Consider the following 57,671-nt stretch of genomic DNA (forward strand, 5'->3'; position numbering starts at 1 on the left):
AGATCTGGAAATATCCTGAGAAGAAATTGCGGTGATTGCACCAGTGACAGATTCTTTCTTTTGCGTACCATACCCCACTACAACAACTTCGTCTATACGTGCATTTTCATCTTCCAAGGTGATTGCCAAGTCAGCGATTGCCATCACTTCTTTGGAAAGGTAGCCTACAGATCTTACGGTCAAAAGTTCACCGACATTGACACCTGTCAGGTTAAAATTACCTTTGGCATCTGTTGAAACTGCAGTACTGGGCTTGGATTTCAATGCGACTGTCGCTCCTACAATCGGATTGCCATCCTTATCCTTAACAACCCCTTTTATTGCTTTTTGCAACTCGATCCCCTCTGAAGAACCTGGAATTAAATTAGCTCCCTTTGCTAAGGGGATAAAACTGCTCGCACAGCAGAGCAATGTAGCAGATATTGGCAGACATTTAAGACCCTTAAACATACCTAGATTGATTAGTTTGTATAATTGATTTGTCCAAAATTAAGGTATATTCAATCGTATGGACTTTCGTTTTTTCTCAAAAAACTGCCTATTTGTATCAAATAAATAAAATAGACCTAAAACGTTTTAAAGTCTATTAAAAAGAGAAAGTACACCTCTTTTCAGTGGTGTACTTTCAAACCAATCATTATTAAATATGTATTATTTTACCGAAAAACGATACAGGGATTTCGTTTGATAAACTTGCCCGGGGGTTAGGACAGTTGTTGGAAAATTAGGTTGGTTTGGGGCATCCGGAAAATGCTGCGGTTCAAGACAAAAAGCTGTGCGAAAGGAGTCTTTTTTCCCATTCTTCAATTGCACTTGTTCGTTCATAAAATTACCGCTATAAAATTGTATTCCAGGTTCTGCGGTCAGAATATCCATCACAATACCCGATTTATCTCCAATCACATGGGCTGCTTTGTACCACTCGCCATCTTTCTCCTTGCTTAAGACAAAGTTGTGATCATAGCCCTTTCCAAAGCTCAGTTGCTGATCATTGGCGTTAATATCTTTTCCTATTGGTTTCAAGCCTGTAAAATCAAAAGCTGTTCCCTTTACCGGTGCCAATTGCCCTGTTGGTATGAGTGTACTATCCACTGGTGTGTATTCATTCGCAAACAATTGAAGCTGATGATCCAGAATTGTACCACTTCCCTCACCGTTTAAATTAAAGTAAGCATGGTTGGTCAAATTGATCACCGTCTTTTTATCGGAAGTAGCACGATAGGCAATCATCAATTCATTATTATCGTTAAGTGTATAAGTCACTTCCATCTGGATGTTCCCTGGAAAACCCTCGTGTCCATCAGGTAAGGTGTAAGCAAAAGTAAGCGACGATTTATCTGACGATTTTAATGTCCAATTGGCAAAATGTACACCTTTAAAACCACCATGCAGTGTATTAGGACCGTTATTTACCGCCAATGTATAGGTTTTATCATCCAATTTAAATTTTCCTTTGGCGATCCGATTACCAAAAGGCCCTACAATAGTACCAAAAAATGGTTCTTTGGGATTATTATAATCGGCCGCTTTAGAAAAGCCCAAAACAACATCGCATAACTCACCCTTATTGTCAGGCACCCATAATCCCACTAAACGTGCCCCAAAATTGGTAAAATAAGCTTGTACGCCATTTTTATTGCGCAATTCATATAGATAAGCCTGTTTTTGATCAATAGTTCCGCTAAACTGTGCGGTATCCATGAAGGTCGATAAAGAATCTGCTTTTGAAGTTTTAGAACCCGTCGATTGCTGACAAGACACACAAAATGCCAGCATTGCAGAAAGACCAAGCAAGGTCAAATTTCCTCTCATTCGTAATATTTTAAATGGTTTATAATCTTTGTTTAGATAGAACGTACGTCCTTTTCTAGATTTTTTATAATTTTAACGCTTACAATATATAAGCTAAAGTCTTAAATTTTTCAGAAATTTTAAGATTAAATTGTTTCATTTTAGCACTATTTTGTATCAATAACCAAATGATCATGATCAACCTAAAGCCTTTACGTCTTCTATTTTTTCTGTTGCTCCCCTCGTTGCTCCACGCGCAGCCCTATTATTTCAATCATTATCAAATCAATGAAGGATTGTCTAACAATGCTGTCATTTGTAGCATGCAGGATAGTCAGGGTTTTCTTTGGTTCGGTACAAAAGATGGGTTAAATCGTTTTGATGGTAATAATTTCAAACATTTTGATGCGTCAAAATCTGTAAAAAATAGCCTGGGTGGTAACAATATCATCTCATTGAAAGAAGATTTTCGAAAGAGAATTTGGATAGGTACAGATCAGGGAATCTATTGTTACAACCCCGTCGATGAACAATTTAGACTGCTGAGCAAACAATTTGAAAATGCAGATGTCCCCGTTATTATTACCGATCAACGCAAAAGGATCTGGTTTATATCAAATGGAATGCTCTATTGCCATGATTTAGTTAGTCATGCAATTCAACAATTTACAAAATCAGACCTTTATATTACCTCCATCAGTTGTACAAAAAATGGGAATGTTTTTTTCGGAACTCCTGAAGGAAAAATCTTCCAAATAGGTCCTTCGGGAAAACCTGTACTCATGCTTGACTTTCAAGCAAAATATGGGGCGAAGGATTGGTTTAGCATTGAAAAAATCACTGAAAATCGAGAAGGAGACTTATTGATTGGTACTTCAAAAACTGGCGTTTATAGCTATCACTTTCAAGATAAATCCCTCAAGTCCATACTTGGCCCGGATCAACTGCATCAATTTCTCTATGTCAGAGATATTTTACAGCCAAATGATCATGAATATTGGTTTGCAACGGAGTCTGGCCTCTTCATTTATCAAATTGCAAGCCGACGTTACGTCAACATTCAGAAAGAACAAGAAAACCCTTGGGGCATATCTGACAATGCCATTTATAACATCCTGCAGGATAAGGATGAGGGTATTTGGCTGGGAACCTACTTTGGTGGGATCAACTATTATCATAAAAACAATAGTATCATCGAAAAATTCCTCCCACAAGATCGCCCCGGGAGTTTAAAAGGATCTGTCGTGCGCATTATAAAAAAAGATATCGATCACAATATATGGATAGGCACCGAAAATGGAGGATTATCCAAACTGGACATCAAGTCGGGTAAAATTCAAAATTTCTCCGATAAACAGGGGAATCTCGCGAATAACAATATACATGGTATTCTCCCTCTTGGTGATAAACTATTGATCGGTACCTTCGTCAATGGTCTGGATATTTTTTCACCAAAGCTTCAAAAAGTAATCTATCATATCGATCGCAACAGTGCCACATCGTCCGATCTCCAAAGTAATTTTCTCTTTTATCTCTATAAAACTCGAAAAGGAGAAATTCTCGCGGCCTCAACGCGTGGATTATACCGCTTTGATCTCGAAAAAAAATCTTTCCATCTAATTGATAATGTCCCTGAATACATGTTTTACACGTCTATTTTGGAAGATAAAGAGGGAAATATCTGGGTAGGTACATGGCGCGATGGGCTATTTTGTTATCATCCTAAAACAAAGTATTTCAAGCATTTTACCCATAGCCAGAACGATCCCAATTCTTTGCCTAACAATAGGGTCAATAGCCTATTTGAGGATTCAAAAAATCAAATTTGGATCGCTACCGAAGGAGGAATGGCTAAGAAAAAATCAAAGCAGGACAGTTTTGAAAACATTGGTCTGGAAGAAGGAATGCCCAGTAACGTAACGCTCGCATTTTTAGAAGACAAACAACAGAACCTGTGGGTGAGTACCTCTAAAGGGCTTGTGCGTTATCATCTTCCTAATGGTAAAAAAAGGATCTTTAACCTGGAGTCAGGTCTACCGACGATTCAATTCAATTACAATTCATCTTTTGACGACGACAACGGAAACTTCTATTTCGGTACCATCAATGGCCTTATACGTTTCAACCCCGCAAAGCTAAACCAAATCAACTACAAGAATCAAATACCGATTTATATCACTAATTTTTACATCAACAATAGAGCGATCAATCAATATATCGATCCAAATATTCTATCTAAATCAATCTTATTTACTAAGAATATTAAACTAAAACACGACGAATCATCCTTCAGTCTTGATTTCGCAGCATTGCACTACCAAGCCCCCCACTCTATCCATTATAGTTATAAAATGGACGGTCTTGACGACAATTGGATAGACATAACAAGTAATCAACGTGCTTATTTCACCAAGTTAGCTCCTGGTAATTATATTTTTACTGTAAAAGCAGAAGATCCAAATGGTAACACAATACCCACCTTTGCTAGTCTTAAAATCACGATTCTCCCTCCCATTTGGGCAAGTATACCAGCCTTTGTTTGTTATGCATTGATACTTTCTGGACTTATTATATTTATTATTCATCATTTCAATGAAAAGATCAAACAACGCAATCGACAACACCTTCTAACTGTACAAAATCTACGTGAGCAAGAACTCTACCGTTCAAAAATCAATTTTTACACCGATGTTGCCCATGAAATACGCACACCGTTGACATTGATCAAGGCCCCCTTAGAGAAACTTATGGATAAGGTAGATCACAATCCTGTAACAGACAAGCTGTTATTGACCATGCAGAACAATACGGAGAAGTTGATTGCACTTAGCAATCAGTTACTGGATTTTAGACAGGTCGAGACGGAAGGATTCAAATTACACTTTGAGTCAGAAAACATAAGCCAAACGGTTCAGGAAATCATCAACAATTTTACGGTCACACTCCAGGCGCAGGGAAAGCAGATGGTCTCGCATATTATGCCAGATATCATAGGTCAGGTCGATATCGACGCTTTCGACAAGATTTGTTACAACTTATTGAATAATGCCCTTAAATATTCCTCATCCTATATTGAAGTGAATTTGAATATGGATAAACAGAAAAATATCTTTATATTGACCGTGAAAAACGACGGAGCTTTAATTCCTTCAGAAGAAAGGGAAAGAATTTTTGAACCATTCAATCGTTTAAAGCAAAATAAGAATGTTCCCGGAAGTGGTCTAGGCTTGGCATTGACAAGATCCCTAACCTTAAAACACCAAGGTACCTTGTTATATAGTACAAACGACCTCCAATTGAACGTATTTAGCTTGACGTTACCTTTGAATCACAATACAAACCCATAATTATGAATGCCAAATCCAATTTATTATTAGTAGATGATCATACCGAACTGCTTGAATTTATTGCGGATGATCTCAATGAGGATTATCAGATAACGACGAGCTCTAATGGAAGAGAAGCCCTAGATTTATTAGCCTCTGAATATTTCGATCTGATCGTCAGTGATGTAATGATGCCAGAAATGGATGGTTTTGAGCTCTGTCAAAAAATTAAGGAAGATATCGCCTATGCACATATTCCAGTTATACTTTTGACGGCAAAAAATAGTATTGAATCAAAAATTCAGGGTTTAGAATTTGGTGCTGACGCTTACATTGAAAAACCTTTTTCGCCCGCTTTTTTAAGAGCACAAATAGCCAGTTTATTAAAGAATAGAGTTAAGGTCAAGGAATTTTTTATTAAAAATCCGATGTCACAAATTCAACATATCGGGCAAAATCAAAGTGAACAAGAGTTCTTGCTGAAGATTGAAGAAATCATCATGCAACATCTCGATGATCCACAGTTCAATGTCGATAAAATGGCCGATATTCTCTGTATGAGCAGACCTACACTCTATCGCAAAATCAATGTGGTATCCAGCCTATCACCCAATGAACTGATTAATTTAACGCGACTTCGAAAAGCCGCTGAGCTCCTCATTCAAAAGCAGCATAAAGTTTACGAAATTTCTAATCTATTGGGCTACAGTTCCGCAACTCATTTCTCACGTAATTTTCAAAAGCAGTTTGGACAGAGCCCTACCGAATTTCAGGACGCTCAAACTGCTTTATCTAAATCTTGACCGAGCAAATAGTCATATCCGAATAAAAATAGGTGTCCGTCCACGCGTGCACCTATTGTGTTGATTCAATTTGCGCTAATGTTGCAAATTGTGCTGCATATGTAAACATGAACATTCCTTCCAAATCATTCTTACTCTTATCAGCTGCCCAGCCTCCAAGCAAGTCATTCGGCAGAAATCCATCTTTCAAGAAGTGGGTATAGCCATAATCCAAGTTATCCTGAAAAGATTTTGCATAGACTCCAGCTTTGCTATAATTCGGATATATAGCAGTATATCCTCTTAATAATACGCCGTTAAACCAATTATTAAAACCATCTGTCGCATAGGTATAGTGCTCAGGAATCTGCTGCCCTAACTTTCCAAAATAAGTAAAAGTCGCATCGGCTAGTTTCTTGCCATCTTCTAAATAGCTTTTTGCTTTCGTCACACGATATAAGTCGGCTGCTCCAGAAATCATCGTTCCACTGTTATAGGAAAATGCTGTTCCAACCGCTTTTCTGAGCTGGGTATTTTTTCGGTATTGTACACCGTTGACCGTTTCATAAGCTATCGAACAATCTGGGAAACAATCCCCCATCATATCCGCATAAACACCCTTTTCGTTAAGAAGATATGCCTTTTGCCAGTCGTAAATCCTTTTAGCATAACGAAGGTAAAAATCGCTCTTCCTCTCTTTTTTAGAAATACGAGTTAATTTATCTTTTGGATCAATGGAATGCGCGACGATTTGATCTCCTTTCTTTTTATAGATTTCATACAATGTAACAAGCGGACCAATAATGGGTGCATTACTACAGGCATGCTTAGTTACATATCCTGGCCCCCAAGGAATTCCACCATGCTCATTCCCTTTCTCATCCAAAGTACAATCCCAACCATCAAGCACATAAGCAGTAAGGTATTCAGCTTCTTGCAAATAGCGTTCTTGCCCAGTCAAGTGATAAGCTTCCAAGAATTCCCGGACCAGCCACATCTGATCATCATAGACATTCAGTACTCCAGTTACATTTGCTTTTCCTTTTTCCCGGACGCGATCGACAGCATACACCGTCCATTCTTTATGTTGTGTAAAAGATGTTAGCGTAAATGTCCCTAAATAATAAGCTGCATTTGCATGAAGCTTGGCCAATAAATCCACATAGCGGGAGTAATACTTTCCGTAAAGCTCGTTATTACCCGCCTTTTGTTGCTTTTTCAAGCCGCTCAGCACAGCGTTTACAGCTTCTATGGACGCAGAGTACATCCATACACTCGCTTTTTCTTCCGATCTAGCCTGCGTAAATGGATTATAAAAACGATGCATTTTGAAATCGTCACCGGAGAAATAAACTTCCATTGATCGATCAATTAACTGGATCGCCCGTAAAAGATTTTGTTGGCTTTTATGTTGATCATGTACTGATCTTTGGCTGTGCAATTCTTGCGCACAAACCTGTTTTACACAGAGGGGTGATACTGACAGAGAAATTAGAGAGAGTGCCCAAAAAGGTCGGATGGAAAAGAATTTGATCATGATGTGGTTTTAAATTGATTAAGTAGTCTTTCATGCGCATTGGTAGAGCGTGATAACCGAGGTTGAAGATAAGCATTTTTCCGACAAAAAAAATCGCATTTTTTGAAATGCGATTAAAAAATATTTGCCCTTTTGCTTAGTTAACCAAGAATTTTCTCGGTCAACTAAGCTGCCACTGGCTGACGATGACGATTCACAAATTGCTTTTTTAATAGATACAATTTGTAATGGTCGTACAATCCAATGATTAAAAGAACAAAACAAACCACGTAAAATGTCTTATTCGATAAATAGGTGAATGAAATACCGCTCACAAGTCCTCCCATGACATAGGCTCCCACGATACTCAGCAGTAAATGGAATTTGTCGACCAACGCCTTATTGCTTCGGTTGGACTCCTTTGTGAACATCGAAATCAATATTGCTAAATCTGTCGTTAGTCCTGTCAAGTGTGTCGTTTTCACAACAGAATTCGATATGCTCGCTGTCAAACCATTTTGTAATCCCATTGCAAACAGCAACGCACCGACAAGTATCTCTGTTTCTTTCAAAGAATCTTCATAAAATACATCAAGATATATTCCGACAAATAATATACTCAGTATTTCCAATGCCAAGGGAATGGAATGTGTCAGATAGGAGCTAAAACGTCCTTTACCATGAATGATGATAAGATTCGAAAGCATGCTCCCCACTAGAAAAAGTAAAATCCAAAATAGCACTACTGCACCTTGATACCAATTTCCTTTCGCTAGCTCCTGAGCAAAGACAGCATAATATCCCGTAACATTAGAGGTAAACGAGAAAAAGACAATGACAGATGCGACATTGACCATTCCTGCAGAAAATGCAGTTATTCCCCCTAATTTGATATTATCTTGAATCGTCCTATGGTTACTATATTTTCTCAGCATACTTCTCTTTTCCTCCTTTCTTCAGCACAATACGTGCAATTCCTTTCGTCTGCATATCCAAATTGAGATGCAGCACCAATTGGTTTTTATTTAATTTCTGTATGACAAAGCTCTCTATAAGCTTATCATTTTTCCGAAGCTCAAGGATATGTCCTCGTCCTTTCAAAAACCAATTGTATTGTTTGTCCTCATGATGGGCGATAAAATTTTTGTCACCCATTTTTTCAAAATGCCATAACCCATCCTGCAAGGGTGGAAGGTGAGCGATTGCAGCATCTTTTATTCCCTCATGGATAACCGCCTGTTTTTTGAACGTCGGAGACTTCTCCACTTTCTCAAAGTACCAACCTTGCTCTTCCCACTCCCCTTCTAAAAGCCGCTCGGGGTTTTCATAAAACATAACCATCGAACTAGCTCCTAAAAGCAAAAAGGACAACAACACGAAGTTGAACCTCGCCAATATTTTTCTCTTAATAGTTAACATCCCATTTCTTGTTAAAAAATAAATCCGCCAGGACATTTCCCCCTGTTTTGCTTGTCCCAGGTCTCGCTACGATCGATACATTCTTCTGTTTACTTTTACTCAAGTGAAGCAAAGCCTGTCCGACGTCGAAAAAATGCCGTGTTCTTTTTTCAAATTCATAATCTGTGGGAACTTTGACTTCATCAATCCGAGCTCCGCGCAAATAATGTTGTAAATAATTGAGATTGTCAGAGCCGATGATATCTGTGTAGATATTTAGCTTACGATTTTCATAACGATGACAGATCATCTGGCAAGCCTTCAAAAAGTCCTCCGACTGAAGATTACTGAGTTGGTCATCCAATGTGATTCCCAATAGTTCGCTGATCGATGTACTGCTCTTATTACCATAAACAAGAATAATATCAAGTGCTTCAGCTGTCGATTGCTCTATACTATGAATCACAAAAAAAAGTGAATCAATCGTAAAATCACTTGGAATCAATACACGCATTGCCTTTGCCATATCCAATTATTTTTATACAAAATTAATAGGTCATCATGGCAACCGAATGAATCTGGAATTAACTTTCTATTAGAATTTTAGGACTTATATTAAAATGAGATTAAAAATAAAATGCAGATTAAAATGGGATTAAAATTTAGTTCCGGCTTTGTAATATAATTCCGCTAGTGCCTTTCTGTAGTCCGTAACAAGCTTCTCTTGCTTGATACGCATTTCGATCAGCTTATTTTCCCTACTATTAACAACAAATAAGGTGGATTCCCCCAGTTCAAACTTATTTAATTCACCCCTAAGAAGCAGTTCCTGATTACTTATATTGATCGATTGAAGTTCAATCTGTTTACTGTAAGCATTTAAATCATTATACTTCTTAACGACTTCATTGTAAATATTTCTCTCGGTCGCAACCTGTTCAAATAGTAGCTGATCTTGCTTAATCCGTACTTCTTTGAGCTTCCCACGTTCGGCGCGAATAAAAAGTGGAAAAGCAAATTCAAAACCTACTTTATAATTCTGCCAATTAAAATCATACTGCGGTGGAACAAAGTCATTAAAACCGTGACGGCTAGAAATGAGCGTGCCTGACACATTGAATTTAGGTTTAAGCATTTCTTTTCGATAACGTTCCTCAAATAGAAGTTGTTGATTTTTACTCGCCAACTTGATCATTTCGGGATGAGCAATTTTCGCCGAATCAAGAAGTGCCTCGATCACACTATTATCTGGCAAAATAACAGGATCTTCGAGCTTAAGCGGTATGGCATGATCGGGAAGTTCTACCGGAAATTGTTGGTCATTCCACAGATGATTGGACAATACAATTTTCGCGTTTTTAAGTTCAACTTCATACTTTGAAAGTTCTATCCGCCGTTCTTTTACAACGACCGAAGCTTCGATGGAATCAATTACAGGTTTATCTCCCAGCATCGTCTGCTCGCTGATTGCTTTAAACCGTTGATCAGCCAATTTTACACCCTCCAATAAAAGCTGATATTGCTGATAGGCAAAATACCAATTCCAATAATCTGAAAGCGCCTGAAACCAAATGGCATTTATTTGTTTTATCTTTTCGCCTTCGAGGTAGCTGATCATAGCCTTTGCCTGCTGCAACGTATTTCTTCTGCTATCGACAATTAAACCTTGCCCCAACGGAATACTTAAACCGATTGCGGAAAGCCCGGCATTATTTGTTCGGGATTGCGGGTTTGTATAATCACCAACATTTCGATCATAAGCAATTTTCAGATCTGCGCCTGCTAACCAAAGTGGAATTTTCAACTCACTATTCCATTGATTGTAATAATCCGTATTGCCAAAATGCTTATTTTTAAAACTGGAATTTAACGTCGGATCAAACTTCCCTAACGCTTGTGTTACCTGGGCTTTTGCAGTTTCACTCAGCAGATTCACTTGTTTAACGATGGGATGATTGGCCATTAAAAGCTCTTCCATATCATCCACTGTAAAAGTATTCCTTGCTCCATATTCCTTTTCCTGAGCCGAAAGATGAGGAGAGAAAAAAAAGCACAACACGATAAAAATAAAATTCAATTTATTCATATAACAATTACTTTTTCTCCCTTTCTTTTGGTTCTCTTTCCAAACTCGGCGGAAAGCCATTCAACTGTCGCCATATCTCATACCATAATGGGACTTTATTTAAAATAACCCTTCCATAAGCACCTGAGCCCTGATTTAACTGAACAGGCCAAGGCTCATCTCCTTCCGGAACAGGATCTGTTGCGCGTATCAAAATCCTAAATCGGCCATTCGTACTACTCACTTTATCGATGACTGAAACTTTTCCAGCAAAGGTACCGACCGCGACAGACGGCCATCCGGAAAATTGGATCGATGGCCAGCCATCAAATTGTAGCCTTACATCACTTTCCGGCTCAATCAGTGGAACATCCATTGCGTTTACATAAAGCTCTACGGCAAGCAGTGGTTTTTTAGGCTGTAATGTCGCAACGGACTCTCCTTCCTTCATATTTTCACCAATTCCTGCCTTAAAGGTTTTTACAATAAAACCATCTTGTGGCGCCCTCACGACATATAACCCACGTCGTACATCAATATTGGATATCTCATTTCTCAGTTTGGCGATATCCCCTTGTACTGAGGCTTTGGAGGAAAAGGCGGAACTTAAATCGGACTGCGCTTTCGCCAATGATTCATTGTACTTTGCACGGATATTGTTTAATTCGATACTGGCATTCGTTAATGATTGTCTTGAATTCGACAACTTGTTATCTGCACTTACAACTTTAGCTCGATCATTTTGCAGATTTAAGCGCCTTGTTTCGATATCTGTTAAGGAAAATAAACCGTCACGATAGCCCTCTTCGTACCGTTTAAGCCGCTTTTCACTGGTCTCAAAAAAGCTCATGACAGCGACCAATTCTGCGCTATCTATTTTTACCAGATTTTGAGCTTGAATCACCTTATTTTTAGCTGACGCAAGCTGGAAATCAAGCCCATTTTTCAATGCGTCAATCTGTGCTTCAGTGGCTTTCATTTTTTGATTAGCTGCATCTTCTCCGCTTTGTTTGGCATTCAATTGCTCTTCTAATCGCAATGGTAACATGGGATCAAAATAAGATTGAGAAGTCTCCGAAAGCACTAAAATCGTATCACCTTTCTTCACTTCCTGCCCTTCGGTAACCGCCCAATACTCAATGCGACCACCAATCTGATTTTGGATGGTCTGCGGTCTGTCCTGTGGACGTAAAGCGGTAACCGCTCCTACTCCAGGAATTGTCTGCCGCCATGGGAGAAAAAGTGCTAGTACAAAAACAATCCCAGAAAACACAAGAATTCGCCCCAAGACGAGGGATCCCCGCTCTTTCAATAACTTGCCAACTGCATCATCGGAAAGATCTCTCCATGAGAGCGTTTTCTGACTCGAACGATCCTTATTAATCAACATAAACTGCAGCGTCCTCCTCCAACGCAAGATCCGTTACAGCCGCCAATTTGACAACTCCAGTAAGCATATCAAAAATCGTATTCAAATTTGTCATCAGTTTTTCAATGGCATAACCAATTTGAACGATGACAACTTCAGCAGCTACAAACTGACCAAAAGTCATTTGGCGCTCAACAACATAATAAGAACCCAGCAAGAGCATCGCTCCAAACAACAGGGTCCGAAGTAGGACAGAACCAATAAAAAAACGCTTTAAAACTTTAAAATGATCGTTCCTCGCCCCTAAATATTTACTGACGATATAATCTGTGGTTCTTGTCACTTCATTCATTTTCATCTCATCAGCACGATAATGGTCAATTTTTCCGGCAACAGATTCCAAATAAGCAACTGTCTCATATTTGTATTCAGACTCTTCAATACTCGTCCTTAATCCTCTTTTATAATATAAGACAATGATCGCGATAACCGATAGAATGACAACCAGGCCAAAGGCCAAAAATGCGGGATGATAAAAGGACAGCAACACCACACTAAAGAATATAGTAACGACCGCAGCGATGATATCAATCAAAAGCTTAATAATTCCCTTTTGAATAATGATAACATCAAAAAATCGGTTAACCAACTCCACAAGATTTTTACCAAGTAACTCTTTAGGTTTTATTCTTGGGAGGCGATAAGAAAATTCAAGTGCCGATTTTAAGAAGATTTTTTGCTCTAAATACTCGACTAAGGTCAGTTGACCGATCAATAACGTACCCGCTACGATTACACCAAACAGGACAAAGGCAATTAAGATATAGGTAGAGCTGTACATCGCTCCATTACTTAAAAAATTGAAAATCGCTGTGATTCCAATTGGAATCGTCAGACTAAAGATACCGATGACAATAGCATAAATAAATATAAAATTGATCGTTTTTCGTTCAGTATGTAATAAGCTGGCCAACCGTTGTAAAGGTGATGGTCCGCCTTGTATATGCCCCATAAAAATAGATAGAAGATAAGTTATAAATGATGAATTTCAGCTAAAAACAATGGTAAAAACTCCGATCGATCATTCAATCAGTCCGATTTCTCTGTTTCTGATACCTGGTTGTTCCTTAAATGAAATTGTAGAAGGAATTTGACTCTCGACTTTACGGAGTGCACTAGCGACATTAAAAAAATTGCGTGTTTTCTTTTTATAGGTATAATCACGTGGTATGATAACCTCATTTACAGCCTGTCCTTTGAGGTAATGCTGCAAATAATGACTGTTATCGGTACCCAAAATATCTGCAAAAATACTGAGCTTACGGTTTTTATAGCGCTGATAGATTCCGCTACAGGCTTTTAAAAAAGATTCAGACTGAAGTGTTTCCAGTTGATCTTCCAATCGAATTCCGAGTAATTCACTCGCAGAAGTGCTGCTTTTATTGCCATACACAAGGATAATATCGATAGAATCAGCCATTGACTCTTCAATACTTTGACGCACAAAATGGAGTGAGTCAACTGTAAAATCACTAGGTATTAATATACGCGTTGTTTTAGCCATGCTTTTTTTTAGCAAAGTTAAAACGCACATATGGCAACGGAATGAATCTAAAATTAGCTTTCCATTAGAATGCGAGCAATAGGATTAAAATAAGATTAGAAATACGATCAAAATTAAAACTACATTAGAACCGAAGGTAAGTGGGTAGTTCAATTTCTACCGTAGTGCCTTCACTTACAACAGAATTGACCTTCAATGTACCACCATGCAGCTTAATAATATTTCTGGCCAAAGGAAGTCCAATACCATAGCCGTCAATGCCACTCGTATTGGACGCTCTAAAATAAGGGTCGTAGATATGATCCAACTCGCGGGAGGGTATTCCGATACCTTTGTCTTTTATTAGAATAAACACTTTATTGTCCAATGCTCCTAAAGCAATATAAGCGGTTCTATCGGATGAATACTTACAGGCATTACTGATAATATTGGATAGCGCAAGCTGTAACAAAATTGCATTTCCATTCACCTTAAGGCGCATACTATCATCTGGTAAAAGGCTGAAATCTGTGATAATCTTAAATTTATCATTGATGGCCTTAACAGTCAGTTCGGCGTCCATCACGATCTGATCAATACGAACGGGGCTAAATGCGGTCGCATTATTCACAAAACCTGTACGCGCCAACAGTAAAAGTGCTTTTGTTTTCTTTTCCAAATGCTCTGCCGACTCAATGATCTTAAATAATGTTCGTTGGTACTCCTCTGTTGTTCGTTCTTTGGATAAAGCAAGATCGGCCTGTCCTATGATGGATGTCAATGGCGTATTTAACTCATGTGATGCATTGCTGATAAAGTTCTTTTGTGTTTCGAAAGAAGTTTCTAAGCGCGTCAACATCCGATTAAATGTGAGTGCCAGACCATGAAGCTCACCTTTATATTTATCCTCATCCAATCGCTTATAGAGATTTTCCGAACCAATCTCTTGCACCTCTTTCATCATGGTCAATATTGGCTTTAAGAACGAACGTTTCATAAAAACCGAAACAACGAATATAAAGAGAATCCCCAAAATCAGACTTATAATAAGCAGATTACGAAGGTAGGCCAAATGGTGTGTATAAAAATAATTTTCAGCGGAAGCGCCCACAATATACTTTCGACCATTTTGCGAAAAATATTTAGTTGAATAGAATTGATTACCCGACTTGAAATTTGAGCTTCCTTTTTTATTGATTTTATCCCAAAGTTCTTGATGAAATCCCTGGCTTCTTAAAATAGTACCATTGCTATCAAATTCCACCAAAAATTCATGCTGATTATTGAGATTTTCTATAAAATCAAGGCTCCACTGATCGGCCTGGGAGGCGGATTTACTATTCAGAAATTTTTCAGCAGCAATATTTCGCCGCAGATCCAGCCGTTTATAAAAATCTGTAAAAGCAAAATTTGTAACGGAATAAAAAATAAAGCCAACAAAACAACTCACATAAATAACCAGAATTGCAATGAGATAAATAAGCTTTCGATTATAATTGTGCATTTTTAAATATTCAATCTTCTATTTTTAGAACATATCCCATACCAATAACCGTATGGATCGCTTTTTTGCTCGTTATTTTTTCAATCTTTTTTCTCAAATAATTCACATAAACATCGACAACATTTGATCCAATATCGAAATTTATTCCCCATATTTTGTCCAAAAGCTCCGTTCTCTCAAACACCTTTTTGGGGCTCTGAATAAACAACAAGAGTAAACGATACTCCGTACTTGTGAGATTGAGTTCCTGCCCCTCACAGTAGGCTACTTTTTTATAATCATCAATACTTAGAAAACCATAACTAAATGTGTCTTTCGATGGCTGTAACTCACGTTGTGTTGCCTGTACAATAGACTGTTGCCTGCGGATCAATGAACGTATCCGAGCCTTCAATTCAATTAGCTTAAAGGGCTTGGAAAGATAGTCATCGGCACCATTATCGAGTCCGAGCACCACATTCTCCGGAGTACCAAGTGCAGTCAGCATCATAACAGGTAAATCGGTATACCCCCACTGTCTGATCTGCTTACAAATATCCAAGCCGTTAGTTCCCGGCAAAAGAATGTCCAATAGCACAAGAGAGACATCTTGCTTCGCCAAAAGCTGTTCCAGACCTTCCGAACGCCCCAGATGAATGACCCTATAGCCATCCTCGCCTAAGCCTTGTACGATCAAATCAGCAACATCCTGCTCATCTTCAACCAAAATAATTTTTTGCTCCTCCATATTCGTCATGATGTGTAGTTCTCTGTAATGAACTACGATCCAAACCATAAAAATAACGTTTTGACTCAAGAGACACAAATCCCATTTCGATTGAACATTCTAATCAACCGGTCTCTGCATTGTTATCGTAAAAGAAGGCGCTGTTTTTCTAAATTGAGGTAGTTTATTAGGCTTCATTATTTTGAATTTTCGCCAAAATAATGAAGCATCTATTAATAGAGGATCAACCATGTATTAATAATACAATCTTAAGGATTGCTTAACCTAGTATTAATAGGTTTCAATGCAATATCCGCTATGGGCCAGCCTGTAATTTGAGTTTCCGCGTGCTTCGTCGAACTGCATAGATGACTATAATGAAAATAATCCATTCTATCGCCGCGCTCGCTACGTAAATGCTATGTACACCAAAATATTTTGGCGCTATAATTAAGATAGGAATATAAAAAACAATCTGGCGCAATATGCTTATAAAAGTTGCAGGTTTGGCATCATCAATAGAAGGAAACCACACCATCGCCATAAAAATAAATGGAAGAACCAATAAAACACTCATGTAAATTCTGAAATCCATTAGCTGCTGTATTGAAAAAATTGCTCCTGGTATCATGATCGATATCACAGCAACGGGATGCAGCATCACCAGCAACCAGAACGGAAGCAGAATCAGCAGTCCAGTAATGGCAAATAAACGGTACGAATTGATACTTCTCGTATACTGCCCAGCACCATAGTTCATCCCTGTTACAGGCTGCAAAGCCCGCATAAGCCCCCATAGTGGAGTATTTAATAAAATATAAAACCGATTGACCGCTGTAAAAAACGTAATATCCATATCATTTCCGTAATTGGCCAATGCGTTGAAGACAACAATATTCTGGATTACAATCATGACCATCATGACAAACCCGGGCATTCCTAACGAAAACGTTTCTTTTAAAATCGATAAATCCCAAGATAAAGACCAAAACTTTGTTTTGAACGAAGCCTTTCCCCCAGCGTAATACCATACACCTAAAAATGTGTAGATGATCATCGATATATTGGTTGCCCAAGCTGCTCCTGAAACACCCCAACCAAAGTGTTCTATAAAAACCGGCTTAAGTAAGACATCAACAAGCAATCCTATTGCAATCATCCAGGCTGCAGTTTTCATACGACCCTCTGCACGAATAATCATGTTGAGTGCCAGGCCATAAATCCAGAAAAAACTACCCAATATGGTTGCCCGAAAGTAATCCACCCCAAGAGCCAATATCTCACCTCGACCGCCCATCATGTAGACCAATTTGTCGGCAAATACATAGCAAGGGAGCGTAATTATAAGAGAGAAAATAATCGTCAAAAAATGCACCGTACCAAATGACCTATGTAATTTCTCCTGTTGATCCCCACCTATCCAAATACTGATTGCCGCCCCCATACCTGTTCCGATCAGGGTACCAAAACCTTGCGCAAATTGGGCCAAAGGATAGGTTACACCGACTGCTGCCAACGCTGTATTGTTAATCAGATGACCAACAAAAATACCATCCAGAAAATTGTTCAGACCATACAGGACCATTGCAATCACGGCAGGCCACGACATCTGCCACATCACCCTACTTAACTTGCCACGTAAGATCAGTTGTTTCTGTTTCTCCATAACCTATCGTAAACGTTAGGCCTGGATTTCTTCACTCTCACTACGGCGATCAGTAGCAGATTTATCTTCAGCAACTCCAGCTTTCCAATACGAATAAGCATAAAGCTCTTCTCTTCCCCAACCGAGATCCTTACGCAAATAATTGCGAATCTCCTTAACTGTCGAAAATTCAGCAGCGACATAAGCGAATTTATCCTTTTGGGGCAAGGATCTGATCTTCACCAAATCCGCCAAAAGGCTACCTTCCTGTGGCGTATCATTATGTAACCAGATAAAATCAATAGCAGCCTTAGTCTTCAATTGCTGTATATCTTCGCTACCATGTACTTCAATCATACATATTCCCTTTGCCGAAGGTGGCAAATCTTCTAAGATTGCTCCCAGAACAGGAATTGCAGTTGCATCCCCGACAAGGAGATAGTTCGCCGTAACTTCATATAGGGACGTCTTACCTGCTTTCATCAGAATCCCGAGCGCATCGCCAGGTTTTGCAGCCATAGCCCAAGCGGAAGCTGGCCCCTCATCACCATGGGCAACGAAATCAATCCATACCTCATTTCTATCAAGGTTGATACCGCGATGTGTATAAGTTCGAACTGTTGGCCTGATCGCGTCATCCATCGGCTTCCACTGCCCTCGTTCATAATCAAATTCTGGAAAATAAATGCGATCTACATGCTTTGGCGGAATCAAGATCTTGTTATTGACTCCGACGGTCGTATTAGCGATTTGATCTACACCATCACCAGTCAAATAAACACGAATATAATGTGGCGTCACATATTCCTTTCTACTTACGGTCAGGGCGAGCTGTATTACTTTCATTTCAGTTTTTCCCATGATTTTCTAATTACATACATATTTGATCAAAAGATTTCTATTAAGAATCTTTCTAAACAAAGGTAATTATTCGACTTTTATCAAACCCGGTTCATGCGCTATTAAAACTTCCGTAAGAGGGAAAAAAAGGTCCGTAAAGTGTGAAAAAAGCTATTCCACATCACAAGGTATTTTTTAGCTTACTCGGTGGGATTCCAAATTTACGTTTAAAGGCGTCCGAAAAATGGCGTTGATTTTTGTAACCGACCAAATCAGAAACTTCACCGATTGTTCGATCTTCATCTAAGATCAGTTTCTTGGCATGTTCCATTTTTGCGCCATGCCAAAAACCAAAAACAGTCGTACCAAAGAGCTCCTTAAAACCTTTTTTCAATGTGAATTCATTGGTACCCACCAGATGCGCAAGATTGACCAGTGTACTATTGGTATCCATATTTTTTAGTAGAAACTCACGAACGGCATATATCTTATCGATATCGGCTTTTTTTAACGAAACTGCTACAGAATCCTCTTCCTGAAACTGTTCCAATTGAAGAAGCAAGAGCTCCATAATCTTTGCTTCCAGGAAAATTTTCTTAAAAATTCCCTTTCGTTGACAATTAATTATCTCGTTGATAATTTGATACATATCGTGGGTAATCCGTCTATGCATATTGGTCAGCAACCCCGATTTACCACGGTCAATGGCATTCCGAAAATCTGCAAAGAATTTAGCATCTTCGGGCAGGAACCTTTTAAAAAATTCGGGCGATAAATTTATTTCACATATCTGAAACTCCTGATTCCCCCACTCCATTTGACCACACATTGAATTTCCGTAAATAATATTATGCTGGTAGGTCTCAAAATTTACACCTAAGGGCATCATTTCGCCACTCGCCCGACTATTGCCTTTTAAGGCAAAGTGCATTTCAACCGTTTCAAAATCACTTTCAAAACGAAACCGCATCCGTTTAAATAACTGTGCATGACCGTAACCAATATGAATACCGTCGAAGAAAACCTCCTTGTAAAAACCTTTTCCAAAAGTAGTATCCAAATGTGTTACAGATTCATAAATTCCCGTGTCGACGGAAAAGCAGGTACTTGGGTAAGTCCGCTCCAATAATAAACTGGGTGAATCAATATCATATAATCTTAGTGCCATTTTTAATTCCTTTTAGGATTCAAATAGTCTTACGCACATTAGCAATAAATCTTAGTAGAAATATTCCCTTCGACGGACATTTTACTCCTTTAAGCAGACCCCATAACAATAGAATGACTGCTATCTTTGACTAAAGTATAAAATTATTTAGAATCATTCTTAATTATTTTAAAAATATTTCACTATGGATACAAATAGAAATCAGGATATGGCAGAAAACTTTCCACTCATCCAGGATAGCATTTATAATAACATCAAGATTGCCAATCCACATGCAACGAAACATGACATTATTTTAGCTGCAGAAAAAGCGAAAGTCTTAGATTTCGCCTGGGAATTTCCAAAGGGGCTCGACACATGGATTGATGATAGCAGATATCCTTTATCCAGCATACAACAACAACAAATCCAACTGGCCCGTAAATATTTAAGGGCATTGTCATAATGACAATGCCCTCCCTATGTTATGCCGTTTAGTGTACTGTGGTGACATAACTATTTAATCAACTCAGCTTACAATAACCAGCCCTTCACGAGATCGTTATGTTTCTTGACCCATTCTTTTGCCGTAAATGCTTTGTCCTGGCTTCCCTGCATTTGTGACAACAAATCAGCCATTGTTGATTCATCAAAGTAGACTTTGGAGAAAAATCGGGCTAGCTCAGGCTGCTCAATGTTAAAGTCTCCCCGTGCAAAAATTTTAATTTGCTCGGCATCACCCAATGTCTTTTTGGGGTCATCCAAAAACTTCAATTTCATTTTAGCAAACATCCAATGCGGCTGCCAACCAGCTACCACAATCCAACGTTTTGCTTTGATCGCATTTTGCAATTCCGTGATCATAGCTACGGTAGATGAATTTACATGCTTATAATCGAGGCTATAATCTTTGATCACCTGATCCACGGCACGTGTTATTCCAGCCCCTTTTTCTATTCCAATGATCCGTTTATCAAACTCTTTTTCATGTTTTTTCAACCCTTCAATTCCATCAATTGTTACGTAATCCGGTACAACAAGTCCATTTCGCGCATGGTTATAACTCGTTCCAAGCTCTTCAATATTGGGGAATTTAGCCACTTTACTTCCATGTGTCAATGGCAGCCAGACATCCATATATAGATCTGTATCACCATTGTTCATCGAGGCTAAAATCATATCTGGTGTAGCGCGTTGGATAACGACATGATACCCCTTTTCTTCCATAATAACTTTTGCTACCTCTGTCATTGCGACTCCTTCGGCCCAGCCATCGACCATACCGATATGAATAATATTTTTATTCCGGCCTGTGCTGCATGAAGCAAGCAACAACACCATCAGACACAATACCATACTTTTTATTTTCCTCATATTATGCTTTCTTTTTTACAAAGCCCTGCGTAATTCGATCCAAAATAATAGCGAGAATCACAACGGACAAACCACTTTCAAAACCAAGACCAATATCCAAGTTGTTAATACCTTCAAGCACTTTTTCTCCCAGACCACCAGCAGCAATCATTCCGGCAATAACAACCATCGATAAAGACAGTAATATGGTCTGATTGATCCCTGCTAAGATTGTTTTTGTAGCCAAGGGCAGCTCTACTTTAAATAAGATCTGACTATTGGTTGCTCCAAATGAACGTGCAGCTTCCACGATATCTTTTGGAACGGCATCAATCCCTAAAGTCGTCAAACGGACGGCAGGTGGCATAGCGAAAATAATGGTAGCAAAAGCTCCCGGGACTTTACCAATACTAAAAAATAATACTGCCGGAATCAAATAAACAAACGCTGGCATTGTCTGCATCAAGTCAAGTAAGGGCCGAATGATTTTCGCTGCTAGTTTATTCTTCGCGGCCCACACGCCCAAAGGAACTGATATAACCAATGCTGTCAGTGTAGCGACCAACACTAGGGCCAAAGTCTCCATCGTTGCAATCCAAAATCCCATCAGATAGATCAATGTTAATCCCACCAACGTTGTCAATGCAACCCCTTTCCCAGATTTCCACCAGGCTAAACCTGTAAATAATGCGATGATAATAAAAAAAGGTATTGTTGTTAGCACCCATTCCAGTCCAATAATGGATGCATTCCCCGTATTTTTTATCAAGTTAAAAAATGGTTCTAAATGATCTGTCAGCCAATTGACGGCTACAGCGATGTATTGTCCTATATCGATTACTTTATTCATTTCTACTGATTATTTGCTTTCTCTTTTAATTCAATAATTTCTTCTTCATTATACTTTGTCGCTTCGATAATCAACGATGTTTGTGTTACGATCCCCAACAAACGATTATGTTCATTCACCACAGCGATTGGCGACCGGATCTCCGATATCAGGGGCAACATCTCTTCAACGGTCACCTCTTTTGATACGGTTGGAACGGTAGTATGTATAATGGATTCTACGGTAGATTCCCTACGCTTTGCAGATTGAATGATTTCACTCATATGAACAAAACCAAGAAAAGTCTCATGGGCATCAACTACTGGGAGAATTTCAATTCCTGTCGACCGCATTTTTCGTAGAGCCCCCTCAGGGCCATCTTTTTTGAAACGTACAACAGTGGGTTTCTCAAACATCAGGGAACCTGCCGAAATGATGGACTTGCGATCCACTTTTTCGACGAAGGCTTTAACATAGTCACTTGCTGGATTTGTCAAGATATCTTCCGCGGTCCCGATCTGTTCGATGACACCATCCTTCATAATAGCAATTCGATCGCCCAATTTGATTGCTTCATCAAGATCATGGGTAATAAAAACGATCGTTTTCTGTAAATTATCCTGCAGCTCCAATAACTGATCTTGCATTTCTGTTTTAATCAGCGGATCTAGTGCAGAAAATGCCTCATCCATCAGTAATACTTCGGGATCATTGGCAAGTGCCCGAGCCAGTCCAACCCGCTGTTGCATACCACCAGATAACTGAGACGGTAACTGTTGCTCAAATCCACTCAGTCCTACTACATCAAGTGCTTTCTGAGCCTTGGACTCCCGTTTTTCCCGTTCTTCCCCTCTTAGTTCTAAACCAAAAGCGGCATTGCTCAATACGGTGTGATGTGGCAACAGACCAAACTTCTGAAAGACCATACTCATTTCTGTCCTACGGACTTCAAGAAGATCTTTATTATTTTTCCCTGTAATATCCTCTCCATTGATAAATACCTTTCCGGATGTAGGTTCGTTCAATCGATTAAGACAACGGAGCAGGGTAGATTTCCCGCTGCCTGATAGTCCCATTATTACAAAAAATTCACCCTCGAAGATTTCAAAATTAGCTTTGTTGATTCCGATCGTGCAATCTGTCTTTGCCAAGATTTCCTTTTTGGAGAAACCCTCATTTAGTAATTTCAAAGCTTGCTTCTTCTGTTTTCCGAAAACAAGTACCAAGTCTTCAACTTTTACTTTTACCTTGCTAGTTTTATCCATTCTTTAATTTTTTTTAACATAAGTAAACAAAAAGAGCATGAGTAATCCACTAAGGCCATACGCCTACGCTATTTTCTTACAAATAAAAATATCCCTACGGTTGAGTTCGTTTGATCGAAATCTTACTCGTACAGTTCAATCAACTTATTAACTAACATACTTTACTCTCGGTTCGGTAAGAGCAATGATGAAAAAGAAACTAATCTTTTAAAGACGAAATGCTCCATTAAAAAAGCATCCCCAAAATATACTTCAACAAGTATAACGAACAACCTAGGCTGTGCCAAAGGCACAAAGCCATAGCGGAATAAATTCACGCCATTCTGTCTTTTGACAGTACAAAGGTACGAAAAATAAATTAAACGTCTTTTTCGGTCCATATAGACCTATTTTACAACAACTTATAAAAACAAAAATGAGATCTGATTTTTCGAAGATAAAATCAGTAAACTTAGTTGCTAAAACAGCCGGTCTCGCACCCCATATTGTACACATAATCCCTTTACCTTTTCCGCAAATGCCTGTCGATAATAGTTGGGAAGCTTACCGTCCGGACCAAACAATTGTTGGTATTTTTCCACGAGCTGTGGATAGTGTTTTTCAACCGCACGCATAACCAAAGTCCGATTATCACCAGGGTCAGAACCATATAACGCCAAGGTTGCTGGAAAAATATAATTTGCATCAACGGATCGAAAAGTCGAAAACATCTGATCAAGATGAGCTCCTGTATCTGAAATAAAAGGCAACAAAGGCATTAAACTTACGCCACTACACAATCCCATCATCCGTGCCTGGCTCAAGGTATTCAGACGAAGCTCGGGCGATGGTGCTCCCGGTTCAAATATTCTGGCAATTTCCGAATCGATGGTCGAAAATGAAAAGGTAATAAAGGCACGATGGGTTAATTTATCTTGCAGATCAAATGGGAGTATCGCTTCAGCATCGATCTGCTTCAATAAATCAAAATCTCTACTGACAAGATCCGATTTGGTGATAATATGCACTGGGAAACGATAATGTAATATAATTTCCAACAATTGCCGCGTCAGTAACTCCGTCTGTTCAAATTGCAGATAAGGATCTGTTGCAGACGACAGTACAATTATTCCATATTGTTTTTTACGGGCACGGAGCGCTAAAGCACGATCGAACAAATCAATCGCGTTCTGTTTGACACTTAGCTTTTCAGCCATATTTACCCCATATTTGCTGCCCCTGATATAACAATATAGACAGTTAAAAGAGCATCCACTATAGGGATTTAAAGTATAGTCATCAAGAAACCAAGGATCTCTTCGTTTTGTTTTGTTAAGAATGGATTTAGCAATTACACGCTGCATACGGAACTTTACGTTTACTGAAAATCTATCTTATAAAACAGATTTTAACATACTAAGTTAATTCAAAATTACGACTAAGAGACAAAAAATAATTTCATAGAATTATTCTCCTAAATAAATTTCACAAAACTCCTTTCGGCTACATATTCCCTCAATTTGGCGATTTTTATTAGACGCGCTTTATGGAAGTTTGTATTACAAATACAAAGAAATATGACACAAAATACGCAAAGTAAAATCTGGTTTATCACGGGCAGTTCGCGCGGATTCGGGAAAATCTGGACAGAGGCAGCGCTCCAGCGAGGCGACAAAGTAATTGCTACCGCACGACGACTCTCTTCCATCGCCTATCTCAATGAGAAATATGGAGACAACGTATTGACACTGGAATTGGACGTTACCGATACCGAAAAAGTAAAAACTGTTGTACAACAGGCATATGATCACTTTGGCCAGCTAGACATTGTCCTTAACAATGCAGGTTACTCTCTGGTTGGAACTATTGAGGAAGCTAGCATGGACGATATTCGAAAACAATATGAAACAAATATCCTTGGACCGGTCGCTGTCATTCAAGCTGTTTTACCATTATTACGTCAGCAAGGACATGGTCACATCTTAGGTACATCAAGTAGCTTAGGCCATGTCACACTACCTGTAATCGGATACTATTGTTCTTCAAAATGGGCATTTGAAGCAATACACGAAAGTTTAGCGCTTGAAGTCAAAGCGTTTGGCATCAGAGTAACCATCATAGAACCCGGAGCCTACGCCACAGAATTTGGGAGTCAGGAATCACTACAATTTGCTGAAACATTAGATCCTTACCAGGATTTTAAAGCCCAATTTTTTACTGATTTAGGAAAAATGGAGAAAGGCGATCCGAATGCAACTCCAGCTGCAATCTTCAGTATTGTTGACACAGAAAATCCTCCCTTGCGGTTTAATCTAGGAAATGGGAACCTATCTTGGGTAAGTAGTGTATATGCCGAAAGGATTGCCACATGGAAAGAATGGGATACTGTTTCAGCCCAAGCTCAAGGCGTTTCCAAGTAAGTAATCCCTATGTCAATAATTCATTCTCGTTTACATTATCGGCTATTGTAAACGAGAATTACGTAAATTCAAAAATGAAAAAAGAACAAAAAGCTCTTCCAAAGATGGAATCCCTATCGGATATTCACCGTGCTTTTGGCCTTCCAACACCGGCCCACCCCTTGGTTAGCATGGTGAATGGCAGCACTCATCAGGTGATGCTCAACAATATTCCTCAACCGCATGTATTGAATTTTTACAAAATATCCTACAAACCGAGTGTTAAAGGAAAACTCATCTATGGACAAGGTTACTATGACTTTGACGAAGGTGGACTTCTGTTTGCCGCTCCAAATCAAATTATAGGGAACCACGGCGCAAATGAAGGCGAAGTATGCTCACAATATACCCTTTTGATACATCCTGATTTCTTTTGGGGATATCCGCTAGCAAAAAAAATAAAACAGTACGGCTTTTTTTCTTATACCACAAATGAAGCCCTACATTTATCCGAAAAAGAAAAAGACCGAATTATTTCCATCTTCCGACACATCGATGAAGAATTAACTAGCCGAATCGATGACTTTAGTCAAGATGTAATTATTTCCCATATTGAATTACTTTTAAATTATGCCAACCGATTTTATAAAAGACAATTTATCACACGAAAAGCGATTAATACGAACTTAATAGCCAAACTTGATGAAATATTGGAAACATATTTCTCTAACAATATTTCTACCAAACAAGGCATCCCAACGGTACAGTATCTTGCTGAACGCCTACACATTTCGGCGAGTTATTTAAGCGATATGCTCCGTTTGCAGACCGGTGAAAATACGCAACATTTCATCCATGATAAAATAATTGACAAAGCAAAAGAGAAATTATCCATCACAGACCTATCCGTAAGCGAAGTTGCTTACGACTTGGGCTTTGGCCATCCCCAATCATTTAACAAGTTATTCAAAGCGAAGACAAATATGTCTCCTTTGGCCTTCCGAAAATCTTTTCCCCAACCAAATAAGTAGGTAAATACGAGAAAAATAGGTGATATAGCACAAATAATTGCAAATATTTCATTTTCAATACCTAATAAAGGCATTTATTCATTACCTTTATACTATTGAAACAAAACTCAACCCCAGCCATGTTTATCGGCGCAGTCAAATGGTTCGACAATAACAAAGGATTTGGTACTCTTGCGTTACCTTCCGGAGAAGAACTCTTTGTGCATATACGCAGGTTTAAAGTTCCTCCAGAACATATTATTCAACCTGGAGAAGTTATTGTTGGCGATAAGAAACCCGACCCTAAAAGGAGCGGTTATCTCGCCCAGAACTGCAGGATTCTCAAAAGGCCCGAAGATTGGAAATTCGTTATCTCCCTCCTCGACAAAGAACACACCGTACTCCTCCCCGACAGCCACGGTCGAGAACAAAAGCATAACTTAACCTCATTAACAGCAAGACAACTTTTAAGAATCCAGCCCAGAGAACATATTGTGGCCATGCTGACCGCTAATTTTGATGTTCATTTTGATAGTTCAATTTTCATTTCCTATGCCGAATTGATCGACAAAAGCATTACTGGTGTTTTTGAGAAAGAAACCGCTTACGATATACTTTCCAAGGTGTTCGAATACTTTGGGAAACATGTCTCACATCAAATCCTATTTCGCGTATGGAAAGAAAGCATGTTTAGGTACATCGGCTATCCGGCAGAAGGCGACTACGAAATCCCTGAGCTTGTATTTAATCTGAATGCTACCGAAATCAATTGTGAAGATCTAGCGAGAATAAACACTTACAGCTTTGGCAAATCTTTTTGCACTGATTTTGTAAATGCTTTATTTGATGACATAGAAACAATGGACAAAAAGGATATTGAACCATTGTTACCTTATATTGAGTTTTTGGAGAATGAGGATTCTATTGAAAAAATACAGACGCTGCTGCAAGAATAGCTGAAACTATTTAATGTCGTAAAATCAGCATGCAATCCGCCTCAATATAATAAGCGAGATCAGACAAAGAATCTGAACGATTGATTATCCTTCGTATGATAATAATTCAATATCTACGAAGGATAAGTTCTTCACCTAGAGATCTCTTAGTATGCTGTGCAGGTGTTTAAGAATGATTGATACCCATTCCACCGTCCAAAACAAAATCAGCGCCAGTGATGTAAGATGCATGTTCACCACTCAGATAAACAACCATTTTAGCGACGTCTTCCGCTGTACCTATCTTTTTGAGTGGAGATTCAGCAGCCAACTTATTCCAAATATTTTCGACAGTCAGCTGGTCATAATTCTTGTTAAGCACATCTGTCCTGGTCGGACCCGGGCTCACCGTGTTTACACGAATTTTACGGTTTGCTAGCTCCATTGCTGCTGTTTTGGCAAAGGAATTAACGGCCGCTTTACTCGCTTGGTAAATCGAACTCGCTGGCATATTTAAGGTAGCTACATTAGAAGAAAGAATAACGACAGACGCACCATCGCGAAGTAGTGGGATAAATCTGCTCAATGTAAAATATGAGCCTTTTAAATTGATATCCATTACTGCGTCAAAATTCGCTTCTGATGCTTCAGCAATAAAACCTCCTTCACCTGTAATACCGGCGTTTATAAATAGGACATCGATATATCCAAACCGATCTTTTATTTCCTGAGCAAGTTTTTCAATATCTTGCAGTATAGCCTGATCCGCCACGTAGGCTGTTGCTCCTATCCGCTCAGCAGCTTGATCAATAGCTTGTTTTCTTCTGCCTGTAATAATAACTTGTGCTCCATTTTCACTAAACTCCTTTGCTGTTGCGAAACCAATTCCACTATTCCCTCCCGTAACTAAGACGACTTTGTTTTGTAAATTTTCCATTGTTCTATTTTTTTGACAAATATATCGGGTATTTGATATACATTTGATACCAGTATAATAGAGTATACCAAAATTACCATGGAAAGAAATCAAGTAGAAGAACTAAGAGCATTACAGGACACCCTGTATTTTATAGGCGGAAAATGGCGTATTCCCATTATCAATTCACTATGCAACGGTAATAAACGGTTTCGAGAAATTGAACGAAGTATCCCCGGTATCACGACGCGTATGCTGTCCAAAGAATTGAAAGATATGGAACTCAACAAGCTTGTTAACAGAAAGGTCTATCCAGATAGCCCGGTACTGGTTGAATATCATCCGACTGCCTATTGCCGGACATTTGGTAATATCATCCAAGAAATGATTAACTGGGGCCGAGAGCACAGAAAGGTGATTATTGAAGAATCTGTAGAATAGACTTTTGAGCTCTATTCTACAGATTTAAATCGAAGTGCAGTAAGACTGAGTTTATCACCATCCCCTTCCACTAAAGAAACAGTAATTTTGTAGCGCCCCGGAGCCTTAAATTTCATCCATCCCCAAGGGTACCAATTATACACGGAAGAGGCCGCTTGCTGATTCTGCACGATCTCCCCAGCCGAGTTTTCGATCTTCCACACCACTCTCCCCTGCCCCGTATAATTGAGATCAATTTGATAATAGCCTGGCTTAACAATGTCTATAGCATACGTTAGTTTACTTTCATCAGTCCATTGCCCTACTTGAACCACATGCTTCCATTCACCGAATTTTTCCATCCAGGACTTTCCAGTTTTATTACATCCTTCAACTTCAGCAAAATCAACAGGCACAATTGTCTCCATGGCCGGATCAACTCCCAACATGTTATCAATAACGGGTATTCCCTGCATAACTACCTCAATGACAGAAACCAATGGGTCGGGAGCTACACCTGGCGTATTGATTTTTAACCATTTTCCATCGAACGTGTAATTCAAGGACTTTTTGCCGTTGGAAGTTAAAAGGCTAATCGACTTTATCCCTTTTGTTAAGCCCGGAACAAACAACTTTCCATTGGTCGGCCAATGATAGACCAACAATGAAATTTTATGTCCCTGTACAGTAGCATCTCCCCAGGGTAAGGCATGCCCCCAAGGTGACGCCTGTGCGCCATAAACGGTCTCTGGATATTTTCGGATCCAGGCACCCGCACCGCGCAACGCTAAGCTCGCTGGCTCTGGAATAGTCCCGTCAGGTTTAGGCCCAACATTTAACATATAGGTCCCTCCCCGACCAATAGTCGACAATGTACGTGACAAGATCTCACGAGCACTCTTCCAATTATTGTCGTACCAAGCATAACCCCAAGAATCGTTGGTTACATCTACTGCTTCCCAAAGACCCGGAACATTCTGCCGCGGCACTTCCATATCTCCTAAAGTAGAATAATCACCAAGCCCGTGCCCCACTCGCCCCGACACAAATGCTCCGGGTTGATTTTTATGAACCAATTCGACAAGTTTTTGTGCATATTTCTTATCCATCCCACCTGGAGTATCGAACCAGACCAATTCTATCGGTCCATACTCCGTTGTAATCTGATTCACCTCAGGATAACATTTTTCCCAAAAATAATCATCAAATGTTTTCGGCTGACCAGCTGCATTCACCTTGGGGCCTCCATTTCCGCCAGGATAAGTCCAATCCTGATTTTGCGAATAATAGAACCCAAAACCAATTCCCCCCTCTTTACAGGCTTTTGCGAGCTCAATCATTGGATCACGCTTAAAATCAGTAGCCTCAACAATATTAAAAGAATTCACCTTAGAATGAAACATTGAAAATCCATCGTGATGTTTACTTGTAATCACGATGTAACGCATTCCCGCATCTTTTGCAAGCTGCACAATAGCTTTAGCATCAAAATGATCTGGACGGAAAGAACCCGCAGCAGCCATATAGTCCGCAACAGGGATATTGGCCATGCTCTTGTTCATGAGCCACTCCCCTATGCCATAAAACGTTTTTCCCTGCCAGGTATTTGCCAGCTGCGAATAGATTCCCCAATGGATAAACATCGCATATTTGCCTTCACGGAACAGTTTCCCTCTATTTTGGGCGATCGGTTTATTTCCCCCTTCACCATTCCACATATGCTCCATCTGTTGCGCTGAAACCTGGTTCACAACCACCCCCGACAGTGCTAGACAAAACAATATCTTTTTAACAGCTATTTTTAACATCTTAGACTTTGGGCAGGTTATAACCATTATGATAAACTTTCGCCAGGTACTGGTCTGCTTCCTTATCATTGAAACTGCGCTTTTGTTTGTCCCAGAACAATTTCTTTTTGGCCCGATAAGCAATATTTCCCATTTGTGAGAATATCGCGATATGTGCCCCAGCTTCTATCGGAGCATGTAAACCTTCCACGGATTTCTTTCTAACTGCTTCAACAAAATTAACCATATGCTTGTCCAATCCATTGTCCTGTGAACGTTGAAAAGACACAGCATCCATTCGCCCTTTCTCCGGGATAACTTCCCAACCCTCACGATTGACCACCAAGGTACCATTATTGCCAATGAAAGCAACTCCGTGAGTCTTCTGGTAAGGACCCAAATCTATACCTGTTGCCTGCTCCCATTGAACATTAAATCCATCAAACTCGTATACCGTTGTTAAACTATCTGGTGTTTCAGCGGCATCGTCAGGATAAGCAAATTTACCGCCAGCAGCCATAACCGAAACAGGATCTGATACTTTCATTCCGATCAGCGCATAATCCAACATATGTACCCCCCAATCGGTCATCAAGCCACCTGCATAATCCCAATACCATCTAAAATTGAAGTGAAAACGATTGGGATTAAATGCACGTTTTGGTGCTGGCCCCAACCATTTATCATAATGTACTCCCGCAGGAACTGGAGCGTCTGCCTGAACCGGGATACTCTTCATCCAACCTTGATAAGCCCAAGCCTTAACAAGACGTATTTTCCCCAATTTTCCGCTATGAACAAAATCCATGGCATCTCTGAAATGTTGTTGGCTTCGTTGCCATTGCCCTACCTGTACAACACGTTTATGCTTTTTAGCAGCTGCAACCATAATTTCGCATTCCCGAATGGAGTTTCCAATCGGTTTTTCGACATATACATCTTTTCCGGCCGCAACAGCATCAACCATTTGCATACAATGCCAATGATCAGGTGTAGCGACAATAACAACATCAACGTCATTTGCTTTCAGAAGATCTTTATAATCGATATAAGTCTTCACATTGATATTGCGTTTCTTTAATTCCTCAGCTCGATTCCCCAAAACATTTTCATCGACATCACATAATGCCGTACACTGCACACCTGGTACTTTCAAGATGGCATTCAGATTAGACCAGCCCATACCGTTTGTACCGATCAGCCCTACACGAACCGTATCAGCTTGAAAACCGAATACCTTCGTCTGTGCAAAAAGTGCTGATGCAGCCAATAGGCTCGTATTTCGGATAAATTCTTTTCTCTTCATTGTTTAGTTTGGTTTATATTGATATTGTGTATTCATTACTAGGAAGACGATTATCTTGGGATCCCCCCTAGCGAGATTACTAATATAACATTTAGTCTTTAGGATGAAAAATATTAATCCAAACAAAATAGCTGAATTATAACACTTTGAATGCTGTAGATAATTTCTATATTTGTTAAAAACAATCATAAAACCATGGGCCGAAGAACTTGTCTTTCTCCTCCAGCAAAATAATATAGCGCGATGTCAAACGAATAATGGCTTCCGATCAGGAGCAAATTCGGATGATATAAGGATTAACTATTTATTTAGCTTTTAAATTTCCCTTTATGGGAAAGACATTTCTCTTATGAAAAAATCATATTTAGTACTTCATACCGCAGTACTGCTCGCAGGCTTCACCGGTGTTTTCGGCAAGCTCATTACCCTCAATCAAATACCACTCGTCTGGTTTCGGGTCTTACTTTCAACAATCATCTTATTCCTCGTTGTCAAATTATTCAAAATTGAGCGTTTAAAATCCACTAAAGATGTGTTTAAAATTGCGAAAGTCGGCGTATTAATCACCATCCACTGGATATTTTTTTATGGTAGCATCAAGTTCTCCAACATTTCCATTGGCGTTGTTTGCTATTGTCTGACCAGTTTCTTTACCGCTGTATTGGAGCCAATCATCAACAAGAAAAGATTTAGCGCAGCACAGCTCATGTTAAGTATGCTGACATTGATCGGAATCAGTTTAATCTTTCATTTTGATAGCTCTTATCAACTTGGGATTATTTTGGGTGTAATTTCAACTATTTTTGCGGCTCTATATACCATTTACAACGAGCGATTAGTCAAACAATATGATAGTAAATTGCTCAATTTTTATCAGATGCTTAGTGGCACCATTGTATTGGGATTTGGGCTGCCCATTTTCTATTATCTATTTCCTACCGAACGTTTTATACCGAGCTTTTCTGATGGGGTCTATTTAATCTTGCTAGCTTTATTGTGTACGGTTGGCCTCTATGTTCTTTTTGCTGAATCGCTCAAGAAGTTATCTGCATTTACGGTCAATTTGAGTTTCAATCTCGAGCCCATCTATTCGATTATCATTGCTTTTTTATTCTTCAACGAAGGCAAACAAGTCAATGCTTCCTTCTATGTTGGACTCGCTCTTGTACTCGTTTCTGTTCTTCTCCAAACGATGCGCTCTATCAGAAAAAAAGCTTAATAGTTCCTTGTTCCATAGGCAAACATCGCATTGATTGCCTATGGAACCTCTATTTTAACATTCAGAAAAGAATTAAGTTTCATCACATTTCTTAGGCAGATGGTGCCTTTTGCAAACTCGCAATGTGTTTTCCGGCTTTCATGCCGGAGAAAATACATCCTCCCAAAAACGTGCCTTCCAGTGCCCGATAGCCGTGCATCCCGCCACCACCAAATCCAGCCACCTCACCCACGGCATACAAACCCGCTATCACCTCATCATCCTTTGTTAGCACTTGCGCCTGGAGATTCGTTTTAAGACCACCCAAGGTTTTACGCGTCAATATATGGAGACGTACCGCAATGAGTGGTCCATTTTCCTGCGCCAGGATTTTATGAAGGGCTGCCACTCGGCCTAATTTATCACCACGGTAATTCCGTGTATTCCGGATATAATTCACTTGCGTGTCCTTTGAGAACTTATTATCTACTTCCCGGTCACGCGCTTCAATTTGCGATTTAATTGCTTCATAGTCCAATAGATCCTCCCCGGTCAAACGATTCATACGATCGACCAAATCTTTTAGATTGTCCGAAACAATAAAATCAGCTCCTTTTTCCTTAAAAGCCTCAACGGGCCCGGGAGCATTTTTCCCGAAAATGCGTTTCAAGAATAACCTATAATCCTTGTTGGTAATATCTGGATTCTGTTCTGAACCCGAAAGGGCAAACTCTTTTTTGATAATCTTCTGTGTCAGGATAAACCAGGAATAAGAAAAGCCTGTCTCTTGCAGGTGTTTGAGTGTACCTAAGGTATCAAATCCAGGCAAATAAGGCGCGGGAAGTCTGTTACCGCGGGCATCAAACCACAGTGAAGAGGGCCCAGGCAAGATACGGATGCCGTGGTTAGGCCATATTGGATTCCAATTTTCAATCCCTTCCGTATAATGCCACATGCGATCGCGGTTGATCATATGAGCCCCAACCTCTTCCGCAATTCCGATCATTTTTCCATCGACATAGGCGGGTACACCTGAAATCATCTGTGCCGGCGCTTTCCCTAATCGTTCAGGCCAATTTTCGCGTACCAATTGATGATTTGCGCCGATCCCTCCAGAAGCAATTACGACCTGATCTGCATAATATGCAAACGCTTTAAGAATAGTTCTGTTGGTTGCAACACCCCTAGCTTTGTTATCATGTTCCAAAACATCGCCCGCAATTCCAATGACCGTGCCATCCTGCGTTAGTAACGCAGTAACGCGATGGCGAAAGCGAAACTGCAGAAGACCTTTTTCCTGCGCAGCATAGGCCTTATCCACAAAAGGTTTCACAACTCCGGTTCCGGTCCCCCAACTGACATGAAATCTAGGCACAGAATTACCATGCCCCGAGGCAGAACCATCACCGCGCTCCGCCCAACCGACCATAAACATCAACTTTATACCAAGCTTAGCGATGTAGGCAGACTTTTCTTCTGTTGCAAATTTCAAGTAGGCCTCAGCCCATTGTCGTGGCCAATAATCCTCCTCACGGTCAAATCCAGCAGTCCCCATCCAATCCTGTCGGGCTAGTTCATAAGAATCCTTGATACCCATGCGACGTTGTTGCGGCGAATTGATAAGAAAAAGCCCCCCGAAGGACCAATAGGCCTGTCCCCCTAGATTTTCTTCCGTTTCCTGATCCACAAGAAGCACTTTCTTACCAGCATCGGTAATTTCCATTGCTGTCGTAAGTCCTGCCAAGCCAGCTCCAATAATAATCACGTCAGGTTTAAATTGTTCTACTTTTTGCATTGTTATTCTTTTACCGAACAGCTACCCCAATAAAAATGTGATTGCTCACAAGACCAACTGCCTTATATAAATTTACTAGTTTGAGCAGGATTGCACAAGAAAAACTTAACAGCAATACCGTCGTTCTTTCCTTAAAAAACACCTATTAACATATTATAAAAATAATAGAATAACCTAATTTAAATTATTTTAATAATAAAAATAAGGGTTATAACTTTGTGCTATCAATCATTCAAATAATAATAAGCGCCATTTCGAAAAGATTTATTTGGTAAAAAAGGTGCATTAGCGTAATAAATAGTTTTAACAGGAAACATAAAAAATTAAAAATATGGAATACAGAAAATTAGGAAAAACAGATTTAGAATTATCAGCAATTACTTATGGGGCTTTCGCTATTGGCGGCAACATGTGGGGCGGAAATGAAAAGAAAGATTCTATTGATGCTGTAAAAGCATCGATAGACAATGGTGTCACTACGTTGGATACAGCCCCTTTTTATGGATTTGGTTTAAGTGAAGAAATGATCGGTGCGGCAATACAGGGATACGATCGGACCAAAATACAGCTCTTAACTAAATTTGGTTTGGTATGGGACGGTAGTAACCAAGGGAAAGGTGAATTTTTCTTTGATGCAGAAGAAGCTGGTAAAACTATTCCAGTTTATAAATACTCGTCAAAAACCAGTGTAATTCATGAAGTGGAGAATAGCCTAAAACGCTTACGTACGGACTACATCGATCTACTTCAGATTCACTGGCCAGATAGCACGACCCCGATTTCGGAAACGATGGAAGCCTTGGATCTTCTTTTACAACAAGGTAAAATCCGTGCCGCCGGCGTCAGCAATTATAGTGTCGATCAAGTTTCAGAAGCACGGAAGAACCTCAACATTGCGAGTAATCAAGTTGGTTACAGTATGCTAAACCGAGGTATCGAACAAGACCTTGTTCCTTATGCAAAGCAAAATGATCTAGGTATCATTGTATATAGCCCTATGGAACGCGGTTTATTAACCGGTAAGTATTTTAACACAGGTAAATTAAAAGAAAACGACCACCGCAATGGTTATTTCCAACAATTTGATCTGGCCAAGGTAAAGACCTTCTTGGATACCATCAGTCCAATTGCCACTAACAAAGGTGTAACACTTTCTCAATTGGTATTACGCTGGACCAGTCTACAGCCGGCGATCACTGTGGTTTTGGCAGGTGCCCGAAATGCAGAGCAGGCCATAGCAAATGCTCAAGCCATCGATATCATGCTTACCGCCGAAGAACTATCATTCATCAATCTTGCTTTAGCGAAAATTTAACATTCAGCGATGAACAAATTTAATCAGTTGACAGTACTCCTTATAAGTGTACTGTCACTCGCAGCATTGCAAGGTAATGCGCAAAATAAAACACTGCTGGTAGCCCCAACAGATCGTACATGGTATCATACCGGTCTTCCAAATAGGCTTTCCATTATACCGGCCTCATTGCTAAAGAACTAAAGTTGCTAGCAACGGTAAAATATTATGGCCTTATTGTCGAAAAGTTATCGATAATCTTCATCAGAACCAAGGCTTCCTCAATCGGAGATGGATTGGGCCCGATGCCGCTAAAATAATCTACTGTACGCGAAATCATCGGCAATTGAATATTTTCAGGATGATCAAATATAAATTCCTTCTCTCCATCTCTTGTTTTGACAACAACTGAATTTCCAAAAATAGAAAAAGTAATATGCCCAAGGCTTCCTACAATTTCAACCTTATCTACCTGGTTTTCTTTGGCAACATTAAAACACCAACTTCCATTGAAGACAAGCTGATTTTCAAACAAAATCGTTCCTGTGGTCAGATCAGCTACAGCACTTTCTTTATCCTGAATCAAGCTAAAACCATCGTATGAAACCGGCATTCCAAAAAAATAGAGCATCAAATCCAATTGATGTGGGGCTAAATCAAAGAAATAACCGCCTCCCGAAACAGCAGGATCAGTACGCCAATCTCCGCCACCTTTGGTCACTAGGTCAGGCATTCTACTCTGCCATAAACGCAATTGCACCGTCCTTAACTCACCAATTTCACCATTTCCAACAAGCTCCTTAACCTTCAGAAACAAAGGCAATTGCCGCCTATAATGGGCAACTACCAACTTCCCGTCTCTTTCTTTTACTTCCTGCAACAATATTTCTGCTTCTATCGCATTTAACGTAACGGGCTTTTCAACATAAACAGATTTCCCCCTACGCAAGGCAGATAGTGCATACGCGAGATGAGATGAGGGTGGCGTTGCTACATAAATCGCATTGAGATCGATATTATCGAGCAAATCGTCAGCGTCTGAATACCACAAGGGTACTTGATGTCGACTAGCATAATCAGCAGCTTTCGCCGCATCTCTTCGCATTACAGCCATGAGCTTACTATTATTTATGCGATTAAACGCTGGTCCACTTTTTTTTTCTGTAACATCACCACAGCCGATGATACCCCATACAATTTTAGGATTATCCATAAGTATATTTAAATTATTGCTAAAATTCTGACCAATAATCCCCATATCTGGCGAGAATTACAGTACACACATCGAAGTACTGGTCTGATTTCTTAGGACTTTTCACGCCCCACAAATCGGTTTTTACCCAAAAGAAAACCAATTGCTTTTTCAATATTTTTTCTTCTACTATCCGCAGTTTTTAAGGAAGAAATATAACGGATGATTTCCTTTTGCTTTGATGGAGACAATCCGTCAAATACCTGCAGAGCTTCCTTATTTAGTGCAAATGCTGCTTCGAGTTCGGGGTGAGGCAAAATAGTGCGGTCTTCCGGATCAAAAGCAATTGTTATGGCTAAGGTCTCACCGATTCGTTTCGGCGAATCCGACAATATAACCGTGTTAATGTACAGCCTCCACTCACCCTTATACCGCAACAATGTCTGAACATAATCCTTTTCATTCACTTTTCCTTTCACAGGAATATATCCTTTGTTTATTCCCGCATCCTTAAATAGGTTATCCAGAATATCCGTAGGAACAAAAACAAAAGGATTGATACCGATAATTTCCAATTGTGCTTCAAAGGCAAACATGATACGATCAATTAGGTGATTAATTCTGCTTCAGAATAGTATCTATAAGCGTCAATTCATCCGTCGTAAAATCCAACCTATCCAGGGCCTTGAGCGAATCAACGAGCTGTTCACTATTTCTCGCCCCTACTAAAACCGAGCTCACGCGTTCATCTTTTAACAACCATGCAATTGCCATTTGCGCCAATGTTTGCCCTCTTTGTACCGCAAGATTATTCAACCGGTCGATCTTCTCCATCAATTCAGCAGTGATCATTTCACTTTTCAAAAAATGTTCTTTCGAAGCACGTGAATCCGCCGGAATGCCGCCGAGATATTTGTTGGTCAACAGTCCCTGTGCCAAAGGAGAGAAAGCGATCGCTCCGATTCCTTCTGCCTGCAGCACATCCAAAAGTCCCGCCTCAGGTGTCCGCACCAGCATTGAATATTTAGGCTGATGAATAAGGCATGGTGTCCCCATTGCACGCAATATCGCAGCAGCTTTCTGAGCAAGATCAGGAGGATAATTGGACAAGCCTACATAGCAGGCCTTTCCTTGATGAACAATATCTCGCAATGCTGCCATCGTCTCCTCCAACGGTGTATTCGGATCCGGTCGATGATGGTAAAATATATCCACATAATCGAGACTCATCCGTTTTAAGCTCTGATGTAGACTGGCCATCAAATATTTACGGCTTCCCCAATCACCATACGGCCCCGGCCACATGGTATACCCCGCTTTCGTGGAAATTAAAAGTTCATCGCGATAGCCCGCAAAATCGGTGCGCAGTATCTGTCCAAAGTTCTCTTCTGCACTTCCCGGAGGAGGACCATAATTATTGGCAAGATCAAAATGGGTGATCCCACGATCGAAGGCGGTCAGCAAAGTTTTCCGGAATACTGCTTGGATATCGGTTTCACCAAAATTTTGCCAAAGCCCCAATGAGATGGCTGGCAAGAGAATACCACTCTTCCCACAGCGTCTGTAGGGCATATGCTGATATCGGTTTGGATTGAATGTCACGTTACAAAGTTTATACCTGCAAAATACAAAACTATTTCCAACAGTCCAGCGTATTTTCCGCTTTCGTCTTCTTTCGCAAACCTCTTTTTAAAATTATACATTTAACCGCAGATCATGTTTCTAACGCCGTACCGATTAACAACAGGTCACGTTTTAACACTACATCGATTAATAACAGATCATGTTTTTAACACCACATCGATTAACAACAGATCATGATAACCTTAGGAAAACAGGCTTCGATGCATAATTGTTTTTGCATAGAAACGTATTTATATTGCATATAAAAAGCAATTTATCTAAGTTTGGTCTTATCCAAAAGCAAAGGGATTAATTAGACATAACATGATTGGCAGATTCTTCAGAAAATTCTATTTACATATTGTCATCTGGACCATATTACTGCTGTTACCCTTTATAACGTATCTCTATCAGCCGGATAAGATCGCTGATTTCAAAGCTTATTCAGCATTATCGCATTTGCTAAATATTATATTTCTGGCTACTCATTTTTACTTGCATTGCTACGTTGTAGCCCCCACCTATTTTTTTGGCCGCAGAAAGATCTTTGTGCTATTAATGGCACTTGGGTTTGCCACCTACGTAGCGCTGAACTACTGCATAGTCTACTTTAATCCAGCTGGAGAGCTTGCTCATCTGACGAAGGAAAATATTCTTTTTGTACGGTTGGTCATCGGCCCAGGCATTATTTACTCCCTTTGTATGATCACCTCTTCAATGATCTTCCTCTACGATGAGCAAGCGCGACAAAAGGAACTCAACAAACAGATTGCGCTTGAAAAAACAACGGCAGAACTAACGATGTTAAAGCTACAGATCAGCCCACATTTCCTATTCAATACACTTAATAATATCCGTTGGCTCATTCGTAAACAATCACCGGATTCCGAAGACACGATTGTTAAGTTATCCGAAATGCTACGCTATATACTTTACGAAGTAGACGGCCCCAAAGTCGAACTTTATAAAGAGATTGACCATATGCGCAATTTTATCGCCTTACAGACCCTTCGTCTTCCTATCCAAGGAAATGTAACACTTGATATCGAAGACAAGGTCAAAAACAGAATGATCCCCCCATTACTCTTCATACATTTTGTTGAGAATGCATTCAAATATGGCGTAGATAGCAAAACTGCACCACAGATACAGTTTCAATTTCAGGAAACTCCGGGTGGCATTATCTTTATATCCCGCAATAGAATCTTACAACATACAGAACCGCGTCCAAACGAAGGTATAGGACTGACCAATGTACGCAGACGATTACAATTATTGTATCCCAATCGACATGAACTCAGGATCAGAAAAACCGATGCTGGAGATTTCGAAGTCACCCTCAAACTGATGACCGATGAAGATTAAATGTATACTCATAGATGATGAACCCTTCGCGCTCAATATTTTAGAAGACGACTTGTTGAATTTTAAGCAAATCGAAGTCGTCCATAAATTTAATGCGACCGCCGAAGCGGAAGAATATTTAAAAAATCACGCTATCGATCTGATTTTTCTGGATATTGAAATGCCCGATCAGTTGGGTACGCAGTTTATTCGCGAACTAGCTCCCCGCCCCTTGGTTATCTTCACCACGGCCTATCATCAATATGCTGTTGAAGGTTTCGAGCTAAATGCCATTGATTATCTGCTTAAGCCGATTTCAAAAGAACGACTCGCAGCGGCTGTCCGAAAGGTAGAAGAAGGTATGCTGCTCCGTGCAAAACAGCTCCCCGAACAGGATCATATTATCGTTAATGTAGAATATAAAAAGACGAAAATTTTTCTCCATGAAATCAGCTACATCGAAGGTTTGAAAGACTATGTAAAAATATACCTGGTGGAGCGTGAATCGCCCCTTCTTACGCGCAGCAACCTCCGTGGAATGGAAAAAATATTACCTACAACAGACTTCCTACGCATACATAATTCTTTTATTGTCAATAAAAATCGTATTGAGCAGGTCGCTCAAAGCAAACTCACCCTACCTGAAACCGCCCTTCCTATCGGTAAAAAATATATTAAAAATATCGAACAGTTTATCTAATGCTACCGCCACAAATTGAATCGATGCAATTATCCGTTCGTCTACACATTGGCCGCTTCGGTCTACAGATGATTGCATAGCTAAAAAATCCTTTTCAAATTTGTGTACTATCGAACAGCCTAATCCGCGTAGCCGGTAGAATAGCAAAGAAAAAATGAAAAGATTTATAGCAATAGCACTAATGGCAACTGCGGTTGCTTCCGTACACGCTCAAGCCCCTGCAGGTGGTCGTCCTGCTTTCGCCATGTCCGAAGGTCAGCTCTCGGGCCAAATTGTGGACAGCAACGGGAAACCTATCTCACAAGCTTCCGTGAATTTATTGAAGGTTATCAAGGATCAAGCTACAGGGAAAGAAAGGGAAATTCTCGTAAAAAGTACCAGCTCTTCAGAAAATGGAAAGTTCAATTTCGCAGCCATTTCACCAAAAGAAAAATGGAAACTAAAAATTAGTTCTGTAGGCTATGCGCCGATAGATCTTGCTGTAGACTATAGCGATAGCAAAACAACAAACAAAGATCTAGGTGCGATCAAATTGGACGATGACAACCGTAAACTCGATGAAGTTACCGTGACTGGCCGCAAGGCACTACTCGAAATGGACATCGACAAAAAAGTCTTTAACGTAGAGAAAAATATCGTTGCAGCTGGCGGTACAGCGATCGATGTGCTCCGCAATATGCCTTCTGTACAAGTAGATATCGACGGAAACGTAAAACTGAGAAACGCAGCCCCTACAATTTTTGTCGATGGAAAACCTACCACACTCACCCCCGACCAGATCCCGGCCGATGTGATCGATAAAATCGAAATTATCACAAATCCATCTGCCAAATACGACGCTTCCGGAAGTATGGCCGGTATCCTCAACATTATTCTGAAGAAAAATAAGAAAGCTGGCTACAATGGTATGGTCACCTTGGGTGGGGACCGCTTTGGTGGAACCAACTTTATGGGTAGTTTAAATCTGCGTCAAAATAAATTCAATATCTCACTAACGGGAATGAATATGCGCATGCGCACCAACACCGAGGGCGACAGCCATCGTACCAGTACAATTAATGGCGTAGAATCAACAGTAGATCAAGATATCGAAGGCAAAACAAAAGGTATGATTACCTTTGGTCGGCTCGGCGTAGATTACGACTTAAGTCCCAAAACAACACTATCTGTAGCCGGCGTGTTGGTTCAGGGTAAATTTAAGCCGAATGAGAACTCGTCAATCTTAACCAACTCTGGCAACAACAGATCACTCAGCGATCGGATTTCCGAGTCAGAAAGAAGCTTTAAACCACGCGGATTGCAAGCCGGTCTCGTCCAAAAATTCAAAACTGAAGGCGAGGAACTGTCTGTCGATTTCAATTATTTTGGCGGCAGCAATACATCCAATGGTTTATATACCACCAATTACCGCAATGCAAGCAGCGAAATCAGCGGAACTCAGATTCAAAAAAACATCGGTTCCGGTGATAATAAGTTCATGACTGTGCAGGCAGATTATGTCAAACCATTCAAAAATGGCATGAAACTCGAAACTGGTGTGCGTGCACAGATCAATAAACTCAAAAATCTCAACAATAATTCCTTAAAAGCAGTAGGTGAAGATGATTTTGAGAATATCACCGCAGCTTCAGCCAACTATAACAACAAAAACAGCGTCTATGCAGCCTATGCCTCACTTGGAGGAAACCTCAAAGACTGGGTATCCTATAAAGTTGGACTACGCGCAGAAAGCTCAACGTACGACGGTGAACTTTTGAATACAAACGAAAAGTTCCACAACAAGTATCCCCTGAGCTTATTTCCTTCGTTGTTCTTGAGCAAAAAGCTAACCGAAAAAGACCAAATACAAATGAGCGTAACCCGTCGTGTCAACCGGCCGAACTTCTTTCAGCTCATCCCATTTGTTGACTACACGGATAGCTTAAATATTACACGTGGTAACCCTGACCTTGTACCCGAATTCACGACATCCGGCGAACTTTCCTACAGCCGTACACATGGAAAAGGCACATTTTTGGCAACGGTATACTATAAACGCACAAACAATCTAATTACACGTTACCTGACACAGGAACTCAATCCGGTAACGAACAAAATGGATTTCATTAATACCTATATCAATGCAAATTCCAGCAAGAATTATGGGGCAGAATTTACTTATACCAATAATCTCAAAAAATGGTGGGATCTGACTGCAGACCTTAACTTCTATAATTCCAAAATTGAGGTGGATGAGAAAACGCCTTCGGAAGGTATGTGGACAGTATTTGGAAAATTGAACAATACATTCAACCTACAGAAAAACTGGAATCTACAGCTAGCGTTTGAATATCAAGGCAAAACAAATATGCCAGTGACACAGGGTCAAACATTCGGTCCACCAATGAACCAGGCGCAAAGCTCTTCACAAGGCTATATCAAACCATTCTATGGTATCGACTTTGCCATCAAGAAAAGCTTCTTGAAAAATCAGGCTGCCTCTGCAACATTGGCCATCAACGATATTTTCAGAACACGTGGCAATACCATTGTTTCATCGGGTGAAGGATTCTCTCAAACCTATTATCGACTGTCGAATCCACAGTTGATCAAATTGAATCTTTCCTACCGTTTTGGAAAAATGGATATGAATATGTTTAAGAAAAACAAAAACCAGAATTCAATGGAAGGCATACAAATGCAATAACATGTGGATCATATCACAATCAAAAGGGGGTATTTCTTGTAGGAAATACCCCCTTTTTTATTAAACAGCGCGAAAGACTAGACGACTGTATTGGATATATTCTTCTTTTCAAGTATTTCAACAATTTCCAGTAGATCATCAATCACATAATCGGGATTTGCCGATCTGAGTTGAGCCGCATCATGTGCACCTGTTGTTATGCCAATACTCAAAGCGCAACCCGCTTGTTGCCCCTCCTGTATATCAATAATAGAATCACCAATTTTAACGACGAAACCAGGATCCGTAATTTCAAATTTTTGCATGGCCAGATGAATCATATCTGGATAAGGTCTGTTTCGAGGCACATCAGAAGCAGTAATTAATGCATCTATTTCTTTGCCAACTTTCCAATTAAGCTTCTCCAAAAGTGACTCGGCTGTCTTACGATCATAGCCCGTATTGAGCGCACGCAAGATACCCCGCTCTTTCAAGATCGCAAAAAGTTCTTCCGCATTCGAATTAGGGTAAATTTCCTCGACTTCATAAGCGTGTTCCAGGTCTTTCAAAAACAAAGCAAACATCCGTTGAGCCAATTCATCGTCATCAACATCCAAACTATTTTTGAGCACAGTCTTAATCGCCTGTAGCTTCTCCTTACCTGCAGCATGGGCCAATACCTCTGTTAATGTCAGTTCGTATCCCCCTACCGTATTTATTGCATTTCTAAGCGTCTTATAAACAATATTATTTTCGTTCACTGTCGTACCCGCCATATCAAATACGACCATCTTGATGGCTTCTTTCATTCTATTCAATCTAAAAGTTTAGCAAAAATAAAAAAATGTTAAATAAAACTAAACAACACTATGTTAATTTATTGCTATGCTTTGGTTAAGAAAACTACTTTAACGTACCACAAAATAATAGGTCCAGGCAATCAACAAGATCTGAAACGGAATACGAAACCACAAATAGTTGGGACCGGCACCATCAAAAGTAGCCGTCTCGTAATTGATACGTCTTAAGTTTGCCCGAATATTTGTAGGTAATACCAGTAGAAAGAAGACAATTAAAAGGATTCCCGTTATGCGACTCACCTGCGGAACAAATAGTCCAATTGCAGCCATGAATTCCATTAAACCGGTTCCATAGATCATTTCTTTTTTAAATGGAACAAAATCGGGCAGCATCAACATCATTCCTTTGGTATAAAGTAGGTGTCCCAATGCAGTGAACAACAGCATCACCGCCAATCCAATTTTACCCGCTAAAAGAATATCCATCTCCCCCTTCAACAGCAATAAGATGAGATTGGAAATAATACAAACGACAATTAAAACAAAAAATGGTTTCATCTTTTTTATAACAAAAATAGGTGCCCTTCCTTTTGTTATCAATGAACATTTGTTACTAAATTTCTTTCCTGATCCGGCTTAACGATTGCGGTCTAATACCAATATAAGAAGCCAGATATTTTAAGGGAATGTTGCGAATCAATTCGGGTTGCTCACGCATCAAATTGATATACCTGGTTTTTGCCGAATCTTCCAGCAGCGTCAGTTCCCGTTTCATTTTTTTTAGAAAAATGTCCTCAACCGCTTTCCGACCAATTAGGTTACCAACCGTTGTTGTTTGATATACCGCATGGAGATCCTCGTACGATATCCGCCATAAAACACAATCTGTTATTGCCTCGAGATGATACGATGAGGGTTGTTGCGTCAAAAAGGAATCGTAGCCACTCACAAAAGAATTCTCGAAAGCAAATCCAAAAGTAAAATCATAGTCCAGTTTTGGGATATTGAAACGTACAATTCCTTTTTCAATAAAAGATAAATACTGTTCAGTTTTTCCGATTTCCAAAATCAGTGATTTTTTTGGAAACTCCATTTTAACAAGCTTAGCGGAAAATACTTCCCAGTCTGTATCATTCATGACAACGAGCGATTCAAAATATTCTTTGATCTTGTCCATGATTCTTATTTTTTAAGAGCAAGATAAAAACTTCTGTTCAAATACATCGTAATGATTATTTACTATTTAATCGATTATTTATTTCAATAAACATACGGCCTATTTTACCAAAAAATATTAACTTAAATACTGTAAACTTTAATTATGCATATTATTACTGAAAACAATCCGGAAACATGGTCCGTATCTAAAAGATTGGCCTTTCGATTTTCATTTATTTTTGTTTTGTCGTTTATTTTCATTTTCAATAACGGCGCTTATCCGTTTTATGGATATATCAGCATCCCCCTTACCCATTTTATGCAAAAGTTGACTCCCTGGTTTGCAGAAAATATATTGGGCTACTCCTATGACCACAGCATCTTCATCAACGGAAGTGGTGATACCTCCTATGCCTGGGTATCTCTATTGATCCTATTCCTGCTGGCAGTAGTCGGGGCAGCTTTATGGTCCATCTTGGATCGAAGAAGAGCCAGCTACACAATCCTTTTCTATTGGTTAACCACAGCAATACGCTATTATGTTGCTTTTATGCTTATTAACTATGGACTGTACAAAGTCTTCTATATGCAAATGCAACCACCAAGACTGACACAGCTCCTGCAGCCATTAGGTGAATATTCACCCATGGGGCTAGCCTGGACTTATATCGGTTATTCTCAAGGCTACAATCTACTCATTGGTCTCGTGGAAGTACTTTCAGGCTTATTGCTCTTCAGAAAGACCATGATTGTTGGTGCGCTTATTACCATTGCGACCAGTATCAATATTATGGCCGTCAACTATTTTTATGACGTCCCCGTTAAAATGGTCTCCACAGCACTCCTGCTACTTTCCATATTTCTACTGCTTCCCTACCTAAAAGCATTGTTCACAATTTTTATTTCAGGAAAACCTGTACAGTTACTCCCTATCCAACAACCCCTATTCAACAATAGCTGGAAAAGAAAAAGTTTGTTTATCGCCAAATTGGCCGTGCTACTTCTCTTTATGGTGCAACAGGGCATGGGCATATTAAGCACAAAAAAAATGATAGCTGAGTACCTAACGAAGTCACCACTATATGGAATCTACCGAATTGAACAAGCGGGAACAGAACGCAAATCAATCCCCGAAGATTGGCGACTTATTGTTTTCGAAATTGATAACAACAAGGTCTTAATACGCAACACAGACTATACCCCTCAAAGGGAGAGCGTTGTTATCGATGCAGCCGGGAAGAAAATTACCCTTAACAATTATCAATTTGATTATCAGATCAACCCTGACGGAAATATTCTTCTGACAAAAACCTTTGATGACCATACAGCGCATATTAAACTTATTAAACAGGACATGCAAGCCTTCGAATTAATACAGCGCAAGTTTCATTGGGTACAGGAATATCCCTATAACCGCTAAATAATAATCGTAAAAACTTAATAAAACAACTCGTGCACTTAACAGCTCCCCAGACCAGAATAACCCTATTTAATGCTGCAAACATAACAACATGCGACGACGAGGTAGAGCATCTCGGTTTTTTATATCGAATGCGAAATATCAGGGTACACACCTGCCATATGCTCAAAAGCAAAGAGGTGGTGACTATTATCTTGATACATTCGAAAGGAGGTACGCGTCAGATTGATCAGGAGCAACATAATATGATGGGTTATCAAATTCATCTAATGTTCCCCGGTCAGTCAAGTTCTTTCTATTTTTTCAAAGAAACCGCTGTTTATCATTTTAGAATTCCCTGGCAAAATTTTGAAAAATTATGTCATACGCTTTCAATCAACATAAAACTCCTTAAAGATTATCCGATACTTCGGGTCACGCCATATAAATTTGAAACGCTCCGCTATGAATTCGATAAGATCCGTAATGAACTCTATCGCTATCAGCCAACATTATCACTCATTTTATCACGTTTGACAACTAGCTTAATAGAGATTAACCACTCCTTAGTCAAACACATCGACAATTTGGCACCATACGCTTATCCAGCCATCCTGAATAGCTTTCTTGAATTAATAGAACTTCATTATAAACAAGAACACCATGTCGCTTATTACGCAAATTTACTGAATATAACTGTAAAAAATCTTTGGATGCAAACACAGCAATACATGGGGGTTCCCCCCCTCAAACTGATTCATAATCGTTTGTTGAAGGAAGCTCTGTACCTGCTGAGTTTGGGGGCCAATCCAATCAAGACTACTATGATTGAATTGGGTTTTGAGGACCCCGCTACATTCTCTCATTTCTTCAAAAAACAGACAAACATGTCACCTTCAGCATATCAAAAGAAACATTTAGCACATAAAAAAACATAAAAATGGCTCCTACGTAATATACATGGAGCCAGAATTTAGTAAGAAAACCACATTATAGCTAACTTTTTTTCAACGTGATATTATCCAAAAAGGCTTTTTCCTTTCCTATATTGGTAAATCCAATCCGGACAATTTTTTTATTCGGATTGATCTCCTTGCCAGTAACAAAATCAAGCTCCTGCTTTCCACCTTTTTTTCCTAAATCAGGTATTAACGTCTTTAAATTCGACAACTTTCCTGTTACGACAGCGACATCATCAACTTCCACCTGGACCTTGTCTCCTTTACTCCAATAGACAAGTTTGAAGTCTTGTTGGGGATCCAAATAAACATATTGCTCTATTTTTTGACCCGGCGCAAGTACCACCGCTTTACTCCCCTTTTCGCCGCGCCCTTCTTCGATGACCGCTGCTCCTTCCCAAGGTGCAAGGCCAGATTTACCCTCAAAATCTGGATTAGGCAATTCATTACCATCTTTTAAAGGCCAGTTATATGCCCGAATATAATCGACCTCCATATTGACTCCACCTTCAGATCCATAGGCTCCAAGAAATACGTTCAAAAAGTGGTTGGGTGAATAAATCTGATTTTTATTCGTATACGCTTTGATCAGCTCGCCATTGATATAATGTTTAATACTTGTAGGTGTCCACAATACCCCATGTGTTACCCATTGTCCGACGTGTTCATATCCCTCCGCAATATGTGTAGCAAGGTTACGTTGAAATACCCCTTTTTGATCAACATGTCCATGTATCACAAACTGAGCCGTAATATATTCGAAAACGTCGATTTCAAAAAGCTGCCCCTTGGGGCGAATGCCTTTAATTCCGTCAACTTCGGATCCTTCTTGAAGATAATAACGAATATCTGGTCCGGGTGAATCAAACCAAAAAGCTGTATTTGTTCCCTTGGGATTCCCCTGTCGGTTACGTCTTACCTTAACTTCAAAGTACCCACCTTTGCTATTATCCAGTAAATTTTCATTGGACTTCCAATCGTAGGTTTGGATGGATGAAATCTTCTGGTTGCCACCTTCTGTAAAGATTCGCTTCGGAATCGTATCATTGACATACAGATTGATCGCTGATCCATTTAAAGTATAAGCAGGTTGTGGCAAACGATCATGCAACATTTCATCCTTGGATTTTGCATTCAGATAATTCAAGGATGAAAAATAGTTGGTCGTCCATTTATTCCGATTAAGTAATTGATCGTTAAATTCATCCTGCCAATAGACTTCCATACCAACAGGAACGGCTTTTGAACTTGGATTATTTCGCTCTTCATCGCGTTCAGTATTATCCAGCTGCCATTTCTTGCTCGTATACACTTTTCCATTTGCCAAGGATTTTCCTGTAGCCGATTCTATCCAGATATAATAGGTCGTTTCAGGCTCTACCTGTTGAATATAATAACGTTTGACACCTTCTGCCAATATCGCATTGGCTGTCTGCGGTTTCTTATTCGTTTTTGCCCAAAAGACTTTCGCTCCAGACACGCCCGGTTGATTATCCTTCATGTCTACACGGATCCAACTCCGTGTACCCAATAGCTGTAATGGTACATTTGACCTTGTCGTTTGAGCCGATAGCCCTAGCGCTGACATTACCTGAATACCTGCAAGAAATAGATATTTTTTCACAATTTTCTTATTTTATAAACGAACAAACTATAGTCAATCTGCTTACGAACAGACTATAACCTTACGATAATAACGAGAATTATCAGCATTGACAACTCTGATCAAAACGCAACCGTTTGTTCAATTTAGCGATTCCAACAAATCGCGGGTCAATAGCGGTTTATCCATCCTTCCCGCCGATAAAACAGTTAAATTATGTATATTGCCTTAAACGGTTTGGTTTGACAATTCCGTCAGATACATCGTTTAATTTTTAATACAGTATGGATACAGTAGATAATTTTAGTCAGCCTGCAGATCTTGCACAGCATTGGGTTGATGCCTGGAATCAACACGATCTAGATGCAATTATGCGACACTATAGTGAAGACATTCACTTTCGCTCCCCAATTATTCAGAAAATGGGTGTGAATACGGCTGGAAATATAAACAACAAAGAGGAATTAAAAGCTTATTTTAAAAGCGCACTGGAAAAATATCCAGAACTCCATTTTGAGCTTTACCACATACTTACGGGCGTAAACTCCATGGTACTTTTCTATAAAAGCGTCAACGACTCGCTTTCCGCGGAATATATGGAATTAGATGTACGTGGAAAAATATGCAAAGTTTCAGCGCACTATAAGGGACTATAGTGAAAAATCTCCACAGGACGACGACTTGTGGAGATTTTTTCGGTTAATTTAAGGTGATACTGATTGCCTGCTGACTCAAAATTGGTTTTTGAATGAGTTGACCATCTTGCTGTTTCACGATAAGAAACTCTTGTTTGCCTTTCCGGGATACCTCAATATCAAATACCCGGTCAAAGGCCTTTATACGTCTAAGCCGCATATACTTCCATTCCTTTGGCAAACTGGGACTTATACTGAACTTTCGAAAACCAGTGGGTACAATATGAAATAATCCTTCTGTTATGACCCGGCAATATAAGGCACTTTCGGCACTTAAATGCCTTTGTCCACCTTCAGGCCAGGCCTCAACCGGATAGGGTACATGATCGCCCAAAAGACGCATTGAAGAGTAATACTTAAAATAAGGCAGCGCCCTTTCGGTTGCTCCCGTCATAAAAAACCCCTTAAAAGCATATAAGGTTGCCCGATCCCAAAATACCTTATCTCCAGATTGGGTGAGGATACCGTTGTTTGTCCAGAGATATTTTGATAATAAGGCATCAATTGTTCCCGCACTCCGCTCGGTGATCCCCATGGTCATAGGCAAACATATCCAAGCCCTTAAGATGGTATTGCTATCGTAATAACGGTAGGTGGAGTAGCCTTGCACGTCGGCACCAAAATAACGCACAATCGAATGACGGAGTTCTTCAGCCCGTCGTCTGTATTGCTGTGAAAGATCCTCCTTTCCCAATTCATGAGCGAGGTCTGCCGCACTTTGAAAGGCTCCATAGGCGATACTGTTTGTCGACAGATTAATTTTACCTGCCGGTGCTCTCCCCTCCAGTTCGTCACTATCCGATCGATAAACTCCTTCACTTGTCTTTTGTCGTTCCAGGTACTCAAAACACCAGTGGATCAATGGCCATAATTCGACAGCAATATCTTTCTTTCCCAATGCTAACGCATACCGGGATGCTCCATAGGCAATCATAGCCATGTCCCCTCTATCCTTAGCACCATTCCAATAACTATCGCCCTCCGCCACTATTGAGCTCGGAATTGGTTTATAATCCGAATTCATAAAACGGGTAAAATGGCGAAAAGAGTTTATGGCGCTTTCATTGCCGTTGCGATTGCCCAAGAAAGGAAAGAAAGGATTGGCATATTCAGCCTGATCATTTGCCCAAATAGCAGCATAGTAGCTTAAGCCCCCTGGACCGTGCATCAATCCGCCCTTCGTATCATAAATACTTTCAGTTGCACGAATCTTAGCAAAAGCAAATGCTGTATTGATCGTATCATTAGGGGTTTCCAGAATTAGATCGTCGGCTAAACTTTTTACAAAACCCTCCCTTTTCTGTAATTCATAAGAAGGAGAATACTGATAAACAGGTGTTGAAATTTTCTTCCCTTCATACACAATATCAAACAGATAGCTCTGCTTTGGCTCAAGATTTGGCACCAGACTATCGCTTACCAAGGCCTGTACAACATATTGTCCATAAACACTTTTCGCAGGATCGGACAGAAATTTCGAATACTTGTTAATCAGATCGATCCGCAGGGGTTTATTCCCCGTATTCACCAACTTAACGCGTTCAATCAAAACAGGTTTATCGACAGACGGGAATAACGTCCGCTGTACTTCCAGTGCTGAATTCGTCATCGAATAAACAGCTAGTTTTCCGTCAAGTACAAAACGTTGCGGATACTCATCGACCGCTACGCCATCTACTTTTATCAATAAAGACTTAGTATCCTGAAAAGGTACGGTTAAACTTGCATGTGTATTGTTTGGAACTGTCCGCAACAAGGGAAATACGATCTTTTTGTCCAATAACAGACGACCTTCGCGAACACCGTAGTAAACGACCGCAGCGGATTGTAACCCGGCCATTTCGATATGATCTTCGTGATTCTCACCCTGCTTAACCTTCCATTCAATCCTATTCCCATTTAATAGCGCCCATTTTTTTGAATTTTGAGCTACCGTCAGATTCCACTGCAACAGGCTCATGGCAATGAGCCCCAAATAATATAATTTAATTTTCATGACGATCTATAATTGAGTTGTTACGGTATATTGCCTATCGTGGCCAATCTTCACCTCGATATAGCTGTAAGTAAAACCATTTTTCTGACCAATATGACTTTTTTTCTTGATACCATTAACGTAAAGATAAGGGTGACTTCCCGGAAAACCAGCCTGCCAGTACTGCATCGCCTCTCCTCCTGAGTACGACAAAGTCGTTCCCGATATCCCCTGTTGCTTCACTGTATACATTGCTCGACCAATCTTCACATTCGACACTTTAACCCGCTCAATATCCTGAGGAAGGTGGGAACAAGTTTCTAAAGAATTACCTTTTACCCCAGGTTTAATCCCCATCATATCTTGCACAACGTTGCTTATCAGCACAAAAGAAACTTCGGGGTAATCACCATTGGTACCCGTCAATGTAGCCATGGCATGCGCCGTATTAATTTTTGATATAATATATTTCAGCCATTTCCAACCTCGTTCGTTCTGCCCATATTTGAAAAACAATTCAGGAACATAGGTGATTGCTTCGATATTTTCGGGCAGTCCTTCTTTTGAGCCAAGCTGTGCATCGATATAATCCAAATAATTCAGATGCCGATTTGATCGCTGGTCCGTAATTTCTTTTAAGGGGAGAAACCAAGAATTTTCTTTCCCCCAACCGGACACGGGCAGATTATTTTTATCGTAGCCTCGATTATACAGTTCTTTATTGTTTTTTACCCCCCATTCTGTATTAAAATAGTTCCACAATGTTTGGGCTTTTTTAGTATAGTTTCCAGCCTGGCTTTTCTTGCCACTCCATGCTGAAAGTTTAGCGAAGGCCAAATAAGCCTGGTACTGACTTCCAATACCGTCACCGGCCTCAATCAAAGTTTGGTCACGATGTTCATTGTAGGTAGCCGTACCTTTGAAAATATTGCCCGAACCTTCGCTCTCGGCCACGCCGTTTGGCTTTTTAGCATCATGCAATGCCACAAAATCACTTACCGCTTTTGTATTGAATAGCAACAAAGCTGGATCATTAAGATACCGTTGATCTTTGGTCCAGTCATAGAGCTGCGCATTCTTTTCAACCAACTCAAACACTGCGGGTATCTCACGGACAAAGTCATCGTCATTTCTGTAGTCTAGTGTATAAGGGCTCCCATCAAAATTGATCGCCCACAAAGGAAACCACTTTCGTTCCTTCGTAGCACTTGCCGCGAAAGCCCGAAGCATCGTAAAATTCTCTTCTTCCAAACCCAACAGATGCGCTCCCACCGCTTGGTGACAGAAATCACGCGAATAGAAGGCCGTTCGTAGAGGATATCCCGCCCAATAAGCCGGTTGATACGAAGCGATGTCTGCGGATTGATTTTTCTTATAAACATTGACTGGTCCCCGCGTTCCGGTAACAACAAAAGATCGTGCTTTCTGCTTAGCCCAGTCGAAGACCTCCTGGAGTTCCTTTTGGTCCGTATCGATTGAAATATCTTGCTTCTGCGCAAACACACTGACAGAAAGCATAGTCTGTACTGCAAATAATAAAAAGGTTTTCATAAGGAGTAGCCATTTAATAAACCAAGGATCTGCACAGCGCAGACCCTTGGAGGTTGGTTGATTAGTCGTAACTTGGATTCTGTTTCAACAATGCATTTCGTTGAATCTCACTGCGTGGAATAGGAAGTAAGTAATGCTGCGGAAAGAACTTCCGTTCTTGAAGCACCTCAATTTTATAACTTTTCTTTTTCGTTTGGTCGTCCCGTACAATGGTGATTTTTCGCGCCGGTTTGTTTTCGGTCTGTTCAGCAATTTTCCAACGTCTTACATCAAAAAAACGATGGTCTTCAAAGGCAAGTTCTATGCGTCGTTCCTGCTGTATCTTTCCCAAAAGCGCGGCACCTGTGCTCGTAATTGCAGGAAGTACGCCTACCTTCCCACCACGTGCACGCTCTCTAATCTTATTGATGTACGTGCGAGCTACCTCTTCATTCCCCAATTGATACTGAGTTTCCGCATAATTTAGATATATCTCACCCAGACGCATATAAATCCACGGTTGTGCACTTTTATCATTCCAAGGATTACGCAAACTTTCATCCATAAACTTACGGATCGTATAATGGGTCTTCGATGCATTCCAATCATCAATTCCGAATTCGCTATCCTTACCGCTATTAGCCCGGTTTCCTGTTGAGGATATATAAAACTCAATCTCTCTACCCCTAAACTGCTGACCATCACAAACAATAGAAGCATAGAATCTAGGCTCACGATTCTCCCAAGGTTTGCCATCCGCATAGGCTTGTGCAGAAGGCATAGAACCATCTTCCATCTCATAGGCATCGACCATGTCCTGAAGCACACAGGTTCTTGACCAACCTGTGAAACCATTCGGAGAATCGGTCCAGTCAAAAGAATGTCCAAATTCAGTATTGAACTGCTTCATGAAGATGATCTCTTTACTCTTATTGCTCGTAAAAAGCTGTTTGTAATTTGCATCAAGCTGGTATTGATTGAGGTCCAGTACAGCCTTAGCCGCATCAGCAGCTTTTTGCCATTTCGCCTTATCATTGGATGGATTCCAATATGGACTTGCAGCATACAATGTTACCCGTGACTTCAGTGCCAATGCTGCGCCTTTAGTTGCCCTACCAAAATCCTTTCCTTCGTAACTGAGAGGGAGCAACCCAGCAGCTTTATCCAATTCTTTCACAATAAAGTCTATACATTCATCGTAGGAATTACGCGGCACCATCATATCGCTGTTCAGATCGAAAGTTTTTGTGATCAACGGAACACCACCAAAACGTGAGACAAGATCCGCATAAAAGAATGCGCGAAGAAAGATCATCTCGCCATTCAACCGATCCACCTGCCCTTTGTCGGCTTTCAACTTATCAATATTATCAAAGAAGATATTGCAGTTCTTAATCGCTTCATAATAAGCATTCCATGTGGAATAGTCCCCGAACTGGTCTGCCGTCACTTCTCCCCTGTTGTATAAATAAGGATTTCCCGAATTGAAATTATGATAAGCCTCGTCCGAAATATACCTTAAACCAAGATTTCCAAAACCGTCCCGTATTTCTGTATAACGTTTATTTACATACGTTTCGGTCAATTTCAGATCCGAGAATATAGCATCTCCAGTAAAGGAATCCAACGGTTTAACATCCAAATAATTTGAACAGGATGTCAAACAGCTTGCAAAAAAGATCGTTATATATAATTTTATCTTTGTATTCATCTGTCAATAAATTTTCTTTAAAAACTCAAATTCACCCCTGCACTATAAATCCGCTGCTGAGGATAGTACATACCCCCCGCATTTGTTCCTTCGGGATCCTGTATCTTGATCTGATCGATCGAAAACAAATTAAATCCACTAATGAATACCCGTAAGTTTTTCATTTTGATTTTTTCCAGCACTTTAGGCGACAATGAATACGCCAACTCCACATTTTTCAGTCTTAAAAAAGAGGCATTTTTTAACCAGAATGTCGAATTCATGCTATTGAATGTATCGTCACGGTCGAAGGCTCTTGGATACAGGGCATTGGGTGTCTCTGTTTCAGAAATCCATCTGTTCTCAAAATAAGTGACATCTCTGTTGTAACTTCCGGGTTTAATGATCTGTTTTGCTCGTCCCTGTCCTGACCACAGGATATTCAAATCAAAGTTTTTCCATTTGGCACCCATTGTTATACCATAGGTAATTTCAGGAATCGGACTTTCATAGATACGGACCATATCATTGCTGGTAATTTTTCCATCACCATCCACATCCATATACTTGATATCCCCTGGCATTGTATTCAGCAAATGTGGTGAGGCATCAATCTCAGCCTGATTTTGATAGATACCGTCTGTTTTATACACTAACCAGGAGTCTATACTATGGTCTGTCCGACGCTGCCATTCCGGTGTATTTTGTGCTTCGTCAAAAAAATGAATCTTATTACGTACAAAAGTGAAATTTCCACCTACCGAATAACTAAAATCATTGATCTTATTGCGATAAAGCAAACTACTTTCCACCCCTCTGTTCGATATTTCACCAATATTTTGGTCAGGTAGCGTTAATCCTGTATAGCGCGGTACAGAAGCTTGTTTGGGTGTTAGGATGTCCGTACGCATCGAATAAAAATACTGCAGGTCAAAACTCAAGGTATTCTTGAAGAAAACAGACTCAAAGCCTACGTTTTTCGTATCCACTTTTTCCCAGGTAATATTTGGGTTAGCCAATCTCCCGACAGTAAAACCCTTTGTTCTTTTGGGGTCAAGACCAAACATGGCACCATCGCCAAGAACATAGGTACTGATATATTGAAAAGGGTCTACCCGATCGTTTCCTAGCTTACCCCAGGAAGCCTTGATTTTCAACTCATTGATAAAAGGCACATTTTCCTTGAAAAAATTCTCCTGAGAAATACGCCAGCCTGCCGATACCCCTGGGAACCAGCCCCAACGTGCATTGCTGATAAAGTTTTGTGAACCATCTCTACGCACTGTAATATCAGCCAGGTACTTATCCTTAAAACCATAACTTACACGGCCAAAATAATTCTGCCTTGCCGAAATCGTTGCTTTTCCGTCATTATTTTTTTGATTGTCACTTCCCGCAAATAGATAATCTACGGCATCGCTTAAGAAGTCTCTCCGATACGCCGAAAACCAATCACCTCTGTTCTTGCTCTGCTCATAAGCGATGAAAGCATTGACACTATGTGAGCCGAATTTCTTATCGTATCCGATTTTAAAATTCCAGGTCTCGGTACGTATATCATCGTTTCTTTCAGTAAGGTTGATATTTGCATCGCCCGTTGTTTCACGGATATTATCATAATTCTTTGTTGCAGGATTATAACGATAAGCATCCCACATATCATTCAGCTTCTTTTCATGTCTATATTGCGAATCGAATGCTGCATAACCCGAAAAACTTAACCCATCTAATAACCAAGGTGTTTTGAGATCAAAACCTGCTTTTGTATTGACAAAATTATCCTTTACACGCTGATAACCGGTCTTGCCCGAAGCCAGAATCGTTAAATTGTTACCCCACGAAAGACCTGGACCAGGTAATCCATTCGGATAATAGTCAGGCAAAAAAGGATAGGCATGGAACGCTTCCCAAAAGAAGGTTCCCATATCGTAGTTTGAATTATTCCGATTTTCCTGTCTGGTAGCTACCTCCACTAAGACCGAAAGGTCTTTGGTTACCTTAGCATCCAGGTTGGTACGAAATTGAACCGTCCTAAAATTTAGATCTGTATTTCTAAATCCCGGCTTTTGATAAAGGTATCCTCCAGAAACATAATAACGCACTTTTTCGTCTCCGCCACGAAGTGACAAGGAATGTTGCGTTTGTGGAGAAGATTTAAATACGGACTTCATCCAATCGGTGTTGGCATACAATAAGGGATCGATTGTTCCATCCAGATAT

The 57,671-nt window shown here is 40.0% G+C and carries 50 protein-coding genes (2 of these 50 cut by a window edge); 16 read left to right on the forward strand and 34 right to left on the reverse strand.

Annotated elements, in window-relative coordinates; genetic code table 11:
- Positions 1-450, reverse strand: the 5' end (the start) of a protein-coding gene (locus ACLCDV_RS17685) for a SusC/RagA family TonB-linked outer membrane protein (RefSeq protein WP_411971786.1). The gene continues 2,742 nt to the left of window position 1, outside the view; the window shows 450 of its 3,192 coding nt (coding positions 1-450); its start codon is at positions 448-450; its stop codon lies beyond the left edge, outside the window.
- A 201-nt stretch (positions 451-651) separates the two neighbouring features.
- A complete protein-coding gene (locus tag ACLCDV_RS17690; RefSeq protein ID WP_317665334.1) occupies positions 652-1,812 on the reverse strand; it encodes an aldose epimerase family protein in 1,161 nt (386 codons plus the stop codon).
- A gap of 173 nt (positions 1,813-1,985) precedes the next feature.
- On the opposite strand from ACLCDV_RS17690, the gene ACLCDV_RS17695 reads away from it, so the two are divergent.
- Both ACLCDV_RS17695 and ACLCDV_RS17700 read left to right on the forward strand, forming a co-directional pair.
- Positions 1,986-5,138, forward strand: coding sequence for a two-component regulator propeller domain-containing protein (locus tag ACLCDV_RS17695; RefSeq protein ID WP_411971787.1), 3,153 nt, complete (start codon positions 1,986-1,988; stop codon positions 5,136-5,138).
- A gap of 2 nt (positions 5,139-5,140) precedes the next feature.
- Positions 5,141-5,920, forward strand: coding sequence for a response regulator (locus tag ACLCDV_RS17700; RefSeq protein ID WP_317665330.1), 780 nt, complete (start codon positions 5,141-5,143; stop codon positions 5,918-5,920).
- Positions 5,921-5,972: 52 nt separating this feature from the next.
- Here ACLCDV_RS17700 and ACLCDV_RS17705 read toward each other — a convergent pair whose 3' ends face one another.
- The 13 genes from ACLCDV_RS17705 to ACLCDV_RS17765 all read right to left on the reverse strand — a co-directional run bounded on the left by ACLCDV_RS17705 (position 5,973) and on the right by ACLCDV_RS17765 (position 19,653).
- Entirely contained in the window at positions 5,973-7,259 is a 1,287-nt protein-coding gene (locus ACLCDV_RS17705) for a glycoside hydrolase family 76 protein (RefSeq protein WP_411971788.1), read from the reverse strand.
- 341 nt (positions 7,260-7,600) lie between these two features.
- Positions 7,601-8,350: a YoaK family protein gene (locus ACLCDV_RS17710; protein ID WP_286898213.1), complete on the reverse strand. Its 750-nt coding sequence runs from the start codon at positions 8,348-8,350 to the stop codon at positions 7,601-7,603.
- Positions 8,334-8,834 (reverse strand): hypothetical protein, encoded by a 501-nt coding sequence (locus tag ACLCDV_RS17715; RefSeq protein WP_248932018.1) that lies wholly within the window; start codon positions 8,832-8,834, stop codon positions 8,334-8,336. The genes ACLCDV_RS17710 and ACLCDV_RS17715 overlap by 17 nt, the downstream gene beginning before the upstream one ends.
- Positions 8,821-9,339, reverse strand: a complete 519-nt coding sequence (locus ACLCDV_RS17720) for a hypothetical protein (RefSeq protein ID WP_286898217.1) — start codon at positions 9,337-9,339, stop codon at positions 8,821-8,823. Before ACLCDV_RS17720 ends, ACLCDV_RS17715 begins: the two co-directional genes overlap by 14 nt.
- 129 nt (positions 9,340-9,468) lie before the next feature.
- The gene (locus ACLCDV_RS17725; protein WP_411971789.1) at positions 9,469-10,899 is read right to left on the reverse strand and encodes a TolC family protein; all 1,431 of its coding nucleotides are present in this window, start codon (positions 10,897-10,899) and stop codon (positions 9,469-9,471) included.
- Between the two features lie 7 nt (positions 10,900-10,906).
- Positions 10,907-12,268, reverse strand: coding sequence for an HlyD family secretion protein (locus ACLCDV_RS17730; protein ID WP_411971790.1), 1,362 nt, complete (start codon positions 12,266-12,268; stop codon positions 10,907-10,909).
- Positions 12,258-13,259, reverse strand: a complete 1,002-nt coding sequence (locus ACLCDV_RS17735) for an ABC transporter transmembrane domain-containing protein (RefSeq protein WP_120332553.1) — start codon at positions 13,257-13,259, stop codon at positions 12,258-12,260. Before ACLCDV_RS17735 ends, ACLCDV_RS17730 begins: the two co-directional genes overlap by 11 nt.
- A gap of 69 nt (positions 13,260-13,328) precedes the next feature.
- Entirely contained in the window at positions 13,329-13,811 is a 483-nt protein-coding gene (locus tag ACLCDV_RS17740; RefSeq protein WP_411971791.1) for a hypothetical protein, read from the reverse strand.
- 124 nt (positions 13,812-13,935) lie between these two features.
- Positions 13,936-15,294: an ATP-binding protein gene (locus ACLCDV_RS17745; protein WP_343567904.1), complete on the reverse strand. Its 1,359-nt coding sequence runs from the start codon at positions 15,292-15,294 to the stop codon at positions 13,936-13,938.
- Between the two features lie 10 nt (positions 15,295-15,304).
- The gene (locus ACLCDV_RS17750) at positions 15,305-16,069 is read right to left on the reverse strand and encodes a response regulator transcription factor (RefSeq protein WP_235032803.1); all 765 of its coding nucleotides are present in this window, start codon (positions 16,067-16,069) and stop codon (positions 15,305-15,307) included.
- Between the two features lie 247 nt (positions 16,070-16,316).
- The gene (locus ACLCDV_RS17755) at positions 16,317-17,666 is read right to left on the reverse strand and encodes an MATE family efflux transporter (protein WP_411971792.1); all 1,350 of its coding nucleotides are present in this window, start codon (positions 17,664-17,666) and stop codon (positions 16,317-16,319) included.
- 15 nt (positions 17,667-17,681) lie between these two features.
- Complete coding sequence (locus tag ACLCDV_RS17760; RefSeq protein WP_411971793.1) at positions 17,682-18,506, reverse strand: siderophore-interacting protein; 825 nt, start codon at positions 18,504-18,506, stop codon at positions 17,682-17,684.
- A gap of 160 nt (positions 18,507-18,666) precedes the next feature.
- On the reverse strand, positions 18,667-19,653 hold the full coding sequence (locus ACLCDV_RS17765) for a helix-turn-helix transcriptional regulator (RefSeq protein ID WP_411971794.1): 987 nt from the start codon (positions 19,651-19,653) through the stop codon (positions 18,667-18,669).
- A gap of 184 nt (positions 19,654-19,837) precedes the next feature.
- On the opposite strand from ACLCDV_RS17765, the gene ACLCDV_RS17770 reads away from it, so the two are divergent.
- Entirely contained in the window at positions 19,838-20,098 is a 261-nt protein-coding gene (locus ACLCDV_RS17770; protein WP_317665303.1) for a hypothetical protein, read from the forward strand.
- 68 nt (positions 20,099-20,166) lie between these two features.
- Here the strand turns inward: ACLCDV_RS17770 and ACLCDV_RS17775 are convergent, their stop codons facing one another.
- From ACLCDV_RS17775 to ACLCDV_RS17790, 4 genes are all read right to left on the reverse strand, one after another.
- On the reverse strand, positions 20,167-21,006 hold the full coding sequence (locus ACLCDV_RS17775) for a glycine betaine ABC transporter substrate-binding protein (protein WP_317665301.1): 840 nt from the start codon (positions 21,004-21,006) through the stop codon (positions 20,167-20,169).
- 1 nt (position 21,007) lies between these two features.
- A complete protein-coding gene (locus ACLCDV_RS17780; protein WP_075993479.1) occupies positions 21,008-21,835 on the reverse strand; it encodes an ABC transporter permease in 828 nt (275 codons plus the stop codon).
- Positions 21,836-21,837: 2 nt separating this feature from the next.
- A complete protein-coding gene (locus ACLCDV_RS17785; protein ID WP_411971795.1) occupies positions 21,838-23,079 on the reverse strand; it encodes a quaternary amine ABC transporter ATP-binding protein in 1,242 nt (413 codons plus the stop codon).
- Between the two features lie 458 nt (positions 23,080-23,537).
- Positions 23,538-24,422 (reverse strand): radical SAM protein, encoded by an 885-nt coding sequence (locus ACLCDV_RS17790; RefSeq protein ID WP_411971796.1) that lies wholly within the window; start codon positions 24,420-24,422, stop codon positions 23,538-23,540.
- Positions 24,423-24,635: 213 nt separating this feature from the next.
- On the opposite strand from ACLCDV_RS17790, the gene ACLCDV_RS17795 reads away from it, so the two are divergent.
- From ACLCDV_RS17795 to ACLCDV_RS17805, 3 genes are all read left to right on the forward strand, one after another.
- Positions 24,636-25,478 carry an SDR family NAD(P)-dependent oxidoreductase gene (locus ACLCDV_RS17795; protein WP_153845779.1) on the forward strand — a complete coding sequence of 281 codons (843 nt, stop codon included), beginning with the start codon at positions 24,636-24,638 and terminating at the stop codon, positions 25,476-25,478.
- A 74-nt stretch (positions 25,479-25,552) separates the two neighbouring features.
- Positions 25,553-26,488: a helix-turn-helix domain-containing protein gene (locus tag ACLCDV_RS17800; protein ID WP_411971797.1), complete on the forward strand. Its 936-nt coding sequence runs from the start codon at positions 25,553-25,555 to the stop codon at positions 26,486-26,488.
- 95 nt (positions 26,489-26,583) lie between these two features.
- Positions 26,584-27,423, forward strand: a complete 840-nt coding sequence (locus ACLCDV_RS17805) for a cold-shock protein (RefSeq protein WP_411971798.1) — start codon at positions 26,584-26,586, stop codon at positions 27,421-27,423.
- 166 nt (positions 27,424-27,589) lie between these two features.
- Here the strand turns inward: ACLCDV_RS17805 and ACLCDV_RS17810 are convergent, their stop codons facing one another.
- The gene (locus tag ACLCDV_RS17810; RefSeq protein ID WP_411971799.1) at positions 27,590-28,339 is read right to left on the reverse strand and encodes an SDR family oxidoreductase; all 750 of its coding nucleotides are present in this window, start codon (positions 28,337-28,339) and stop codon (positions 27,590-27,592) included.
- Positions 28,340-28,417: 78 nt separating this feature from the next.
- On the opposite strand from ACLCDV_RS17810, the gene ACLCDV_RS17815 reads away from it, so the two are divergent.
- On the forward strand, positions 28,418-28,759 hold the full coding sequence (locus ACLCDV_RS17815) for a helix-turn-helix domain-containing protein (RefSeq protein ID WP_317665288.1): 342 nt from the start codon (positions 28,418-28,420) through the stop codon (positions 28,757-28,759).
- 11 nt (positions 28,760-28,770) lie between these two features.
- Here the strand turns inward: ACLCDV_RS17815 and ACLCDV_RS17820 are convergent, their stop codons facing one another.
- Both ACLCDV_RS17820 and ACLCDV_RS17825 read right to left on the reverse strand, forming a co-directional pair.
- Positions 28,771-30,546 carry an alpha-L-fucosidase gene (locus ACLCDV_RS17820; RefSeq protein ID WP_411971800.1) on the reverse strand — a complete coding sequence of 592 codons (1,776 nt, stop codon included), beginning with the start codon at positions 30,544-30,546 and terminating at the stop codon, positions 28,771-28,773.
- A 1-nt stretch (position 30,547) separates the two neighbouring features.
- Positions 30,548-31,831 carry a Gfo/Idh/MocA family protein gene (locus ACLCDV_RS17825; RefSeq protein WP_411971801.1) on the reverse strand — a complete coding sequence of 428 codons (1,284 nt, stop codon included), beginning with the start codon at positions 31,829-31,831 and terminating at the stop codon, positions 30,548-30,550.
- A 349-nt stretch (positions 31,832-32,180) separates the two neighbouring features.
- Here ACLCDV_RS17825 and ACLCDV_RS17830 point away from each other — a divergent pair, with 349 nt between their 5' ends.
- Positions 32,181-33,050: a DMT family transporter gene (locus ACLCDV_RS17830; RefSeq protein ID WP_411971802.1), complete on the forward strand. Its 870-nt coding sequence runs from the start codon at positions 32,181-32,183 to the stop codon at positions 33,048-33,050.
- A 91-nt stretch (positions 33,051-33,141) separates the two neighbouring features.
- On the opposite strand, the gene ACLCDV_RS17835 is transcribed toward ACLCDV_RS17830, so the two are convergent.
- On the reverse strand, positions 33,142-34,824 hold the full coding sequence (locus ACLCDV_RS17835) for an FAD-binding dehydrogenase (RefSeq protein WP_411971803.1): 1,683 nt from the start codon (positions 34,822-34,824) through the stop codon (positions 33,142-33,144).
- 331 nt (positions 34,825-35,155) lie between these two features.
- On the opposite strand from ACLCDV_RS17835, the gene ACLCDV_RS17840 reads away from it, so the two are divergent.
- Positions 35,156-36,139, forward strand: coding sequence for an aldo/keto reductase (locus ACLCDV_RS17840; RefSeq protein ID WP_317665278.1), 984 nt, complete (start codon positions 35,156-35,158; stop codon positions 36,137-36,139).
- Positions 36,140-36,148: 9 nt separating this feature from the next.
- Positions 36,149-36,322: a hypothetical protein gene (locus tag ACLCDV_RS17845; protein WP_411971804.1), complete on the forward strand. Its 174-nt coding sequence runs from the start codon at positions 36,149-36,151 to the stop codon at positions 36,320-36,322.
- Positions 36,323-36,344: 22 nt separating this feature from the next.
- Here the strand turns inward: ACLCDV_RS17845 and ACLCDV_RS17850 are convergent, their stop codons facing one another.
- From ACLCDV_RS17850 to mgrA, 3 genes are all read right to left on the reverse strand, one after another.
- A complete protein-coding gene (locus tag ACLCDV_RS17850; RefSeq protein WP_411971805.1) occupies positions 36,345-37,331 on the reverse strand; it encodes a Gfo/Idh/MocA family protein in 987 nt (328 codons plus the stop codon).
- A 92-nt stretch (positions 37,332-37,423) separates the two neighbouring features.
- Positions 37,424-37,906: a YdeI/OmpD-associated family protein gene (locus tag ACLCDV_RS17855; protein WP_411971806.1), complete on the reverse strand. Its 483-nt coding sequence runs from the start codon at positions 37,904-37,906 to the stop codon at positions 37,424-37,426.
- A 19-nt stretch (positions 37,907-37,925) separates the two neighbouring features.
- Entirely contained in the window at positions 37,926-38,912 is a 987-nt protein-coding gene (gene mgrA / locus ACLCDV_RS17860; protein WP_336834334.1) for an L-glyceraldehyde 3-phosphate reductase, read from the reverse strand.
- Positions 38,913-39,257: 345 nt separating this feature from the next.
- On the opposite strand from mgrA, the gene ACLCDV_RS17865 reads away from it, so the two are divergent.
- The 3 genes from ACLCDV_RS17865 (at position 39,258) to ACLCDV_RS17875 (ending at position 43,663) form a co-directional block, all read left to right on the forward strand.
- Entirely contained in the window at positions 39,258-40,298 is a 1,041-nt protein-coding gene (locus ACLCDV_RS17865) for a sensor histidine kinase (RefSeq protein WP_317665270.1), read from the forward strand.
- Entirely contained in the window at positions 40,288-40,977 is a 690-nt protein-coding gene (locus ACLCDV_RS17870) for a LytR/AlgR family response regulator transcription factor (RefSeq protein ID WP_411971807.1), read from the forward strand. Before ACLCDV_RS17865 ends, ACLCDV_RS17870 begins: the two co-directional genes overlap by 11 nt.
- 154 nt (positions 40,978-41,131) lie before the next feature.
- Positions 41,132-43,663 (forward strand): TonB-dependent receptor domain-containing protein, encoded by a 2,532-nt coding sequence (locus ACLCDV_RS17875; protein ID WP_411971808.1) that lies wholly within the window; start codon positions 41,132-41,134, stop codon positions 43,661-43,663.
- Between the two features lie 77 nt (positions 43,664-43,740).
- Here ACLCDV_RS17875 and ACLCDV_RS17880 read toward each other — a convergent pair whose 3' ends face one another.
- From ACLCDV_RS17880 to ACLCDV_RS17890, 3 genes are all read right to left on the reverse strand, one after another.
- A complete protein-coding gene (locus ACLCDV_RS17880; RefSeq protein ID WP_411971809.1) occupies positions 43,741-44,451 on the reverse strand; it encodes an HAD family hydrolase in 711 nt (236 codons plus the stop codon).
- Positions 44,452-44,550: 99 nt separating this feature from the next.
- Positions 44,551-45,000, reverse strand: coding sequence for a hypothetical protein (locus ACLCDV_RS17885; RefSeq protein WP_411971810.1), 450 nt, complete (start codon positions 44,998-45,000; stop codon positions 44,551-44,553).
- 55 nt (positions 45,001-45,055) lie between these two features.
- Positions 45,056-45,619 (reverse strand): Crp/Fnr family transcriptional regulator, encoded by a 564-nt coding sequence (locus ACLCDV_RS17890; RefSeq protein ID WP_333574651.1) that lies wholly within the window; start codon positions 45,617-45,619, stop codon positions 45,056-45,058.
- A 144-nt stretch (positions 45,620-45,763) separates the two neighbouring features.
- On the opposite strand from ACLCDV_RS17890, the gene ACLCDV_RS17895 reads away from it, so the two are divergent.
- Together ACLCDV_RS17895 and ACLCDV_RS17900 are read left to right on the forward strand one after the other, a co-directional pair.
- Positions 45,764-47,020: a hypothetical protein gene (locus ACLCDV_RS17895; RefSeq protein WP_411971811.1), complete on the forward strand. Its 1,257-nt coding sequence runs from the start codon at positions 45,764-45,766 to the stop codon at positions 47,018-47,020.
- 161 nt (positions 47,021-47,181) lie between these two features.
- Positions 47,182-47,937, forward strand: a complete 756-nt coding sequence (locus ACLCDV_RS17900; RefSeq protein ID WP_411971812.1) for a helix-turn-helix domain-containing protein — start codon at positions 47,182-47,184, stop codon at positions 47,935-47,937.
- Between the two features lie 58 nt (positions 47,938-47,995).
- Here ACLCDV_RS17900 and ACLCDV_RS17905 read toward each other — a convergent pair whose 3' ends face one another.
- Entirely contained in the window at positions 47,996-49,582 is a 1,587-nt protein-coding gene (locus ACLCDV_RS17905; RefSeq protein ID WP_411971813.1) for a glycoside hydrolase family 16 protein, read from the reverse strand.
- Positions 49,583-49,845: 263 nt separating this feature from the next.
- Between ACLCDV_RS17905 and ACLCDV_RS17910 the strand changes: the two genes are divergently transcribed.
- Positions 49,846-50,217 carry a nuclear transport factor 2 family protein gene (locus tag ACLCDV_RS17910; RefSeq protein ID WP_411971814.1) on the forward strand — a complete coding sequence of 124 codons (372 nt, stop codon included), beginning with the start codon at positions 49,846-49,848 and terminating at the stop codon, positions 50,215-50,217.
- Between the two features lie 43 nt (positions 50,218-50,260).
- On the opposite strand, the gene ACLCDV_RS17915 is transcribed toward ACLCDV_RS17910, so the two are convergent.
- From ACLCDV_RS17915 to ACLCDV_RS17930, 4 genes are all read right to left on the reverse strand, one after another.
- Positions 50,261-52,252 carry a hypothetical protein gene (locus ACLCDV_RS17915; protein ID WP_411971815.1) on the reverse strand — a complete coding sequence of 664 codons (1,992 nt, stop codon included), beginning with the start codon at positions 52,250-52,252 and terminating at the stop codon, positions 50,261-50,263.
- 6 nt (positions 52,253-52,258) lie between these two features.
- Positions 52,259-53,782, reverse strand: a complete 1,524-nt coding sequence (locus tag ACLCDV_RS17920; protein WP_411971816.1) for a hypothetical protein — start codon at positions 53,780-53,782, stop codon at positions 52,259-52,261.
- A gap of 61 nt (positions 53,783-53,843) precedes the next feature.
- Positions 53,844-55,472, reverse strand: a complete 1,629-nt coding sequence (locus ACLCDV_RS17925) for a RagB/SusD family nutrient uptake outer membrane protein (RefSeq protein ID WP_317665248.1) — start codon at positions 55,470-55,472, stop codon at positions 53,844-53,846.
- 17 nt (positions 55,473-55,489) lie between these two features.
- Positions 55,490-57,671: the 3' portion of a SusC/RagA family TonB-linked outer membrane protein gene (locus tag ACLCDV_RS17930; RefSeq protein ID WP_411971817.1), read on the reverse strand. It continues 1,154 nt past the right edge of the window; 2,182 of the gene's 3,336 nt are visible here — the last part of the coding sequence; its start codon lies off the right edge, out of view; its stop codon occupies positions 55,490-55,492.

This window comes from Sphingobacterium sp. Lzh-3, assembly GCF_046764375.1.
Taxonomy (GTDB): Bacteria; Bacteroidota; Bacteroidia; order Sphingobacteriales; family Sphingobacteriaceae; genus Sphingobacterium.

Coding starts and splice junctions, on each gene's coding strand:
- ACLCDV_RS17840 (WP_317665278.1), top strand. CDS start 35,156: ATGGAATACAGAAAATTAGGAAAAACAGATTTAGAATTATCAGCAATT.
- ACLCDV_RS17795 (WP_153845779.1), top strand. CDS start 24,636: ATGACACAAAATACGCAAAGTAAAATCTGGTTTATCACGGGCAGTTCG.
- ACLCDV_RS17835 (WP_411971803.1), bottom strand. CDS start 34,824: ATGCAAAAAGTAGAACAATTTAAACCTGACGTGATTATTATTGGAGCT.
- ACLCDV_RS17790 (WP_411971796.1), bottom strand. CDS start 24,422: ATGCAGCGTGTAATTGCTAAATCCATTCTTAACAAAACAAAACGAAGA.
- ACLCDV_RS17775 (WP_317665301.1), bottom strand. CDS start 21,006: ATGAGGAAAATAAAAAGTATGGTATTGTGTCTGATGGTGTTGTTGCTT.
- ACLCDV_RS17875 (WP_411971808.1), top strand. CDS start 41,132: ATGAAAAGATTTATAGCAATAGCACTAATGGCAACTGCGGTTGCTTCC.
- ACLCDV_RS17855 (WP_411971806.1), bottom strand. CDS start 37,906: ATGTTTGCCTTTGAAGCACAATTGGAAATTATCGGTATCAATCCTTTT.
- ACLCDV_RS17910 (WP_411971814.1), top strand. CDS start 49,846: ATGGATACAGTAGATAATTTTAGTCAGCCTGCAGATCTTGCACAGCAT.
- ACLCDV_RS17740 (WP_411971791.1), bottom strand. CDS start 13,811: ATGGCTAAAACAACGCGTATATTAATACCTAGTGATTTTACAGTTGAC.
- ACLCDV_RS17710 (WP_286898213.1), bottom strand. CDS start 8,350: ATGCTGAGAAAATATAGTAACCATAGGACGATTCAAGATAATATCAAA.
- ACLCDV_RS17730 (WP_411971790.1), bottom strand. CDS start 12,268: ATGTTGATTAATAAGGATCGTTCGAGTCAGAAAACGCTCTCATGGAGA.
- ACLCDV_RS17705 (WP_411971788.1), bottom strand. CDS start 7,259: ATGGAAGTTTATTTCTCCGGTGACGATTTCAAAATGCATCGTTTTTAT.
- ACLCDV_RS17850 (WP_411971805.1), bottom strand. CDS start 37,331: ATGGATAATCCTAAAATTGTATGGGGTATCATCGGCTGTGGTGATGTT.
- ACLCDV_RS17745 (WP_343567904.1), bottom strand. CDS start 15,294: ATGCACAATTATAATCGAAAGCTTATTTATCTCATTGCAATTCTGGTT.
- ACLCDV_RS17920 (WP_411971816.1), bottom strand. CDS start 53,782: ATGAAAACCTTTTTATTATTTGCAGTACAGACTATGCTTTCTGTCAGT.
- ACLCDV_RS17885 (WP_411971810.1), bottom strand. CDS start 45,000: ATGAAACCATTTTTTGTTTTAATTGTCGTTTGTATTATTTCCAATCTC.
- ACLCDV_RS17830 (WP_411971802.1), top strand. CDS start 32,181: ATGAAAAAATCATATTTAGTACTTCATACCGCAGTACTGCTCGCAGGC.
- ACLCDV_RS17900 (WP_411971812.1), top strand. CDS start 47,182: ATGCTCAAAAGCAAAGAGGTGGTGACTATTATCTTGATACATTCGAAA.
- ACLCDV_RS17735 (WP_120332553.1), bottom strand. CDS start 13,259: ATGGGGCATATACAAGGCGGACCATCACCTTTACAACGGTTGGCCAGC.
- ACLCDV_RS17725 (WP_411971789.1), bottom strand. CDS start 10,899: ATGAATAAATTGAATTTTATTTTTATCGTGTTGTGCTTTTTTTTCTCT.
- ACLCDV_RS17750 (WP_235032803.1), bottom strand. CDS start 16,069: ATGGTTTGGATCGTAGTTCATTACAGAGAACTACACATCATGACGAAT.
- ACLCDV_RS17715 (WP_248932018.1), bottom strand. CDS start 8,834: ATGTTAACTATTAAGAGAAAAATATTGGCGAGGTTCAACTTCGTGTTG.
- ACLCDV_RS17780 (WP_075993479.1), bottom strand. CDS start 21,835: ATGAATAAAGTAATCGATATAGGACAATACATCGCTGTAGCCGTCAAT.
- ACLCDV_RS17815 (WP_317665288.1), top strand. CDS start 28,418: ATGGAAAGAAATCAAGTAGAAGAACTAAGAGCATTACAGGACACCCTG.
- ACLCDV_RS17880 (WP_411971809.1), bottom strand. CDS start 44,451: ATGAAAGAAGCCATCAAGATGGTCGTATTTGATATGGCGGGTACGACA.
- ACLCDV_RS17845 (WP_411971804.1), top strand. CDS start 36,149: ATGAACAAATTTAATCAGTTGACAGTACTCCTTATAAGTGTACTGTCA.
- ACLCDV_RS17865 (WP_317665270.1), top strand. CDS start 39,258: ATGATTGGCAGATTCTTCAGAAAATTCTATTTACATATTGTCATCTGG.
- ACLCDV_RS17700 (WP_317665330.1), top strand. CDS start 5,141: ATGAATGCCAAATCCAATTTATTATTAGTAGATGATCATACCGAACTG.
- ACLCDV_RS17925 (WP_317665248.1), bottom strand. CDS start 55,472: ATGAATACAAAGATAAAATTATATATAACGATCTTTTTTGCAAGCTGT.
- ACLCDV_RS17755 (WP_411971792.1), bottom strand. CDS start 17,666: ATGGAGAAACAGAAACAACTGATCTTACGTGGCAAGTTAAGTAGGGTG.
- ACLCDV_RS17810 (WP_411971799.1), bottom strand. CDS start 28,339: ATGGAAAATTTACAAAACAAAGTCGTCTTAGTTACGGGAGGGAATAGT.
- ACLCDV_RS17690 (WP_317665334.1), bottom strand. CDS start 1,812: ATGAGAGGAAATTTGACCTTGCTTGGTCTTTCTGCAATGCTGGCATTT.
- ACLCDV_RS17785 (WP_411971795.1), bottom strand. CDS start 23,079: ATGGATAAAACTAGCAAGGTAAAAGTAAAAGTTGAAGACTTGGTACTT.
- ACLCDV_RS17760 (WP_411971793.1), bottom strand. CDS start 18,506: ATGGGAAAAACTGAAATGAAAGTAATACAGCTCGCCCTGACCGTAAGT.
- ACLCDV_RS17770 (WP_317665303.1), top strand. CDS start 19,838: ATGGATACAAATAGAAATCAGGATATGGCAGAAAACTTTCCACTCATC.
- ACLCDV_RS17800 (WP_411971797.1), top strand. CDS start 25,553: ATGAAAAAAGAACAAAAAGCTCTTCCAAAGATGGAATCCCTATCGGAT.
- ACLCDV_RS17820 (WP_411971800.1), bottom strand. CDS start 30,546: ATGTTAAAAATAGCTGTTAAAAAGATATTGTTTTGTCTAGCACTGTCG.
- ACLCDV_RS17870 (WP_411971807.1), top strand. CDS start 40,288: ATGAAGATTAAATGTATACTCATAGATGATGAACCCTTCGCGCTCAAT.
- ACLCDV_RS17895 (WP_411971811.1), top strand. CDS start 45,764: ATGCATATTATTACTGAAAACAATCCGGAAACATGGTCCGTATCTAAA.
- ACLCDV_RS17720 (WP_286898217.1), bottom strand. CDS start 9,339: ATGGCAAAGGCAATGCGTGTATTGATTCCAAGTGATTTTACGATTGAT.
- ACLCDV_RS17695 (WP_411971787.1), top strand. CDS start 1,986: ATGATCAACCTAAAGCCTTTACGTCTTCTATTTTTTCTGTTGCTCCCC.
- ACLCDV_RS17825 (WP_411971801.1), bottom strand. CDS start 31,831: ATGAAGAGAAAAGAATTTATCCGAAATACGAGCCTATTGGCTGCATCA.
- ACLCDV_RS17915 (WP_411971815.1), bottom strand. CDS start 52,252: ATGAAAATTAAATTATATTATTTGGGGCTCATTGCCATGAGCCTGTTG.
- ACLCDV_RS17765 (WP_411971794.1), bottom strand. CDS start 19,653: ATGGCACTAAGATTATATGATATTGATTCACCCAGTTTATTATTGGAG.
- ACLCDV_RS17890 (WP_333574651.1), bottom strand. CDS start 45,619: ATGGACAAGATCAAAGAATATTTTGAATCGCTCGTTGTCATGAATGAT.